The organism is Paenimyroides marinum, assembly GCF_900108395.1.
In the GTDB taxonomy this organism is placed as follows: Bacteria; Bacteroidota; Bacteroidia; order Flavobacteriales; family Flavobacteriaceae; genus Flavobacterium; species Flavobacterium marinum.
The window spans coordinates 1-46,821 of sequence record NZ_FNXE01000028.1 but is presented as its reverse complement, the minus strand read 5'-3'; the positions used below and the strand labels follow the sequence as shown (position 1 = coordinate 46,821).

The 46,821-nt window shown below is 36.7% G+C and carries 37 protein-coding genes and 1 riboswitch; of the genes, 28 read left to right on the top strand and 9 right to left on the bottom strand.

The features are described 5' to 3' along the window. Positions 1–141 precede the first annotated feature (141 nt). From BLW20_RS10005 to BLW20_RS09990, 4 genes are all read left to right on the top strand, one after another. Positions 142–1,935, top strand: a complete 1,794-nt coding sequence (locus tag BLW20_RS10005) for a hypothetical protein (RefSeq protein WP_091099966.1) — start codon at positions 142–144, stop codon at positions 1,933–1,935. A 13-nt stretch (positions 1,936–1,948) separates the two neighbouring features. Beyond that, positions 1,949–2,878, top strand: coding sequence for a quinolinate synthase NadA (nadA, locus tag BLW20_RS10000; RefSeq protein ID WP_091099963.1), 930 nt, complete (start codon positions 1,949–1,951; stop codon positions 2,876–2,878). A gap of 4 nt (positions 2,879–2,882) precedes the next feature. Then, entirely contained in the window at positions 2,883–4,412 is a 1,530-nt protein-coding gene (gene nadB, locus BLW20_RS09995; protein ID WP_091099959.1) for an L-aspartate oxidase, read from the top strand. Between the two features lie 81 nt (positions 4,413–4,493). After that, positions 4,494–4,907 carry an SPFH domain-containing protein gene (locus tag BLW20_RS09990; RefSeq protein ID WP_091099955.1) on the top strand — a complete coding sequence of 138 codons (414 nt, stop codon included), beginning with the start codon at positions 4,494–4,496 and terminating at the stop codon, positions 4,905–4,907. 184 nt (positions 4,908–5,091) lie between these two features. On the opposite strand, the gene BLW20_RS09985 is transcribed toward BLW20_RS09990, so the two are convergent. After that, positions 5,092–5,481 (bottom strand): SPOR domain-containing protein, encoded by a 390-nt coding sequence (locus BLW20_RS09985; protein ID WP_091099951.1) that lies wholly within the window; start codon positions 5,479–5,481, stop codon positions 5,092–5,094. Between the two features lie 218 nt (positions 5,482–5,699). Here BLW20_RS09985 and BLW20_RS09980 point away from each other — a divergent pair, with 218 nt between their 5' ends. The 11 genes from BLW20_RS09980 to BLW20_RS09930 all read left to right on the top strand — a co-directional run bounded on the left by BLW20_RS09980 (position 5,700) and on the right by BLW20_RS09930 (position 19,413). Continuing rightward, complete coding sequence (locus BLW20_RS09980; RefSeq protein ID WP_091099948.1) at positions 5,700–6,971, top strand: c-type cytochrome; 1,272 nt, start codon at positions 5,700–5,702, stop codon at positions 6,969–6,971. A 31-nt stretch (positions 6,972–7,002) separates the two neighbouring features. Beyond that, positions 7,003–10,053 (top strand): TAT-variant-translocated molybdopterin oxidoreductase, encoded by a 3,051-nt coding sequence (locus BLW20_RS09975; RefSeq protein ID WP_091099944.1) that lies wholly within the window; start codon positions 7,003–7,005, stop codon positions 10,051–10,053. A 34-nt stretch (positions 10,054–10,087) separates the two neighbouring features. After that, entirely contained in the window at positions 10,088–11,491 is a 1,404-nt protein-coding gene (gene nrfD, locus BLW20_RS09970) for an NrfD/PsrC family molybdoenzyme membrane anchor subunit (protein WP_091099940.1), read from the top strand. Between the two features lie 6 nt (positions 11,492–11,497). Then, positions 11,498–12,022 carry a DUF3341 domain-containing protein gene (locus BLW20_RS09965; protein ID WP_091099938.1) on the top strand — a complete coding sequence of 175 codons (525 nt, stop codon included), beginning with the start codon at positions 11,498–11,500 and terminating at the stop codon, positions 12,020–12,022. A gap of 7 nt (positions 12,023–12,029) precedes the next feature. Beyond that, the gene (locus tag BLW20_RS09960) at positions 12,030–12,578 is read left to right on the top strand and encodes a c-type cytochrome (RefSeq protein WP_091099935.1); all 549 of its coding nucleotides are present in this window, start codon (positions 12,030–12,032) and stop codon (positions 12,576–12,578) included. Between the two features lie 27 nt (positions 12,579–12,605). Then, complete coding sequence (locus BLW20_RS09955; protein ID WP_091099931.1) at positions 12,606–13,964, top strand: quinol:cytochrome C oxidoreductase; 1,359 nt, start codon at positions 12,606–12,608, stop codon at positions 13,962–13,964. A 20-nt stretch (positions 13,965–13,984) separates the two neighbouring features. Further along, a complete protein-coding gene (locus tag BLW20_RS09950) occupies positions 13,985–15,178 on the top strand; it encodes a cytochrome c oxidase subunit II (protein WP_091099927.1) in 1,194 nt (397 codons plus the stop codon). Positions 15,179–15,207: 29 nt separating this feature from the next. Further along, complete coding sequence (locus BLW20_RS09945; RefSeq protein WP_091099923.1) at positions 15,208–17,010, top strand: cytochrome c oxidase subunit I; 1,803 nt, start codon at positions 15,208–15,210, stop codon at positions 17,008–17,010. A gap of 136 nt (positions 17,011–17,146) precedes the next feature. After that, entirely contained in the window at positions 17,147–18,016 is an 870-nt protein-coding gene (locus BLW20_RS14700; RefSeq protein ID WP_218143517.1) for an RHS repeat-associated core domain-containing protein, read from the top strand. Positions 18,017–18,021: 5 nt separating this feature from the next. Then, positions 18,022–18,453, top strand: a complete 432-nt coding sequence (locus BLW20_RS09935) for a hypothetical protein (protein ID WP_091099920.1) — start codon at positions 18,022–18,024, stop codon at positions 18,451–18,453. Between the two features lie 591 nt (positions 18,454–19,044). Then, positions 19,045–19,413 carry a hypothetical protein gene (locus BLW20_RS09930; protein WP_091099916.1) on the top strand — a complete coding sequence of 123 codons (369 nt, stop codon included), beginning with the start codon at positions 19,045–19,047 and terminating at the stop codon, positions 19,411–19,413. Positions 19,414–19,536: 123 nt separating this feature from the next. Here BLW20_RS09930 and BLW20_RS09925 read toward each other — a convergent pair whose 3' ends face one another. Together BLW20_RS09925 and BLW20_RS09920 are read right to left on the bottom strand one after the other, a co-directional pair. Beyond that, positions 19,537–19,992, bottom strand: coding sequence for a DUF1801 domain-containing protein (locus BLW20_RS09925; protein WP_091099912.1), 456 nt, complete (start codon positions 19,990–19,992; stop codon positions 19,537–19,539). Positions 19,993–20,041: 49 nt separating this feature from the next. Beyond that, a complete protein-coding gene (locus BLW20_RS09920) occupies positions 20,042–20,662 on the bottom strand; it encodes a class I SAM-dependent methyltransferase (protein ID WP_091099909.1) in 621 nt (206 codons plus the stop codon). 114 nt (positions 20,663–20,776) lie between these two features. Between BLW20_RS09920 and ruvB the strand changes: the two genes are divergently transcribed. Then, positions 20,777–21,811, top strand: a complete 1,035-nt coding sequence (ruvB, locus tag BLW20_RS09915; RefSeq protein ID WP_091099906.1) for a Holliday junction branch migration DNA helicase RuvB — start codon at positions 20,777–20,779, stop codon at positions 21,809–21,811. Beyond that, positions 21,804–22,730 carry a tRNA epoxyqueuosine(34) reductase QueG gene (queG, locus tag BLW20_RS09910; protein ID WP_091099902.1) on the top strand — a complete coding sequence of 309 codons (927 nt, stop codon included), beginning with the start codon at positions 21,804–21,806 and terminating at the stop codon, positions 22,728–22,730. The genes ruvB and queG overlap by 8 nt, the downstream gene beginning before the upstream one ends. A gap of 64 nt (positions 22,731–22,794) precedes the next feature. Here the strand turns inward: queG and BLW20_RS09905 are convergent, their stop codons facing one another. Then, positions 22,795–24,102, bottom strand: a complete 1,308-nt coding sequence (locus tag BLW20_RS09905; RefSeq protein WP_091099900.1) for a voltage-gated chloride channel family protein — start codon at positions 24,100–24,102, stop codon at positions 22,795–22,797. Positions 24,103–24,131: 29 nt separating this feature from the next. Beyond that, positions 24,132–24,206: riboswitch (Fluoride riboswitch) on the bottom strand. Positions 24,207–24,311: 105 nt separating this feature from the next. On the opposite strand from BLW20_RS09905, the gene BLW20_RS09900 reads away from it, so the two are divergent. Continuing rightward, complete coding sequence (locus BLW20_RS09900) at positions 24,312–26,597, top strand: NADP-dependent malic enzyme (protein WP_091099897.1); 2,286 nt, start codon at positions 24,312–24,314, stop codon at positions 26,595–26,597. A 96-nt stretch (positions 26,598–26,693) separates the two neighbouring features. Here the strand turns inward: BLW20_RS09900 and BLW20_RS09895 are convergent, their stop codons facing one another. Continuing rightward, positions 26,694–27,431, bottom strand: coding sequence for a T9SS type A sorting domain-containing protein (locus BLW20_RS09895; RefSeq protein ID WP_091099894.1), 738 nt, complete (start codon positions 27,429–27,431; stop codon positions 26,694–26,696). A 189-nt stretch (positions 27,432–27,620) separates the two neighbouring features. On the opposite strand from BLW20_RS09895, the gene ruvA reads away from it, so the two are divergent. The 4 genes from ruvA to BLW20_RS09875 are packed head-to-tail and all read left to right on the top strand — an operon-like array spanning position 27,621 to position 36,322. Next, the gene (ruvA, locus tag BLW20_RS09890) at positions 27,621–28,202 is read left to right on the top strand and encodes a Holliday junction branch migration protein RuvA (RefSeq protein ID WP_091099890.1); all 582 of its coding nucleotides are present in this window, start codon (positions 27,621–27,623) and stop codon (positions 28,200–28,202) included. 4 nt (positions 28,203–28,206) lie between these two features. After that, on the top strand, positions 28,207–35,523 hold the full coding sequence (gene sov / locus BLW20_RS09885; protein ID WP_091099886.1) for a T9SS outer membrane translocon Sov/SprA: 7,317 nt from the start codon (positions 28,207–28,209) through the stop codon (positions 35,521–35,523). Positions 35,524–35,583: 60 nt separating this feature from the next. Next, a complete protein-coding gene (gene gcvH / locus BLW20_RS09880) occupies positions 35,584–35,964 on the top strand; it encodes a glycine cleavage system protein GcvH (RefSeq protein WP_091099883.1) in 381 nt (126 codons plus the stop codon). Between the two features lie 52 nt (positions 35,965–36,016). Further along, positions 36,017–36,322 (top strand): VanZ family protein, encoded by a 306-nt coding sequence (locus BLW20_RS09875; RefSeq protein ID WP_091099880.1) that lies wholly within the window; start codon positions 36,017–36,019, stop codon positions 36,320–36,322. Between the two features lie 56 nt (positions 36,323–36,378). Here the strand turns inward: BLW20_RS09875 and BLW20_RS09870 are convergent, their stop codons facing one another. Continuing rightward, positions 36,379–37,089: a YebC/PmpR family DNA-binding transcriptional regulator gene (locus BLW20_RS09870; protein WP_091099969.1), complete on the bottom strand. Its 711-nt coding sequence runs from the start codon at positions 37,087–37,089 to the stop codon at positions 36,379–36,381. Positions 37,090–37,178: 89 nt separating this feature from the next. Here BLW20_RS09870 and BLW20_RS09865 point away from each other — a divergent pair, with 89 nt between their 5' ends. After that, positions 37,179–37,850 carry a porin family protein gene (locus BLW20_RS09865; RefSeq protein ID WP_091099877.1) on the top strand — a complete coding sequence of 224 codons (672 nt, stop codon included), beginning with the start codon at positions 37,179–37,181 and terminating at the stop codon, positions 37,848–37,850. A gap of 51 nt (positions 37,851–37,901) precedes the next feature. Here BLW20_RS09865 and gcvT read toward each other — a convergent pair whose 3' ends face one another. The 3 genes from gcvT to BLW20_RS09850 form a co-directional block, all read right to left on the bottom strand. Next, positions 37,902–38,984, bottom strand: a complete 1,083-nt coding sequence (gene gcvT, locus BLW20_RS09860; protein WP_091099873.1) for a glycine cleavage system aminomethyltransferase GcvT — start codon at positions 38,982–38,984, stop codon at positions 37,902–37,904. A gap of 72 nt (positions 38,985–39,056) precedes the next feature. Continuing rightward, positions 39,057–41,459, bottom strand: coding sequence for a heavy metal translocating P-type ATPase (locus BLW20_RS09855; RefSeq protein WP_091099869.1), 2,403 nt, complete (start codon positions 41,457–41,459; stop codon positions 39,057–39,059). 143 nt (positions 41,460–41,602) lie between these two features. Continuing rightward, a complete protein-coding gene (locus BLW20_RS09850; RefSeq protein WP_091099866.1) occupies positions 41,603–42,184 on the bottom strand; it encodes a helix-turn-helix domain-containing protein in 582 nt (193 codons plus the stop codon). Positions 42,185–42,359: 175 nt separating this feature from the next. Between BLW20_RS09850 and BLW20_RS09845 the strand changes: the two genes are divergently transcribed. The 5 genes from BLW20_RS09845 to BLW20_RS09825 form a co-directional block, all read left to right on the top strand. Further along, positions 42,360–43,379, top strand: a complete 1,020-nt coding sequence (locus tag BLW20_RS09845) for a quinone-dependent dihydroorotate dehydrogenase (RefSeq protein ID WP_091099863.1) — start codon at positions 42,360–42,362, stop codon at positions 43,377–43,379. Beyond that, positions 43,379–43,996: a LysE family translocator gene (locus tag BLW20_RS09840; RefSeq protein ID WP_091099861.1), complete on the top strand. Its 618-nt coding sequence runs from the start codon at positions 43,379–43,381 to the stop codon at positions 43,994–43,996. The genes BLW20_RS09845 and BLW20_RS09840 overlap by 1 nt, the downstream gene beginning before the upstream one ends. Positions 43,997–44,054: 58 nt before the next feature. Further along, a complete protein-coding gene (locus BLW20_RS09835) occupies positions 44,055–44,918 on the top strand; it encodes a hydroxymethylglutaryl-CoA lyase (protein ID WP_091099858.1) in 864 nt (287 codons plus the stop codon). 59 nt (positions 44,919–44,977) lie between these two features. Then, on the top strand, positions 44,978–46,450 hold the full coding sequence (guaB, locus tag BLW20_RS09830; RefSeq protein ID WP_091099855.1) for an IMP dehydrogenase: 1,473 nt from the start codon (positions 44,978–44,980) through the stop codon (positions 46,448–46,450). A gap of 127 nt (positions 46,451–46,577) precedes the next feature. Continuing rightward, positions 46,578–46,821 (top strand): DUF4372 domain-containing protein (locus BLW20_RS09825; protein ID WP_143037772.1); only part of this gene is annotated, 244 nt, incomplete at its 3' end.

Genomic DNA, 46,821 nt, shown 5'->3' with positions numbered 1-46,821 from the left:
CAACTAATTTTGCCCTATTTGAAAGATTGCCCGTTTAGTAGTGAAATCTTATATAAAGATTTTAAATACTGACATATATCATAGATTAAATCAGGCAAATTGATAAAATTAGCCCATTAATTTAAATTTAATTATTTACGTATGTCTGTATTAAATCCACATACTTTTCATATTCCCGTAATGGGCTTGTCTTATACAATAGATAGTCCTGTCAGGGTAGCTCATCTCGGAATTTCATCAGTAGTTTCTATTACCGATGATGAACTTACCGAACGAATGCGGGCTTTTTATTGTAAAAAATTCTTACTTCCGTATAGGGAAATTACCAAAAAATGTTCAGATTACCGTGCCGAGCGCATCAAAGAGTATCTGAATATGCTCAATGAAGTGGTAACACAAAAATTTCAGCAGTTCAAAGAAGAATTGACAGAAAATAAAAACGTTTTAGATAATTATATTTCTCTGCTGCCCGATACTTCCGAATTGAAAAATGGTTTGCAAAAGCTCATTGGTGAAGGTTTACAGATGAAAGAACAATTAAAAAAATACCTTACAGATCATTTTACTCCCGGAGCGATTGATGTCAATATTATGACCAAAGTCGATAAAGAGCATTACGAGAAAGGAGTTCAGCTTCCGGTAACGTTCAATGATGCACACGCGTCGCTTCGCGGTTTTGCAGAAAGTGATCTGAACTCTTCTGTAGTGCTTTCTGCCGGAATGAATCCAAGATTGTACAGTTATTTTGAGAAGTTTCCGGTATTTTACCCCGATACGAACGGACATCTTCAAAAGAAAATAATCTTGAAAGTAAGCGATTTTCGTTCGGCAATGATTCAGGGGAATTTTCTGGCGAAAAAAGGTTTGTGGGTTTCGGAATACCGTATTGAATCGGGTTTAAATTGTGGCGGACACGCTTTTGCGACCGAAGGTTTGTTGCTCGGACCTATTTTGGAAGAATTTAAAACCAGGAAAGATCAATTGATTCAATCTGCCCACGAATTGATGGTAAAAGCATTGGAAGCGAAAAACCTTCTTGTTCCGCAACAGCCTTTAGATTTGAAAATAACGGCACAAGGTGGGGTGGGCACGGCTGAAGAGCACAATTTCTTATTAGATTATTACCAGATTGATTCCGTAGGTTGGGGATCGCCGTTTTTGTTGGTACCCGAAGCAACTTCTGTTGACGAGGAAACACGTAATTTATTGGCAAAAGCAAAAGAAGAAGATTTTTATTTAAGCAACATTTCGCCTTTAGGTGTTCCGTTTAATACCATTAAAGGAATGAGTAATGATTTCTGGAAAAACAAACGTATTAAAGAAAACAAAGCCGGGAGTTCGTGTCCTAAAAAATACCTTGCACTCAACAAAGAATGCGATCCGCAGGGGATGTGCACGGCTTCTAAAAAATATCAGGACATTAAGTTGGCGGAATTAGAGCAGCAAAAAGAAACACTTTCAGAAAAAGCCATTGAGCAGAAAAAAGCCGAAATATTTGAAAAAGCCTGTCTTTGCGTAGGTTTGGCAAATGCTTCTTACCTTGAAAACGGAATGGAAATCAAAGGGCAGCAGCAAGGTGTCGTCATTTGTCCGGGACCGAATTTGGCGTATTTTGACAAAATCATTTCTTTGGCGGATATGGTGAAACATATTTACGGGAAAATCAATATTTTTCAGGATAACAACCGCCCGAATATGTTTGTAAAGGAACTGCAGATGTATGTGGATCATTTGAAAAAAGGTGTTGCGGAATGTGCTGAAAATATGACAACTGTTCAAACAAAAAAATGGGCGGCATTTAAAAGCAATTTGCAGTCAGGAATCGATTATTACAAAGAATTGTTTGCTCAGAGTAACTTTTTTACCAACGAAAAAGAACAAATCCAACAACAATTGGATATGTACAGATTACAGGTAAATGAAGTGAAACTATAAATTCATCGAAATTATGGAAGATTTAAAACAGAAAATAACCGCACTAAAAAAAGAAAAAAACACAGTGATTCTGGCACATTATTACCAAGATCCTGAAATACAGGAAATTGCCGATTATGTGGGCGACAGTCTGGGATTGTCTCAGGAAGCCGAAAAAACAGATGCGGATATTATTCTGTTTGCCGGCGTGCATTTTATGGCGGAAACGGCAAAGCTTTTAAATCCCCAAAAGAAAGTTATTTTACCCGATTTAAAGGCAGGATGCTCGCTGGCAGATTCCTGTCCGCCCGACGCTTTTAAAGAGTTTACCAAAGCACATTCCGATCATATCGTGATTACGTATGTCAACTGCTCGGCAGAAATTAAAGCAATGAGTGATTTGGTTTGTACGTCATCCAATGCTGAGAAAATAGTAAATTCTGTACCCGAAAATGTTCCGGTTATTTTTGCACCCGATAAAAATCTCGGAAATTACATCAACAGCAAAACCGGCAGGAAAATGGTTTTGTGGGATGGGAGTTGTATTGTACACGAAGCGTTTTCGATTGATAAATTACGCACTTTATACAAAGAACATCCCGATACGGTCATCATTACACACCCCGAATCTGAAGCACATATTTTGAAAACGGCAAGTTATATTGGTTCTACGGCAGGAATGATTAATTATGTGAAACAAAGTGCCAAACAGAAATTTATTGTAGCAACTGAAGCCGGTATTTTATTCAAAATGCAGCAGGAAGTTCCCGATAAAGCACTGATTCCAGCACCGTCTGTTGAAGACAATACCTGTGCTTGCAGTGAATGTGCGTATATGAAACTCAATACCTTGCAAAAAGTGTATGATTGTTTGGTTAACGAATCGCCTGAAATCACAGTTTCGGAAGAAGTGGCTAAAAAAGCACTGATTCCTATCAAACGAATGCTTAAACTGTCAAAATAATGTTATGAAAGCCGATTATCTGATTATAGGCTCAGGCATTGCCGGGCTCACGATTGCCATAAAGCTGGCAGAAGAATTTCCCGAACGGAAAATTATCGTCGTCACAAAATCCAGTAAAGAAGAATCCAATACACAATATGCACAAGGAGGAATAGCGGTGGTTATAGACGAAATCAATGATAATTTCGAAAAACACATCGAGGATACACTGATTTGCGGTGACGGATTGTGTGATAGGGAAGTGGTTGAGATAGTAGTTACCGAAGGGCATAAACGCTTGAAAGAATTGATTGATTGGGGTACGCAGTTTGACCGAACAGCAGACGGAACGCTGGATTTGGCAAAAGAAGGCGGACATTCCTATCATCGGGTGGTGCATCACAAAGACGAAACCGGCAAAGAAATTGAGCGTGCTGTTTTGGTAAAAGCACAGCAAAATAAAAACATCGAATTTTTGGATTATCATTTTGCGGTCGATTTGCTCGTTGCAGACAATCGTTGTAATGGTGCGGTAATTTTAAATGAAAAGAATGGTCAGCAATTTTCGGTTTATGCAGGTTTTACTGTTTTGGCAACTGGTGGCATCGGTCAGCTTTATCAGCAGACAACCAATTCCGTAATTGCCACCGGCGACGGAATTGCGATGGCGATTCGGGCAAATGCTGAGGTAGATGATATGGAATTTATTCAGTTTCATCCTACGGCATTGTATGCAAAGTCCGAACACACTTTTTTGATATCTGAGGCGGTGCGAGGTTTTGGTGCTCATTTAAAAACGAAAAACGGACACCGGTTTATGTTTGATTACGATTTGCGTGGCGAACTGGCATCACGGGATATTGTTTCCAGAAGCATTGAAACCGAACTGAAAAAATCGGGAGAAGACTGTGTTTTTTTAGATTGCACCCATTTGGAAATGAATGCTTTTCAAAAGCATTTTCCGGCAATTACACAATATTGTCTGTTGCAAGGTATTGATGTTTCCAAAGACTGGATTCCGGTTGTTCCCACGCAACATTATTTGTGCGGAGGAATTACGGTTAATAGTTTTGGACAAACTTCGGTTGAAAATTTGTTTGCCTGTGGAGAATGTTCCCGAACCGGATTGAACGGAGCTAATCGTCTGGCATCTAATTCGCTGTTGGAAGCGGTGGTTTATGCACATTGGATTTTTTGTTTTCTTAAGAATAAGGAAATACAATTGGTCTCTGTTTTGCCTGTATTGAAAGAGAAACTTATAGAATCGCAAGTATCAACAGAATTCATTAATAAAAGAGATAGGGCTTTGAGAAATCTTATACAACAAAATGTTGGTATTTTACGAAACAATGAAGATTTAGAAAGGACGAAGCGGCAATTAGTACTTTGGCAGGAAGAATGTAAAACCATTGCTAAAAATCATAATCTATCAACAGAATTTACGGAATTGAGGAATAAGATAACGGTTGCCATTTCTATTGTATCAGCATCTTTAAGCAGAACTGAAAACAGAGGTTGTTTTTTTAAAGAATATATAACTTTTGTAATGTTTTAAGAAGCTTGTAGGTGTTTAAAAGGCTATAAGATTTTGGGTTTTATTCGTATCTTTATCCGGAAAATAAACTCAAGTTAGATTATGAAAAGTACAAAAGCCTTAATAACAATTATTATTTCCATCGGGATTTTAATTGTGATTTTAATGTTTGGATTGCCGCTTTACAACGTTTGGCAACAAGAAATGGCTGGTAAAGCCGAAATGGCAAAAGCCGAGCAAAACCGTAAAATTTTAATTGAAGAAGCAAAAGCCCGGTTAGAAGCGGAAAAATTAAACGCACAAGCCGAAGTAGAACGGGCACGTGGAATGGCAGAAGCAATGAAATTAGAAAACGGAACGTTAAACACTACGTATAATCAATATTTATTTATTCGTACATTAGAGAAGTTGGCAGATAAAGGCGATTTACCCCAAATCATCTATATGCCGTCTGAAGGTCTGGTGCCTGTAATGGATGTGAGTAAAAAATCGCAACAAAACACATTTGGTGATTAATGGGGTTTAAAGACTATATTTTTATTGCTGATTGTTGCTCTGCTTTTAATTTAAAAGAGAAGGTACAGGCAAATAATTTATTTTAATTTAAAAAACCAGCAGTACAATTTGTATTGCTGGTTTTATTTAAACTCTACTTAATATATACATCTCTGTTAGTTCGATCTTGTAAAGAATTCCAAATTTATTTCTTAAGCTTCACTACAAACGCATCGGGATATTTTGAAATTATTTTCTTTAATAAATGTTCTGCTTCTATCTTGTGTTTAAAATTACCCACGACCAATTTAAATTTAGGGTTTGCAAAAATTATGGTAGCATCAATTTCCGGATATTGGGCAGTGAAATCTTTATACAAAGTTTCTACATCTTCTTTTAAGCCGTTTTTTAACTGAACCGAAAAGTTGGTATATAACGAAAACTGGTTGTTTTGGCTCATTTTACGGTCTAATAACAAATCAATGGTTTTTTGATCGTTGGTTTCCGTTATATTTATTTGAGCGTGAGATCTTACAACCGGTAAATTTGTTAAAATTAATATAATAAAAACTTTATAAAATCTTAATTTATTCATTATGAGTTATTTTTCAACAAAAATAAAAAATATTCGTCAAAACACAATTTAAGAATTTATTTAGAATTGTTATAAATTAACTTTTGGTTTTTATTCCGCTTTCTTTAGTGCGTCTTATGTTGTATTTTTGTCACAGTTTATAAATAAGGTAGGATGTGCTCTACAATAAAGAGTAGAGAAAATCATGCCAAAATTAGTTGATAATCATTTTTTTAACTATGAAAAAAGTGGGTAACCATACTTCGTTTTCAAGGATTCTTTTCTTGTGTTTAACATTTGTGTTAACATTTTCTACAGGATCTTTTGCTCAAGATGTTGCAAAAGGTAAAGAGTTATTTAATGCAAACTGTGCGGCTTGTCATAAGCTGGATGCTAATTCTACCGGACCTGCGTTAAGGGGGGTTGTAGAACGCCACCCAACTGATTGGTTGCACAAGTGGATTAAAGACAGTTCGGGTTTAATAAAATCTGGAGATGCAGCAGCAGTAAAATTGTTTAATGAGTGGAATAAAGTTCCAATGAACTCTTTTCCTAACTTATCTGATGAAGATATCGATAACATTATCGCTTATACATCAGAACCAAAACCAGAACCAACAACTCCAGTTTCACCAACAGGTCCAGGTGGGGCATCGGCTTCAGGTGGCGTTTCTGAAATTGTTGTTTTAGGTGGTTTGGTTGTTGTGCTTGCAATGCTGGTAATTATGCTGGTAATGGTAAGAAAGGTATTAAACAAAGTAGCCGATAAAAATAACCTAACCGTTCAGGAAACAAAATCATTGCCAATTTGGAAGGCTTTTGTTAAAAACCAGTTCTTGGTAATAACTTCTGTTGTGGTATTAATGTTGGCAGGCGCATATTTTGCCTTTGGATACATGATGCAGGTAGGTGTTGATCAAAACTATCAGCCAATCCAGCCAATTCACTTCTCGCATAAGATTCACGCAGGTGAAAACGGTATCGATTGTAAGTACTGTCACTCTTCGGCAAGAACATCAAAAACTTCAGGTATTCCTTCTATGAATGTTTGTATGAACTGTCATAAGAACATTACTGAATTTACAGGAAGCCCGGATTCTGTTTATGTAGATTACAGTAAAGAGTTCTATACAGCTGAAATTCAAAAGATCTATCAGGCAGTAGGTTGGGATCCGGCAACGCAATCATATACAGGTAAAGAACAACCGGTTAAATGGGTTCGTATCCACAATTTACCTGACTTTGTGTACTTTAACCACTCTCAACACGTTTCAGTTGCAGGTTTAGAATGTCAAACTTGTCACGGACCGGTTGAATCTATGGAGATCATGAAACAACACTCTTCGTTAACAATGGGTTGGTGTGTGAACTGTCACCGAGAAACAGAAGTAAACGTTAAAGATAACGAGTACTATGCTAAAATTCATGAAGAATTATCTAAAAAGTATGGTGTTGAGAAATTAACAGCAGCACAGTTAGGTGGTTTAGAATGTGGTAAATGTCACTATTAATAATAATTTAAGAAGCTAATATATATATACAATGGCATCAAACAAAAAATACTGGAAAAGTGTTGAGGAGCTTAACGAAAACAGTTCTATTGTTGAGAGGCTAGGAAACAATGAGTTTGTTGAAGAAATTCCAACAGAGGATTTTCTTGGGGATAAAAACACTTTGTCTTCTTCATCAACATCTCGTAGAGACTTTTTGAAATACGTTGGTTTTTCAACAGCTGCAGCTTCTTTAGCAGCTTGTGAGGGACCGGTGAAAAAGTCTATTCCTTATGTATTTCAACCAGAAGAAATCGTTCCTGGTGTTGCAGATTTCTACGCAACTACAGTTGCTGATGGTTTTGATTTCGTAAACGTGTTAATTAAAACACGCGAAGGTCGTCCTATTAAAGTAGAGAATAACTTTATGGAGAACGCGTTAACAGGTGCAAACGCACGTGTACACGCTTCTGTATTGTCTTTATATGATAGTTTACGTTTAAAGCAGCCAAAAATTGACAATAAAGCTGCTTCATGGTCTGATGTTGATCAAAAGATTAAAGCAAGTTTAACAAGTGCCACAGGACAAATTGTTTTGTTAACAAACACTATGGCATCGCCTTCTACAGATAAGTTAATTGCAGAATTTAAAGCTACTTATCCGGCTGCTAAACACATTGTGTACGATGCAATTGGATCAGACGCTGCTTTAGATGCCTATGAGCAAGCTTACGGCGAACGTGCATTGGCTGACTACAACTTTGGAAAAGCAGATGTAATTGTTTCTGTAGGTGCTGATTTCTTAGGAGATTGGCAAGGGGGCGGATACGACAGCGAATATGCTAAAGGACGTGTTCCTAAAAACGGGAAAATGTCTAAGCACATTCAAATCGAAGCGAATATGTCTTTATCAGGTGCTAATGCAGATAAACGTATTCCTTTAACCGTTGCAGAGCAAAAGTTAGCTTTAGTTAAAATATACAATATTGTTACAGGGAATGCTGTATCAGTTGGAAATACAGTTGCCGATGCTGAAATTATAAAAGCAGCGCAACAATTAAAAGCAGCAGGTACAAACGGAGTATTGGTATCTGGTTTAGACGATGTAAATGCACAATTATTAGTATTTGCAATCAACCAGGCATTAGGCTCCCAAGCATTTAACCCTGCACAGCCTAAATACGTTCGTGGCGGTAACAATAAAGAAGTTGCACAATTAGTAAAAGATATGAACGCCGGTTTGGTACACACTTTAATTATGAGTGGCGTAAACCCGGTTTATACATTAGCTAACGGTGATGCTTTTGCAGAAGGATTGAAAAAAGTTAAACTTTCTGCTGCCTTTACACTACGTGAAGATGAAACAGCATCATTGACAAACATTGCAGCTGCTGCACCACACTATTTAGAATCTTGGGGAGATGTTCAAATGAAAAAAGGACATTACTCAATTACGCAGCCAACAATTCGTCCGTTATTCAATACAAAACAATTCCAGGAAGGATTATTAACCTGGTTAGGTAAAACAGCATCTTACTATGATTATTTAAAAGCAGCAAGTTCTGGTTTAACTAACGGAAAAACGTGGAACCAATTAGTACACGACGGTTTTGTTGCAACAGAAATTACAGGTTCAGCAACCGCATCAGCTGATTTTAACGGAGCAGCTTCGGCATTGGCTTCCTCTAAAAAAGCTGCCGGATTAGAATTGGTATTGTATCCAAAAACAGGTATGGGTGACGGTCAGCAGGCAAACAACCCCTGGTTACAAGAGTTCCCCGACCCAATTACCCGTGTATCTTGGGATAACTATGTTACTGTTTCAAAAGCCGACGCTGAAGCTTTAGGTATTGAAAACCGTAATGTGGCAAACGGAGCATTAAATGGTTCGTACGTTACCTTAAAAGTTGGTGATGCTGTATTAGAAAACGTTCCTGCTTTTATCCAACCGGGTCAGGCAAAAGGAACAGTAGGTTTAGCGTTTGGTTACGGACGTAAATCTGCTTTAAAAGAAGAAATGCAGGTAGGTGTTAATGCTTACAAATTATATAAAGATTTCAACAATACCCAAAGTGTTACTGTAGAGAAAACTTCTGGCGAGCATGAATTTGCTTGTGTGCAGTTACAAAGAACCTTAATGGGGCGTGGTGATATTGTTAAAGATACTACTTTAGAAATCTTTAATACACAAAAAGCGAATGTTTGGAATGAGAAACCACACGTTTCAATAGATCACCAGGCGGTAGAAGCTTCTACTGTTGATATTTGGGAATCTTTTGACCGTTCAGTAGGGCATCATTTCAATTTATCAATCGACCTGAACTCTTGTACAGGTTGTGGTGCTTGTGTGATTGCTTGTCACGCAGAAAACAACGTACCTGTTGTGGGTAAAGACGAAGTAAGAAGATCACGCGATATGCACTGGTTACGTATCGATAGATATTATTCATCAGAAGATACCTTTGCAGCAGACGTTGATAAAAAAGAAGGTTTCTCTGGTTTATTTGGAGACAATGGTTCTTTAGGTGGTTTTGGCGAATTAGAACATCCGGCAGATAACCCGCAAGTGGTATTCCAACCGGTAATGTGTCAGCACTGTAACCACGCGCCTTGTGAAACAGTTTGTCCGGTTGCGGCAACATCTCACGGTCGTCAAGGGCAAAACCACATGGCATATAACCGTTGTGTGGGTACTCGTTACTGTGCAAACAACTGTCCTTATAAAGTACGTCGTTTCAACTGGTTCTTGTACAATCAAAACGATGCGTTCGATTATCACATGAATGATGATCTAGGACGTATGGTATTAAATCCTGATGTTAATGTACGTTCACGCGGGGTTATGGAAAAATGTTCTTTATGTATCCAAATGACACAAGCAACAATTTTAAATGCTAAGAGAGAAGGAAGAGCTGTAAACAGCAACGAATTCGAAGTGGCTTGTTCTGCGGCGTGTACTTCAGGCTCAATGGTCTTTGGTGATCTTAATAACAAAGAATCAGAAGTAGCTAAATTGTACGATGATGATAGAAGATATCATTTGTTAGAGCATTTAGGAACAAAACCAAATGTGTTCTACCACGTAAAAGTTAGAAATGTATAAGTATAGTATTAATTAAGAAACATTATAAAGGATTATGTCGTCACATTACGAAGCACCCATTAGAAAACCTTTAGTTCTTGGTGATAAAACTTATCACGATGTAACGGTAGATGTTGCTAGACCTGTTGAAACCAGAGCCAATAAACAATGGTGGACTGTTTTCACAATTGCTTTAATTGCATTCCTTTGGGGAGCCGGTTGTATGGTTTATACAATTGGGACAGGTATTGGTACATGGGGATTAAATAAAACAGTAGGCTGGGCTTGGGATATCACCAACTTTGTTTGGTGGGTAGGTATCGGGCACGCCGGTACACTTATCTCGGCGGTATTATTATTATTCCGTCAAAAATGGAGAATGGCAATTAACCGTTCTGCAGAGGCAATGACCATTTTCTCGGTAGTTCAGGCAGGTTTGTTCCCAATTATCCACATGGGGCGTCCTTGGTTGGCTTACTGGGTATTACCAATGCCAAACCAGTTCGGATCGTTATGGGTAAACTTTAACTCGCCCTTATTATGGGACGTATTCGCGATTTCAACGTACTTATCTGTATCATTAGTTTTCTGGTGGACAGGTTTATTACCAGATTTCGCTATGTTACGCGATAGAGCGGTAACACCATTTGCAAAAAGAATTTATTCAACTTTATCATTCGGATGGTCAGGTCGTGCAAAAGACTGGCAACGTTTTGAAGAAGTTTCATTAGTATTGGCAGGTTTGGCAACACCATTGGTACTTTCGGTACACACTATTGTATCTATGGACTTTGCTACCTCTGTGATTCCTGGATGGCATACCACCATTTTCCCTCCGTATTTCGTTGCGGGAGCAATTTTCTCAGGATTTGCAATGGTAAATACCTTGTTGATCATTATGCGTAAAGTGGTAAGTTTAGAAGATTACATCACTATTCAGCATATCGAGTTAATGAACATCGTTGTAATGATTACAGGTTCCATTGTAGGGGTTGCTTATATTACAGAGCTGGTTATTGCTTGGTATTCAGGAGTAGAGTATGAGCAGTACGCATTCTTAAACCGTGCAACAGGACCTTACGCTTGGGCATACTGGATGATGATGACATGTAACGTGTTCTCGCCGCAGATAATGTGGTTCAAAAAAATCCGTACGTCAATTATGGTATCTTTTATCATTTCGATTGTAGTAAATATCGGTATGTGGTTTGAACGTTTCGTTATCATCGTAACATCATTGCACCGCGATTATTTACCATCGTCTTGGACCATGTTCCAACCAACATTTGTTGATGCGGGTATTTATATCGGAACCATTGGATTCTTCTTCGTGTTGTTCTTATTATATTCAAGAACATTCCCTGTAATTGCACAGGCAGAGGTTAAAACAATCTTGAAATCTTCTGGCGAAAAATATAAAAGAGAAAGAGAAAACGGAGACCATTCACATAATCATTAATAAGTTATGAGTACAAAAGTTATACACGTATTATACAACGATGATGATGTATTAATGGATGCAGTAAAAACAACCAGAGCTGCACATCATCATATTGAAGAGGTTTACACGCCTTTTCCTGTACACGGTTTAGATAAAGCAATGGGATTAAAACCAACGCGTTTAGCAATCTGTTCTTTTATTTACGGATTATGTGGTTTATCTTTCGCTACCTATATGATGAATTACATCATGATTCAGGATTGGCCACAAGATATTGGTGGTAAACCAAGTTTTAGTTATATTCAGAATATGCCTTCATTTGTGCCTATTATGTTTGAATTAACAGTGTTTTTTGCAGCCCACTTAATGGTAATTACCTTCTTTTTAAGAAGTAGATTATGGCCATTTAAACAAGCTGAAAACCCTGATGTTAGAACAACTGATGACCATTTTTTAATGGAAGTTGCTTTACACGGTGATGAAAACGAAGCTGTAGAATTCTTTAAAAATACTGGTGCAGTAGAAGTTAAAGTAATCGATAAACAATAGTAGTAGAATGAAGACTTTATATAAAATAGTTGCGTTAGTAGGATTTTCAGCATTAGCTACATCTTGTTTTAATAAGGAAAAACCAAATTATCAGTATTTTCCTAATATGTACGAGTCTGCGGCTTACGAAACCTATTCAGAATCAAACGCATTTAAAAACGGAAAAGAAGGTCAGGTACCGGCACAAGGATCTATTCCTCGTGGCTTTACACCTGAAGAGTACCCAAATACTCCGGAAGGATTAGCTTTGGCAAAAGCCAATTTAAAATCACCTTTAGATTCAATCACTGAAGGAGATATGACAAAAGCAAAAGAATTATTTACGATCTATTGTGCAATTTGTCATGGCGATGCCGGCGATGGAAAAGGTAATTTAGTTAAGAGAGAAAAATTCCTGGGAGTACCAAGCTACGCAGAACGTGAATTGACAGAAGGTGGAATTTACCACGTGGTAACGTACGGATTAAACGCAATGGGATCACATAAAAACCAAATGTCTCAACACGAAAGATGGCTGGTATCGGCTTATGTGCTAAAATTGAAATCGGAATTATAATTGTAAAACTTATTTGAAAGTTTAGATATGTACACATTTTCAAGCAAATTAAAAACCTTTTCGTTTATATTAATGGCTTTGGGTATCATAGGAATTGTTTATGGATTTCTTGCTACACCAAAAACAACTGAAGAGGTTGAAGTAATTTTAAGCGAGCAACATCACGGTGGTCACGACTCGCACGAAGCACATGCAGCACCGGCACACGGCGATGCAAATGCACACGGCGATGCACACAACGCTGACGTTCAACACCATGAACACCAAAAACATTTAGAGCACGTTTTACATCAAATGCAAAACAAACCATGGGCAGCCGTTTATGTTGGGTGTATCTTTTTTATGTTGATTGCTTTAGGAATTTTTACCTTTAATCAAATTCAATACGCATCATCGGCAGGTTGGTCTCCGGTTTTATTCCGTGTAATGGAAGGGCTTTCGGCTTATTTATTACCGGGTTCGGTATTGTTCTTTTTATTATTGTTAGCAAGTTCTGCTCATTTAAATCATTTATTTGTGTGGATGGCTGAAGGTATTACGGATCCTAACAGTGAAAATTATGATGCTATTATTGCAGGGAAAGAAGGGTTTTTAAACGTTCCTTTCTTTTTAATCAGAGCCGTACTTTTCTTGGGAGGTTGGAATATATTCAGAATTTTATCACGCAGAAACTCTTTAGCTTTAGGAGAAACAGGTGATTTAACATATTACAAACGTAACTTTAAATTATCAGCAGGATATTTAGTGTTCTTTATTGTAACAGAATCTATCATGTCTTGGGACTGGATCATGTCAATTGATACACACTGGTATTCAACATTATTCGGATGGTACGTATTCGCATCATTCTTTGTATCAGCTGTGACAGTAATTGCATTAGCTACGGTTTATTTAAAAAACAACGGGTATTTAGATTTCGTAAACACATCACACATTCACGATTTAGCTAAATATATGTTCGGCTTATCAATTTTCTGGACGTATCTGTGGTTCTCTCAGTTTATGTTGATATGGTATTCAAACATACCGGAAGAGGTAACTTATTTTATCTTTAGAATTGAGGAATACAACGTACCTTTCTTCCTGATGTTATTGTTTAACTTTGTGTTGCCTATTTTATTGTTAATGGGTACCGATTTTAAACGTTTATCTTGGATCATTACTATGTCAGGTATCTGTATCCTGGTAGGGCACTATTTAGATTTCTACAACATGATTATGCCTGGTACCGTTGGAACTTCATGGTTCATTGGTGCAGCTGAAATAGGATCTGTTTTATTCTTTGGCGGATTGTTTATCTTTGTTGGTTTCTCAGCAATGGCAAAAGCACCTTTATTGGCGAAGAATAATCCAATGCTTGAAGAAAGTAAACATTTTCATTATTAATATTTAAAGTAATAAACAAAATGACGAGTTTATTAATAGTAGTTATTGTAGCTTTATTAGGAATTGCAATTTGGCAATTGACTAAAATTTTTGACTTGACCCAAACCAAGCATTTCGTAGGCGAAGAATATAAGTCACAGATTGCTACAGACAAAGACAACAATATCAATGGATATTTAATGTTTGTTTTTTTAGCATTCATTTACATTCTTACAATTTATTGTTGTGTAAGATGGGGAGATATGCCTCTTTTAAACAATGCAGCATCTGAACACGGAAAAGATGTTGATCGCTTAATGTGGATCTCGTTAGGAGTGATCTTCTTTGTACAAATTGTTACACAGTTCCTGTTACATTATTTTGCATTCATTAACAGAGGACATAAAGATAAAAAAGCAACTTTCTTTGCTGATAACGACAAATTAGAGTTCGTGTGGACAATTATCCCGGTAATTGTGTTGGCAGGATTGATCTTATACGGATTATATGCTTGGAACAACATTATGCACTATAACGATGAAGAAGAAGTATTGTATGTAGAAGTATATGCAAAACAATTTGGATGGGATATCCGTTATTCAGGAAACGATAATGTATTAGGTAAAGCAAACGTTCGTTTTATTGAAGGTGTAAATGCAGTAGGTGTTGATATGTCAGATCCAAATGCACAAGACGATAAAATGGCAAAAGAATTACACTTGCCGGTCGGTAAAAAAGTGGTGTTAAAAATGCGTTCACAAGACGTTTTGCACTCTGCGTACTTTCCTCACTTCCGTGCACAAATGAACTGTGTACCGGGAATGGTAACGCAATTTGCAATGACACCAACAGTTACCACATCAGAAATGAGAGAACGTCAAGGTATTGTTGACAGAGTAAACAGTATCAACGAAGCGCGTAACAAACACAGCAAAAAGTTAGTAGAAAAAGGTGAGGCAGGTTTAGAACCGTATGTATTTGATTATATCTTGTTGTGTAATAAAATCTGCGGACGTTCACACTACAACATGCAAGCAAAAGTTGTGGTTGAAACAGAAAGCGAGTTTAGAAAATGGTTAGGTCAACAACCAACATTAGGTCAGCAAGTAGCCGAAGAAAAAGCTGCTGCTCAAGCTCCAGCTGTTGAAACACAACCGGAAGTAACGCCTGAAGAGGTACAAGAACCACAAATTGTAGTAGATACTACTGCAGTAGTTGCTCAAGTAATTAAATAATTTGTTTTTTCTCAATAAAAATTATTAGTATGTCAGCAGTAGGACACGAATTAACACATGATCATTCACACGATGATCACCATCATAAAGAAACTTTTGTAACAAAGTACATCTTTAGCCAGGATCACAAAATGATTTCAAAACAATTCCTTATTACAGGTATTGTTATGGGAATCATAGGTATTGCAATGTCTTTATTATTCCGTATTCAGATCGCTTGGCCAGAAGAATCTTTCAAAGTATTCTCATGGCTTTTAGGAGACGATTTCGCTCCGGGTGGTGTAATGCGTAACGATATTTATCTGGCAATTGTTACCATGCACGGTACCATTATGGTATTCTTTGTATTAACGGCAGGTTTGTCAGGTACTTTCTCAAACTTACTGATTCCATTGCAAATTGGAGCACGCGATATGGCGTCAGGTTTCATGAACATGTTATCTTATTGGATTTTCCTTTTATCATGTATCATCATGTTATCTTCTTTATTCATAGAAACAGGACCGGCATCAGCAGGATGGACCATTTATCCACCATTATCGGCAGTTCCTGAAGCCATTCCGGGATCAGGTACAGGTATGACCTTATGGTTGATTTCAATGGCGTTGTTTATTGCACAGTCATTAATGGGATCGCTAAACTATGTGGTTACTGTTTTAAACCTGAGAACAAAAGGAATGACCATGACACGTATGCCTTTAATTGTCTGGGCATTGTGGATTACCGCTTTAATTGGTATTGTATCATTCCCGGTATTGTTATCAGCAGCGTTGTTGTTGATTATGGATCGCAGCTTTGGAACATCATTCTTCTTATCTGATATTTATTTAGCAGGTGAAGTATTGCATTACCAGGGAGGATCGCCCGTATTATTTGAACACCTGTTCTGGTTCTTAGGTCACCCTGAGGTATATATCGTAATTTTACCGGCAATGGGTATTTCATCAGAGGTAATTTCAACAAATGCACGTAAACCAATCTTTGGATACCGTGCCATGATTACATCGCTTTTAGCAATTGCATTCTTATCAACAATTGTTTGGGGTCACCACATGTTCGTATCAGGTATGAACCCGTTCTTAGGATCTGTGTTTACATTTACCACTTTGTTAATTGCAATTCCGTCGGCAGTAAAAGCCTTCAACTGGATTACTACTTTGTGGAAAGGTAACTTGCAAATGAACCCGGGTATGTTATTCTCTATTGGTATGGTTTCTACCTTTATCAGTGGTGGTTTAACAGGTATTATCCTGGGAGACTCAACATTAGACATCAACGTACACGATACGTATTTCGTAATTGCACACTTCCACTTGGTAATGGGTATCTCTGCGTTGTACGGAATGTTTGCCGGTATTTACCACTGGTTCCCTAAAATGTTCGGACGTATGATGAACAAAAATTTAGGATATATCCACTTCTGGGTAACTGCCGTTTGTTCATACGGCGTATTCCTTCCAATGCACTTTATTGGTATGGCAGGTTTACCACGTCGTTACTATACCAACTCGGCATTCCCGATGTTTGACGATATGATTGATGTTAATATTGTTATTACCATGTTTGCCCTTGTAGGAGCAGCATTCCAGTTGGTATTCCTGTTCAATTTCTTCTATAGTATTTTCTATGGCAAGAAAGCATCGCAAAACCCATGGAGAGCTACTTCGTTAGAATGGACTACACCGGTAGAACACATTCACGGAAACTGGCCAGGCGAAATTCCGGAAGTACACCGTTGGGCTTACGATTATTCTAAGCCGGGGTACGACGAAGATTTTGTTCCGCAAACAGTGCCGTTAAGAGACGGTGAAAAAGACGGAGGTCATCATTAATATATAAAAAAACGCTCGCAATTTGCGAGCGTTTTTTTTATATTTACGATAAAGATTATTTTAAAAGCTCAATAGAATGCGTAAAATGAATTTATTAATAAAGAGAATGATTTAAAAAAGTAGAGTAGAGACGTAAGTGTACTATTATGGAGCGAGGTATTACGACCCGAGGATTTCGATTTTCGTTAATGTGGATCCGCTCGCGGAGAAGACGATGACTCCTTATCAGTATGTGACTAATAATCCTATTATGTTTACTGACCCTACGGGAATGGAGGGAGAAGGTTGGATTGAACAACAAAATAATGGAAAAACTACTATTACCCATGTTCCATTTATTGATAGTGTTGAGGGGGCAACAGCTCTTGGATTTGAAAACGTTACTGAAGTATATAATGACGATTGTTTTACTATTGGCGAGACTAATAATTATCAATTTAGTTCTGATGGAACTGTTGATGGATTAGGTTTACGACCAAGTAATCAGACTCCAGGGATGTTTTATGGATATACAGAAGGAGGTGTTGAAGTACAGACATTTACATATCAAGAAGGTATTAATTTTAGACAGTTGGGAATCGCCAATTCAATGTCAGATTTAACGGGAGTGGGTGAATTAACGGGAATGATGATAGGGGAATTATCTCAAGAATTATTTGGAGATTCTGCTGTATTAGGTGTTCTTGCACTAACTTTATCTAAAGGAAAGGTTAAAGCGAGTTTAGGCTCCACTAAAGGTGCAGCGAAAGGATCTTTATCTGGCACTAAAGAAGCTTTATTAAAGGTTAAAGATATTTTAGGTGGAGGAAGTTTAGCAAAAGGTAAACAAGGGAAATTTGGTAGTCCACAAAGAGGGGATGCTAACAAGGGATATAGATTAGACCCTGCTCACCCGAATGCTAAACCTGGCTCAGGAGAAGAATATCCTCATATAAATTGGTGGGATTATACAAAAGGTAAAAGAGGTAAAGGAGGAAGATCTGGTGCGGAACCAATAAAATATTAAGTTTTATGGAAGATTTTAAGATTAATTTATTTGAAAAAGAATATAATAGGGTTTTTATAGATTTTGAACATTTAGACGACACACAATGTATGTTTTTAAAAAAATGTTTAAATGGATTGTTTAATAATAATGATAGTATTGAAAATAATTTAAAGCTAAATTTAAAAGTAATTAGTTATGTTGATGATATTAATAGTCTTAGTGAAGTTTTCAATACATTAGAGATATTTCCTATTGAAAAAATTTATATAAATTGGTATAAATTTGACGATATTGATTGTTTATATTATAATGACTTAATATTATATTTTGAAGATTTATGGTTTCCCTCTTCTGATGACATTGAAATATTTGATAATACATTTAATTGGATATTATCAATAAGACATGATGGTTGTATATCTTATTATAAACGGGTAATGTATCAGAAGTGTTGATAGAATTTACAACACATACAAACACTAGTTTTTAAAGCTAAAAATAAATAATTTCATAATAATAAAGGCGAACGTTTGTTCGTCTTTATTAATTTAAGTGTTTTAAAACACTTAAAAATGCTAAATAGTAACACCTCATGTATCAAATGTGTTGATGGAATTAATAAGTATTTTAAAAATACCGTAAAGCGTTATTTTTTATAGATTAAAAAAGTATATTTGATAAAAGGAAGATTAAGCGTTCTTTGTGAGATTGAGTGATGTGTGAGGTTGAAATTGAGTAGATTTGGATAAGTGTCGATCAGTTAGCGGAGCAGACGATGAAACCGTATTTGTACACAGGAAACAGTCCTATTAACTTTTCCGACCCTACGGGGATGACGAAAGATGATCACTATTTTAATCAAAGAGACGAATATTTATATTCTGACACTAGATTTACTGATAATGCCAGAAGTTATTTCTGATGAAGACTTTAGCTCTATAACATCGAAATATAGTTCAGAAACAAGTGATAGATCAAAGTCTTATGAATGTGGATTTGTATCCAAATAAAAAAGTTTTACCTAATAGCGGACACAGAATATTAGAATGATGAATAATGAACATAATAATTTTTTAGTTGATATATTGAGTATTTTACCAAATAAGGTTGAATGTTTAATACAAGCTCCAAGTCTTGAAAATTTAACTATTCAGAAAAAGACAAAAAAAAGTAAATATGATTATTATAATTTAATAAATTTAACAGAAGAGAATAAAAAAGATTTTATAGATGAAGAATTAAATAATTCAATTGGAAATTTTATTCAAAATATCCAAATCAGAAAAGGAGATAGTTTACTATTTGAAGGATATGATGGAGTTGAATACGGAGTAATCTCTAAACATCTTATTATTCCCGATTGGTTTATAAAGAAATATGTTCCTGATACTTGTACTATATCTAATGAATGGTAAATCCCCGCTCCCGCACGACCCCGCGAAGCGAACTGAGGAAGTAATCTTTCGTGTGGTAGTAAGTAATGAGCATACTTATACTATGAGAAAAAAATACACTTTTTTGATAACAAGCTCAAAAAACTATTTCTTTAAATTACTTTCATAAATAGCAATCCATTCTTCAACAGTCATTTTTTGCATCAGTTGGGCAATTAAATCAAACGGAATCTCATCTGTCTTTTTAAAACGTACACAGCTTTTGCCCATATCTAATTTTCGGGAACTGTATTTGGGATATTCGCTCACAAACCAATCGTATAACTCCGGTTTAGAATAAATACCCATGTGGTAAAAGTTAATAGAGTTTTTCTGTGAGGCAATTCCTGCAAAAGGTAATGGTTCTACCGGTTTGCAGTGATAACCTGCCGGATAAATCGTATGTGGAACCACATAGCCCAATCCACCATAACTAATAGCCGCTTCAAATCCTTTGGGTAAATTTTTTACAATTACATTGTGTAACTTGTTAAACGCCTCTAACCGTTCTTGGGGTACATTGGCTAAAATTTCCTCTACAGTAGTTCCGTCAGCTTTCATTTCTTCGTTTTTAGTAACTGCTAATTTAGTAAATTATGTAAAACAAGTATCATTGTTTTCGCAGTACAATTAGTTTTTCAGTTAGCACCACCACCTCAAATGCAAAATGCCGGGCTATGTATTCAAAGGTCTTAAAAGTATAAATAAATACATGGGTTTTGTCTTTGCGGTAATACCAGTTTTTAAAATCGGTTTGGTTGTTGAACAAATGTGTTTTAACGATTAATAATCCGCCTTGTTTTAAAAGGCTTTTTAATTGGTTGATTTCTTTTTGCGGATGATAAAAATGCTCAAAAACCTCACAGCTGAAAATATAATCGTATTGTTTGTTTAAATACGAAGTATCCGGATAAAAATAAGGATCGTACAAATCAATAGAAAAACCTCTGGCTTTTAACTGATGAGTAATTACAGGACCTTTGCCGCAACCATAATCCAATCCAATCATTTCTGTAGAACAGTATTTCAAAAGGGCATTTGTAACAGGAGCCGTGAAAGTTTGATAGCCCGTATCGTTTACATCATTATTGTGGTTTTCGTAATGACTTTTTTCTTCTTCCTCGCTAAAATACAAATGCCTGGGTTTTAAATACGCATTACATATATTGCAGATATAATATTCGTCATCTGCTTTTTCGGTCAATAAACTGTGGCAAAGTGTACAATTCATAGTTATACTATTGGTGATTATAATTGCTAAATATACTACGAGTTAATTAGTAATATCGTTTTATAATCGCAAAAACACAAAATTTTTCTTATGTAAAAATAGTATCTTTGCTTTATGAACGAGCATTTAAATCCAACCAATGAAAATTTCTCAAACGAAGAGTTAGATGTAGAAAAAAAACTGCGTCCGCTATCGTTTGATGATTTTGCGGGACAAGATCAGGTATTAGAAAACTTAAAAGTGTTTGTAAAAGCTGCTAATTTGCGTGGCGAAGCTTTAGACCACACCTTGTTTCACGGACCACCCGGATTGGGAAAAACCACTTTGTCTAACATTTTGGCAAACGAACTGAATGTGGGTATCAAAATCACATCAGGTCCCGTATTGGACAAGCCCGGAGATTTAGCCGGGTTATTGACCAATTTAGAGGAACGTGACATTTTGTTTATCGATGAAATTCACAGGTTAAGTCCTGTTGTGGAAGAATATTTGTATTCGGCTATGGAAGATTTTAAAATCGATATTATGATTGAATCCGGACCCAATGCACGTTCGGTTCAAATCAATTTAAATCCGTTTACCCTGGTAGGTGCTACTACTCGTTCTGGTTTGTTAACAGCACCTATGCGTGCCCGTTTTGGCATTCAAAGTCGTTTGCAATATTACAACATCGAATTACTTTCGACCATTATTGAACGCAGTGCCACTATTTTAAAAGTGCCCATTGATATGGAAGCAGCCATTGAAATTGCCGGTCGAAGCCGTGGTACGCCTCGTATTGCCAATGCGTTGTTGCGTAGGGTTCGCGATTTTGCTCAGATTAAAGGCAACGGACGCATTGATATTGAAATTTCGCGTTTTGCTTTAAAAGCACTCAATGTAGATAAATACGGGTTAGACGAAATGGATAATAAGATTTTATCGACCATTATCGATAAATTTAAAGGCGGTCCGGTGGGCTTGTCAACATTGGCAACAGCCGTTTCAGAAAACGCTGAAACCATTGAAGAAGTCTATGAACCTTTTTTGATTCAGGAAGGATTTATCTATCGAACGCCCCGTGGTCGTGAAGTAACCGAAAAGGCATATCAGCACTTAGGACGTACCAATACCGGAAAATTAGGCGGTTTATTTAATAATTATGAATAAAAAGGAAATATATACAAAGTTAATCAAAGACAAAGCCCTCGATTTGGGCTTTTCTTATTGTGGTATTTCCGAAGCTGCTTTTTTAGAAACCGAAGCTCCGCGTTTAGAAAACTGGCTGAAACAAAATATGCACGGCGAAATGAAATATATGGAAAACCATTTTGACAAGCGGCTGGATCCCAGATTATTGGTTCCGGGTGCAAAATCAGTGGTTTCGTTGTTGCTGAATTATTATCCTTCTGAAAAGCAAAATCCCGATTCGTATAAAATCTCCAAGTACGCCTACGGCGAAGATTATCATTTTGTGATAAAAGACAAACTGAAAGATCTGCTGCGTTTTATCAATGATGAAATAGGAGCGGTTGACGGTCGTGTTTTTGTAGATTCGGCTCCGGTTTTAGACAAGGCCTGGGCAGCAAAATCAGGATTGGGCTGGATCGGAAAAAATAACAACCTTATTAGAAAATCTGAGGGATCGTTCTTTTTTATTGCCGAATTAATTATCGATTTAGAGTTGCTGTACGATACCGCTACAACCAATCATTGCGGATCGTGTACAGCTTGCATTGATGCGTGCCCCACGCAGGCAATAGAATCGCCTTATGTTGTTAACGGCAGCAAATGTATTTCGTATTTGACTATTGAATTAAAAGACGAAATTCCCAATGAATTTGCCGGTAAATTAGACGATTGGATCTATGGCTGCGATGTATGCCAGGATGTTTGTCCGTGGAATCGTTTTTCAAAACCGCACCAGCAGCCTTTATTTAACCCCAAACCGAGTTTAATTGATTACGACAAACAACAATGGAACGATTTAACTCAGGAACTGTTCAATGAAGTTTTTAGAAAATCACCTGTAAAACGCACCAAATATTCCGGATTGATGCGAAATATTGCTTTTTTAAAAGAAACGTAAAGTCTGAATGAAAGTAAAGCAATTTTTAATTTTCGTTGTGTGCTAAGGCTGATTTATAAAGAAATTAAAGCTCATCTAAATGTTTCTGTGTTTGATTGGTGAATCGTTGGTTTTTAGGTGTTCCAATAACTTGCCTGTTGTAAATACTGTTGTGTCCCGAAAGTAAATAAGCAACCACGCAGGCAATGGCAACATAAACGCCACATTCCGCTCCAAAAAGCTCAATTGCCATCATAATACAAGCCATAGGTGTGTTAGTTGCTCCGGCAAAAACGGCAACAAATCCCATTCCGGCCAATAATCCGGTAGGCAACGCAATAAAATAGCTCAAAGCATTTCCTAAAGTAGCTCCTATAAAAAACAATGGAGTGACTTCGCCACCTTTAAACCCTGCTGATAATGTGATAATGGTAAAAATCATTTTCAAAACAAAGTCGTAAGCAGGCAATTGTTGGTCAAAAGAAGCAACAATGGTAGGAATTCCCAACCCGATATATTTTGTTGTACCTATTACACAAACTGCCGATGCTACAATAATACCACCAATGAAAGGCCGCAATGGCGGGTAAGTAATTTTTGATTTAAAGAGTTTTCCTGTCCAATGAATTACTTTACTGAATGTAGCAGCACATATTCCAAAGAAAATTCCGGCAATAATTGCATAGATAATGGTTGTAAAAGAAACATCAGGAATAAGATCAATGTGATAATATGTGTGATGTGTTTGCCAAAGTTTGGTTACTAAATCGGCAATGATGCCCGCTGCAAAAGCCGGAAAAATAGCATCGTACTTTAACCGACCAATCAAAAATACTTCCAGCCCAAAAATAGCTCCGGCTAACGGTGTACCAAACACAGAACCAAAACCAGCTGAAATAGCAGCGATAATTAAAATTTTTCGTTCACTTTCCGTAAGGCGGAAAGGTTTGCTGAACTGGTCTGCAATAGCACCTGCCATTTGTAAAGCAGTACCTTCGCGACCCGCAGACCCACCAAAAAAATGAGTTGCAATGGTTCCGATATACACAAACGGAGCCATACGGAAAGGAATAATTTGCTTAGGGTCGTGAATGGTATCAATCAATAAATTGTTACCTGCTTCAATGTCTTTGCCTAAGTAATAATAAAGTAAACCGATGAAAAAACCACCAACCGGAAGCAGTGCTATCAGCCATAAATTTTTTTCGCGAAAATCAGTTACCCAATCCAAAGACTGTAAAAAACCTGCAGAAGCCGAACCAATTAAAAATCCGATAAACGAACAAATAAGCGTCCATTTTAAAATATAGGGTACTGAAGGATATTTTTTAACCCCGATTTTAAAATGTAAATGGATCTTTTTGCTGAATGAATGTTTTTTACTTTTTGACATAACTTCCCGATTAAAATGTGAAACATTAAAATTAATCAGGCGTCATCAGTCCCGATTTCTATCGGGGCGGTTGGATAAGGAAGAACACCATTTCCCGTAAATATTTAACAAAGATAATAAATCTATTTTATTAGATTCAAAAAAATATTTTTTCTTTTCCTAAATTCATTATAGCTTGGTATATTTGTTATTCAACAAAAAACGAAATCATGCACAAAGATTCAAAACGAAGAGAAGCTCTTTTATATCACGCAAAACCAAAACCGGGCAAAATTGCCGTAGTTCCCACAAAGCCAACAAGTACACAACGCGATTTAGCCTTGGCATATTCGCCGGGTGTTGCAGAGCCTTGTCTGGAGATCGAGAAAAATCCCGAAAACGCTTATAAATACACAGCAAAAGGAAATCTTGTTGCAGTAATCAGTAACGGAACCGCAGTGTTAGGTTTGGGCGATATTGGTGCACAAGCATCGAAACCAGTAATGGAAGGTAAAGGTTTGTTGTTTAAGATTTTTGCCGATATTGATGTTTTTGATATTGAATTGGATACTAAAAATGTAGATGAATTTGTAAGCATTGTAAAGGCATTAGAACCAACATTTGGCGGAATTAATTTAGAGGATATTAAAGCACCCGAGTGTTTTGAGATTGAACGCCGTTTAAAAGAGGAAATGAACATTCCTGTAATGCATGACGACCAACACGGAACAGCAATTATTTCCGGAGCAGCATTGCTTAATGCGTGCGAATTACAAAATAAAGACATTAAAGATGTTAAAATTGTAGTGAACGGTGCCGGAGCGGCAGCCATTTCCTGTACTAAAATGTACGTTTCGGTAGGTGCTTCAAAAGCAAATATTGTAATGGTAGATAGTAAAGGGGTTATCCGCGCCGATCGTGAAAATTTAGATCCTTCAAAGGCAGAATGGGCAACCAATCGCGATATCCATACGTTGAGTGACGCCATAAATAATGCCGATGTATTTATAGGGTTATCGGCAGCCGATGTGCTAACAGCCGAAATGTTAAACACAATGGCTCCAAACCCTGTGGTACTGGCAATGGCAAATCCAAACCCTGAAATCGCCTATGATCTGGCAATGGCAACACGCAGTGATATCATTATGGGAACGGGGCGTTCTGATTTTCCTAATCAGGTAAATAACGTTTTGGGATTTCCGTATATTTTCCGTGGAGCGTTAGATGTCCGTGCCACAAAGATTAACGAAGAAATGAAGCTTGCTGCGGTTTATGCGTTGGCAAAACTGGCAAAAGAAAGCGTTCCTGAGCAGGTAAATATTGCTTACGGGGAAAAGAAACTAAGCTTTGGTAAAGATTACATCATTCCAAAACCATTTGATCCACGTTTAATGACCGAAATTCCGCCGGCAGTTGCAAAAGCAGCTATGGAATCAGGCGTAGCGACCGAATCAATCACTAATTGGGATGCGTATCGTGACGAATTATCAGACCGGATGGGATCAGACAATAAATTGGTTCGTATGCTAATGAACCGTGCAAAGATTAATCCTAAGAAAGTGGTTTATACCGAAGCAGACCAGTTAAATGTTTTAAAAACAGCACAAATTGCTTACGAAGAAGGTATCGCCATTCCTATTTTATTAGGAAACAGAGAAATTATTCTGGAACTTAAAAGAGAAATTGGTTTTGATGCCGATGTAATGATTATTGATCCAAAAACGAACGAAGAATCGGACCGCAGACAACGCTATGCGGATTTCTTCTGGAAATCAAGAGAACGCAGAGGAGTAACAAAACTTGACGCAGAAAAATTAATGCGCGACCGTAGTTACTTTGCATCGATGATGGTATTACAGGGAGAGGCAGACGCCATGCTTTCTGGTTATTCACGAAGCTATTCTACCGCTTTAAGGCCGGTGTTAGACTTGATACCACGTGCCAGCGGCGTTGCAAAAGTAGCGTCAACAAACTTAATGCTTACCAAACTCGGACCGATGTTTTTGGCAGACACCGCAGTAAATCCTAATCCAACAACAGAAGGAATTGCAAAAATAGCCTTAATGACCAGTTATGTGGTTAAAATGTTTGGTTTTGATCCGGTAATTGCCATGATATCTTATGGTAATTTTGGTTCGTCAAAAGAAGAAACACCAAGAAAAATGCGCAGTGCGGTAGATATTTTGCATCAGCAACATCCGGAAATGATTGTTGACGGTGAAATTCAAATGGATTTTGCACTGAACCAGGAAATGCTGAAAGAGAAATTTCCGTTTTCCAAATTAGTCAACAAAAAGGTAAACACGTTGGTTTTTGCCAATTTAGACGCCGCAAATACTACCTATAAAATGTTGAAAGAATTAAACGGAGTAACATCGATTGGACCTATTTTATTGGGCTTAGATGCACCTGTACACGTTTTTCAGCTAGGGGCAAGCGTTGAAGAAATGGTAAATATGACGGCTGTGGCTGTTATAGATGCTCAGGAAAAAGCAAACAGAAAAAAAGGTTTCTAACCCAAGCAAAATAGACCAAAAAGGAATAAGTATTTATCAATTTGGTGTATAAATAAAAAACAGCCGATATAATATATCGGCTGTTTTTATGATTTTCTATTCTTTTATTATTTTAACAAAATGCCCTCTGCCCGGTTCATTAGGTAATTTTAATTCTAAAAGATAATTACCGGTAGGTAAATTTTCAATATTTAAAGAAATATTTTCTTGCCAGTTTTCTTTAAAACTTTTAATTTTTTTACCTGTAATATCGTATATACCAATCAGTACATTTTGATAATCAGCTGCGGGTAATTCAATATTTAAAATAGATTTTACAGGGTTGGGGTAAATTTTTACTTTTTCTAAAACATACGATGGCGACGATAAATAAGTAGAATAAAAATAGGCTTTATTACCGTTGCTTATTTTTGTAACTATTAACTCTTTGGTTGTGCCATCAACATCATTAATCTCATATTGATAGTGATTTACACTATCATAAATCCAATATTGCCAGTAATAATTATTAAATTCATAATTATCAGGAATTGAACATCCAGTACCAAAGTAAACCATAGTATCATATGTAAATTCATTAGGACCAATAAACATTAAATCTTTTGTCCTACCTATCTCACTACAAAATAATAAATTCATATTAAGCTCATTGTTCCCTTGAGTAAAGTTTAAATTCACAATATTTTGATTTTCCACATTGTTTAATGGAAAATATGTTTGATTGTTCAATACCACTTTATACACATACCAGTCATTTGATTTTAATTGTACTTCCTGGGTTTGGGCGTAAACATTTACCGATAAAATCATTAAAAAAAGTAGTATTCTTTTCATAAAAGAAGTTTTTTGTTACTGCAATGTAATAAAAAAATAAATATTAACAAAATTTAACATGTATAAACATATTGTTTTTTTATAAAACAGCATTTAAAATTTAAAGCGTTTAATTATATCTGAATGAATGATGCTCCTTAGTGGGTTTATTAATAAATTTTTCTATTTTTGAAGAAAATATAGAAAAAGATGATTGCGTTTTTAAAGGGGCGTTTGGTTGAAAAAACGCCAACAGATATTATAATAGAATGCAACGGAATTGGCTATCAGGTTCATATTTCGTTGCATTCTTATTCTTTAATCAAAGATTCAGAAGCCATTCAGATATACACCTATCTTCAAATTAAAGAAGACGCACATATTTTATATGGTTTTGTAGAAAAAGTAGAACGCGAATTGTTTAAATTGTTAATTTCTGTTTCAGGTATTGGCGGCAACACTGCACGCAATATGTTATCGTATGTTTCGCCCACCGATTTAATAAAAGCAATTGCATCAAACGATGTTAAAACCATTCAGTCAATTAAAGGAATTGGCTTAAAAACCGCACAACGGGTGATCATTGATTTACAGGAAAAAGTGCAAAAATTATATGGCATAGAAGATTTATCTGTTCCTGTGAACAATACTAATGCCGAAGAAGCGTTATCTGCTTTAGAGGTTCTTGGATTTGTACGAAAAACATCAGAAAAATTGGTGAAGAAAATCGTGGAACAGAATCCGGAAGTAACTGTAGAACAAATTATTAAGTCAGCATTAAAAAGTTTGTAAACGTTTGAAAACATCTTCACATACATATATACTTTTAAAATATTTTTTCATAATTATCTTTTTGTGTAATGTTACGCCAACATGGGCACAAATTGATGAAGAAAAGGAAGATAACATCATTATCCGGGGTGCAATTTCGTTAAAAGATGTAGATAGCATCATGAAAATGTACACCTATGATCCGGTAACTGATAAGTATATTTACACCGTCACCAATAACGAGTTTAACCTGGAATATCCCATGGTTTTAACCCGTAAGCAATATGAAGAAATTTTACTAAATGCTGCCCTACGTGAATATTACTCTAAACGTTTAGCCGCCGCAGAAGACCGTTTGACCGAAGAAGAAAAAAAAGATTTACTGCCGGGCTATTATGTTAATTCTAAACTTTTTGAAACCATTTTTGGTGGTAATACCATTGATGTAAAGCCAAGTGGTTCGGTTGAATTAGATTTAGGAATGCGCTATTCAAAACAAGATAATCCCATAATATCCCCAAGAAACCGCCGTACGTTTGCTTTAGACTTTAATCAGCGGATTGATTTAAGCCTGCAAGGTAAAGTGGGAACGCGTTTAAATACCGATATCAACTTTAATAATCAGGCAACAATGGATTTTCAAAAGCAAATGCTTAAGTTAAACTATGAGCCCGATGAAGATGCCATTCTGCAAGGAATAGAAGTAGGAAACGTAAGTATGCCTGTGAATAATTCATTGATTAGAGGAGCACAAAACCTTTTTGGTGTGAAGACCAAATTACAGTTTGGACGTACCACCATTACAGGGGTGGTTTCTAAACAAACTTCAGAAAGAAAAACCATTGTTGCCCAAGGCGGCGGAACAGTCCAGGATTTTGAGCTATTTGCTTTGGATTACGAACAAAACCGCAACTTTTTCTTGTCTCAATATTTCAGGTATCAATACGATAATGCTTTAAGAAATTACCCTTATATAGACAGTCGTGTACGCATTACCCGTGTAGAAGTTTGGGTAACCAATCGTCAAAACCGTTTAGGGCAGACTAATAATAACATGCGTAATATTATTGCGTTGCAAGATTTGGGTGAAGCACGTTTAAGCAACGCAAATACCGATCGGATCATTGGTATTGATTTAAACGCAAATCCCACGTTCTTTGGAACTTCGCAGATAAACGCACCGGTTGATAACTCTAACAACCAGTTTAACCCCGAAGCTATAGGAACTAATTTTTTAAATCAAGGCATCCGCCAGATAACTACCGCACAAAACGGGTTTAATATACCTGTTACCGAAGGGCGGGATTACGTTAAGTTAGAAAATGCCCGTAAATTATTGGATAATGAATTTAAGTTTCATCCACAATTGGGATATATCACATTACAGCAGCCTTTAAATAATGACGAAGTCTTAGCTGTAGCATTTGAATATACCATTGGAGGAAAAGTCTATAAAGTAGGGGAATTTGGAACCGATGGTGTTGATGCAACCGTGATAGGGCAGGATGGGGACAATCAGGATATCCCCACCACGCAAAGTCTGGTTTTAAAAATGTTGAAAAGTACATTGGCATCAGTAAATGAACCGGTTTGGGATTTATTAATGAAAAATATTTACAAAATACCAAATACCAGTTATTTAGATAAAGAAGGTTTCAGATTGAACATTATGTACACGGATCCTTCGCCGTTAAATTATATTTCACCGGTTGCCGGAACTACGTTGCCTGAAGATGTTGCCAACACTCCTTTGTTAAATGTATTTAACTTAGACCGTTTAAATTCTACCGATGATCCTCAGAACGGCGGAGACGGTTGGTTTGATTACATCGCAAACAGCCCAACAAGTAATAATCCTTCTAATAACAATAATCAGGGAGGAGGATACAACAACCAAAATCCTGGTCTACAAAACACCAACAAATTTGAAGGGGTAACAATTGACGAAGAAAACGGAAGGGTAATTTTTACCACTGTAGAACCTTTTGGAGAACATTTATTTAAAAAATTATCAAACAATCCGGCAGAAAATTACGATGTTGATGCCAGCTACAATGCCAACCAAAAAAAATACGTTTACAAAAATTTATACCGTAACACCTATACAAAAGCGCTGCAGGAAAGCGAAAAAAACAAGTTTCAGCTAAAAGGTAAATCGTCGAGCTCTGCCGGCGATGGTATCCCTATTGGCGGGTTTAACCTGGTTCCGGGGTCTGTTGTTGTAACTGCCGGTGGAAGAACATTGGTAGAAGGTGTAGATTATACGGTAGATTATGCGCGAGGAATGGTTCAGATATTAGATCCGTCTTTAAAAGAAAGCAATACACCTATTGAAATTTCTACCGAAGAAAACTCAATGTTTTCACAAAACCGCCGAAGCTTTTTCGGAGTTGATGTGGAACATAAAGTAAATGATAAATTGATTTTAGGTGCTACGTATCTGCGTTTGTCTGAACAACCTTTAACGGTAAAATCAAATTACGGAGACGAATCGGTTAACAATGCCATTTACGGGTTTAACTTTAATTATTCTACCGATGCACCTTTCTTAACCCGTTGGGTAAATAAGCTGCCAAATATTGATACCGATGTCATGTCAACTTTAACCTTTAAGGGTGAATTTGCTTATCTAAAACCAGGTGCCTCTAAATTAGATCAAATCAACGGTGAAGCAACTTCTTATATCGAAAATTTTGAAGGTACACAAAGTAATATCGATGTGCTAAACCCAACCATGTGGTTTATGTCGTCGGTTCCTGTGGGGTTTGGTGAAAATTTTACCGATCTGCAATCAGGTTATCGTCGTGCAAAAATGTCGTGGTATAACATCGATCAGATATTTTACAGTCCGTACCGCCGACCAAATGAAATTACCGATGGTATGTTGTCATCAAACAAAACCCGCCGTATTGATAAAGTAGAGTTATTCCCTACCATGGACATTGCCCAAGGCGAATTATTAACCATGAATCCGTTGAATCTTACTTATTATCCAAAAGAACGCGGACCATATAATTTTAATCCACAGTTTTTATCAAACAACGAATTGCCCAACCCGCAGCAAAACTGGGCAGGTATTATGCGTTCCATTGCATCGACAAATTTTGAACAGGCAAATGTTGAGTATATCGAATTCTGGATGATGGATCCTTACACAGGTAACGCCGGCGATGTAGCTGATTTAAACAACACGGGGAAAGTATATTTTAACCTGGGATACATTTCAGAAGACATTTTGCAAGACGGTATGAAGCAATACGAAAACGGATTACCTACACCTGCAAACAATGCACCAACAGTTAGTTCGGTTTGGGGAAAAGTTCCGGCATCTACCGCACTTATTTATGCTTTTGACACCGATGCCAATAATCGTATGTATCAGGATGTTGGTTTGGACGGTTTAAACGATGAGGAAGAAAAAGCAAAGTTTTCGCAGTTTTCATCTTTTGCAGATCCGGCAGCAGATAACTATGAGTTTTTCTTAACAGCCCAGGGCGATATCCTGTCACGTTACAAAAATTATAATGGATTACAGGGGAACACACCCATACAGTTTACCGATACCAACCGAGGTAATACCAATTTACCCGATGTAGAAGATATTGATAACGATAATACCATGAACACCATTAATGCGTATTATCAATATGAGGTAAATGTTAGCCCAAATCCGGTAATTGGTGAAAATTACGTAGTTGATGTACGTACAACAGAAGTAAAATTTTTAAACGGAAATTCTACACCGGTGAAATGGGTACAGTATAAAGTACCGATTATAGCAAGTGAAGAATACGCTGTAGGTGCCATTTCAGATTTACAGTCTATACGTTTTATGCGTATGTTCTTAACAGGTTTTTCTGATGAAATAACCTTGCGTTTTGGTACATTAGACTTAGTAAGAAGCGATTGGCGCCGATACACTGAAAGCCTGGTAGAAGATCCCAATACAATTGTTCAGGGAACCAATACCGGTTTTGATGTAACTACGCTGAATGTTCTGAACAATTATGCACGTACGCCTATTCCGTACGTATTGCCTCCGGGTATCGTACGTGAACAAATAAACCAGAACAATACCATTATCAATCAAAATGAACAGGCTTTATCGTTAAAAGTTTACAAAGCAAATTCAACCGTTACACCAAACGGATTAGAGCCAGACGATTCCAGAGCGGTGTTCAAAAATGTTGGTAATATCGATATGCGTCAGTATAAAAAACTGCGTATGTTTTTACATGCCGAGGCACTAGAAAATGTAAACGATGCCACAAGGTTGAAAGATGATGAAATGGTTGCTTTTATTCGTTTTGGTAACGATTTTACAGATAACTTCTATCAGGTTGAAATTCCGCTGAAAGTAACCGAATGGGGTACAACAATTGCAGACGAAATCTGGCCACTGGCTAATGAAATAGAATTGCAGTTAGAGTTGCTGACCAAGTTAAAATTAATGCGCAACAGGGATAATACCCAAGATCCTAATTTTATCTATTTTAAAAACGAAGAAGAACTGGCACCTGAATTGGCAGATAAAATAAACAAACTGCGTATTGGAGTAAAAGGAAATCCAAATTTTGGAATGTTGCGAACCATAATGATTGGTGTTCGAAACAATACCAGAGTGCTTTATGAAAACGATGTACAATCTCCTCGCGATTTACGTGGTGAAGTTTGGTTTAACGAATTGCGTATGTCTGACATGACCAATAAAGGAGGTTGGGCAGCAGTAGGTACAGTTGATGCCAAAATTGCAGATTTTGCATCGGTTACCGCATCTGTAAACAAACAAACAATGGGATTTGGTTCTATAGAGCAGGGACCGCAAGAACGCAGTCGTGAAGATGTTTTTCAATACAATGTTGCAACTGCTGTAAATGCACACCAATTATTACCTAAAAAATGGAATTTAAACATACCGTTCAGTTATTCGGTTGCCGAAGAAAAGATTACGCCTGAGTATGACCCTAACGATCCTGATATCCGTTTACAAACTAAAATGGACGAAGCACAAACCGAACAGGAACGCAGGCAAATTAAAGATCGTGCCATTGAATACACCAAACGAACAAGTATCAACTTTATTGGTGTAAACAAACAACGCTCACCAAATCAAAAACAACATTTTTACGATATAGAAAACATTACGCTTTCGCATTCGTTTAACGAAGTGCAACAGCATAATTACGAGGTGGAACGTATGTTAGATCAGCAGGCAAGTTCCTCGTTAGATTATTCGTTTGGGTTTAAACCCTGGAATATAGAGCCATTTAAAAAAGCGGAAAATTTCAAGAAGAACAAATATTTAAAATTGTTCAGCGATTTTAACCTGAACTTATTGCCAACAAGTCTTACCTTCCGTTCAAATGTTTTACGCCAGTACAATCAGCAAAAATACCGGATGATTGATGTAGAAGGTATCGAAATACAGCCGTTGTACCGCAGAAATTATTTCTTTAATTACAATTACGGTGTTAATTTTAATTTAACTAAAAACCTAACGTTGAATTACACGGCGTCGAATAACAATGTTGTTCGCAATTTTATGGACGAAAACAGATATGTTGACAATTCGTTAGGCATTTGGGACGGCTATTTTGATCCGGGTACACCTAATTTGCGTATGCAGTCGTTACAAATGACTTATAAGCTGCCGTTTGATAAAATTCCGTTTTTAGCATTCATCAATAGTGATTATTCTTATTCAGGTGATTATAGCTGGCAGCGTGCAACAGATGCTTTTTCAAATATAGATTACAATGGTGTAAATTACGAATTGGGAAATACCATTCAGAATGCCAATACGCACCGTTTAAATTCTACTATTACCATGGACGTTTTGTATAAATACATTGGGTTGGTGCCAAGTACCGCGAAACAGAAAAAGAAAACCTCTTCATTAGAAGCCCGGCCAAAACCGGGAGAAAAGGTTGAACGTAATAAAGAACTGACAGCTAAAGAAAAGAAAGAAGAAGAAGAAAAAGGTTCGGCTGCTTTAGATGCTGCAATTAATTTTGTAACCATGGTTAAAAAAGTGGGAATCAATTACGAAGAATCTAACGGTACGGTGTTGCCGGGGTATTTAGGCGGATTAGGTTTCTTTGGAACTTCACGACCAACACTTGGATATGTCTTTGGTTCGCAGGAGGATGTTCGTTACGAAGCTGCCCGTAAAGGTTGGCTGACCTATTATCCGGAATTCAATCAGGAATTCAGTCGCATGCACACCGAAAGACTGACGTTTACAGCAGAGGTTCGTCCGTTGAAGGATTTGTTAATAACGATCAATGCCAATAAAAATTACAGTACCAATATGTCTGAACAATACGATGTTGAAAACGGTATCTATAATTCGCGTTCGCCTTACGAATCAGGTTTTTTCAGTACCAGCAACATTATGATAGGAACAGCATTTGGCAAAAGTGACGTAAACGGTTCGGCGGCATTTGAACAATTTAAGGCAAACAGAATTTTGGTTGCAAACCGATTGGCTACAGAACGCGGTATCGATTTGTCTGATCCGGCAAATATCGATGAATATGGTTATCCGGTGGGCTACAGCCGTACCAATCAAGAAGTATTGATTCCGTCCTTTTTGGCAGCTTACTCGGGTAAAGATGTATCTAAACAAGGTAACGGCTTTTTGAAAAATATCCCATTGCCAAACTGGAATTTAAGATATACCGGATTAGCAAAATTAGGCTGGTTTAAAGATCATTTTTCAAACTTTACTATTTCTCATGTATATACATCGGGCTATTCGGTAAATAACTTTCAGACCAATTACGAGTATCTGGAAAACCCTAATGGATTAAATGCCGGTGGAAATTATCCTGCAAAAAATGTAGTGAGTAATATCACAATGAACGAGAATTTTGCTCCGCTTGTAGGGATTGATTTCAGAACAAAATCAAATATTGACTTTGGTGTAAGAATCAATAAAGATCGTTTATTATCTATGAGTTTTGATAACAATTTGCTAACAGAGGTTCAAGGAAACGAATACAGCTTTAAATTTGGCTTTATCATTAAAGATGTTGGTTTTACAACCAATTTTGAAGGTGTTGCCAATGGCGGCAGAATTGTAAGCGATATGCGTATTACCACTGAGTTTTCCTGGCGTAGAAACCAAACCATTATTCGTTATTTAGATTATAACAACAACCAGATTGGTGCGGGGCAGGATGTTACCAATATAAAAGTAAATGCCTCATACGATGTAAGTAAGAATTTTACATTTATTTTTTATTACGAACACATGTTCAGCAAAGCGGTTATATCAACCATGTATCCAATAACAAACATACGCTCAGGCATAACTTTACGCTATAATTTCGGAAATTAAACTCTAAAAATTTTTCAATTATCAATAAAGTTATACATTTGCTCTTAAAATAATAACACAATGAATATACCAGCTAATTTAAAGTACACAAAAGACCACGAGTGGGTTAGTTTAGAAGGAGATGTTGCAACGGTAGGAATCACCGATTTTGCACAAAAAGAATTAGGAGATATTGTTTACGTAGAAGTAGAAACAGTAGATCAAACGTTAGATCAAGATGAGGTTTTTGGAACAGTAGAAGCTGTAAAAACTGTTTCTGATTTATTTTTACCTATGGCAGGTGAAATTATCGAGTTTAATGAAGGTTTGGAAACAGAACCGGAATTGGTAAATACGGATCCATATCAGGCAGGGTGGATGATTAAGGTAAAAGTAAGCGATGCAGCGCAATTTGACGCATTGTTAACCGCAGATCAATATAAAGAATTAATTGGTGCATAATAAAAAGCTTATTGCCATAAGTTGGAATATTGTTATACTGTTCTTTTGTTTGATGAACCTATCAAACATTAACGAAGTAAAAGAAATAAACATTCCAAATATCGATAAAATAGTACATTTTATGTTCTATACCACATCGGCTTTCTTATGGTCTTGGGCATTGTTAAATAAAGAATCACAGGCGTATAAATTAAACCTTATGCTGATCGTTTTCGGTTTAATCTTGTTTGGATTGGCAGTAGAATTCATGCAAGATGTACTGCCCACAAAACGTTCGTTTGAATGGTTAGATGTGCTGTGTAACACACTTGGTGTTTTGTTTGGCACCGGAATTTATTTAATCTGTACAAAAAAATAAAAACCTCACAATTTGTGAGGTTTTTATTTTATAATAAACTTATTTTTAAATATAGATTAAGCCATTGTGGTATAAACATTTTGAACGTCATCGTCTTCTTCGATTTTCTCTAACAACTTCTCAACATCGGCAATTTGCTCCTCAGTAAGTTCTTTTGTTACTTGCGGAATACGGTCAAAACCTGATGAAAGAATTTCCATATTGCGTTCTTCCAATTCTTTTTGAATCGCTCCAAAACTGTTGAACGGAGCGTAAATCATGATACCGTCTTCGTCTTCAAAAATTTCATCTACGCCTAAATCAATCAATTCTAATTCAAATTCTTCCAAATCTAAACCTTCTACCTTTGCAATTCTAAAGTTACACGTATGGTCAAACATAAAATCTACAGATCCTTGTGTTCCCATGGTTCCGTTACATTTATTGAAATAAGAACGAATGTTTGCAACAGTTCTGTTGTTATTGTCGGTAGCGGTTTCAATTAAAACGGCAATTCCGTGTGGTGCATAACCTTCAAACAACACTTCTTTATAGTTTGCTGTATCTTTGTCTGATGCCTTTTTTATAGCGCGTTCAACGTTTTCTTTTGGCATATTTGCCGATTTGGCATTTTGAATAACCGCACGTAAACGGGCATTTGTTTCAGGGTTAGGTCCGCCTTCTTTAACAGCCATTACGATATCTTTACCAATACGTGTAAACGTTTTAGCCATTGCCGACCAACGTTTCATTTTTCTAGCTTTTCTAAATTCAAACGCTCTTCCCATTTCTAATACTTTTTTATTAAATTTACGCAAAATTATAGAAAAGTTGTTTTTCTGTAAAAAAAAACACTAATTATTTTAACTACAAGAACATGAAAAAAACACTATTAGTTGCTTTGTTGGCGTCTTTTGCAACAAATGCTCAGGTTAGAGAGAGAAACGACATTGAAGTTGCACCGTTCATTGGTATTAATAGTTCTAATTATTATGGGGATGTTTCATATACTAGCGAAGGAAACAAGACATTATACACACCTGTTTTAGGGGTTACTGCTGATTTTTATATGAACAATCGCTGGAGTTTAAGAACGGGATTAGAATATCAAACATTAGGAAGTTCTGTTTATACACACGCTTTTATTGACAATCCGCAAGACAATAATTATTACAGATATTATTATGAAAATGAGAAGCTTAATTTTATTGTAATTCCTATTCATGCAAATATCCATATTGGGAGATCTAGAAATTGGCACATTAATTTTGGACCTACAGTAAGCTTTATGACAAGTGGGAAATTTGGAAATGAAAAAATAGATATTGGTCATTTAAGAAAAGAGCAAGTTGGTTTGGGTCTAGGTTTTGGTTATCGTTTTAAAATATATGAGAATTTTAGTATTGGTATTGAACATCAAGAATATATTAGTTTTACAAGTAACACATCTGGTGGCTATGGTTCGTACAGTAGCTTTGATGGAAATATTGCAGGTAACTTTAGTGTAAAAGCAATTTTTAGAATTCCAAGTTCTATAAAAGAAAAATAAAAAACGAAGCTTAAAAAGCTTCGTTTTTTTGTTATCTGTTATAAAATCAGATTACTTTTTATAAAAAGGTGTTTTAACCACTTGTGCTTTTACATCGTTTTTGCGGATGCGGATAAAGATTTCAGAACCTTCTTTAGCAAATTCCTTATTTACATATCCCATTCCGATTCCTTTTCCTAATGATGGAGATTGTGTACCAGATGTTACGTGACCAATCACATTGCCTTCTGCATCAACAATTTCGTAATCGTGGCGGGGAATTCCTCGGTCGATCAATTCAAAACCGATTAATTTAGTAGCTACACCGTTTTCTTTGTCGGCTTTAATCGCTTCAGAGTTTACAAAATCTTTAGTAAATTTTGTAACCCAGCCTAACCCGGCAGCAATTGGCGAAGTGGTATCGTTTATTTCGTTTCCGTATAAACAGTACCCCATTTCTAAACGCAAGGTGTCGCGAGCTGCTAAACCAATTGGTTTAATTCCGAATGATTCCCCAGCTTTTAAAACTTCGTTCCAAATATGAACAATGTCTTCGTTTTTAGCATAAATTTCAATACCGCCCGACCCTGTGTATCCAGTAGCAGAAACAATAACGTTTTCTTTTCCGGCAAAAGTTCCTGTTTCAAATGTATAGAATTTTAAGTTTGTTAAATCTACATTTGTGATAGACTGCATGGCTTCATTTGCTTTTGGACCTTGAATTGCTAATAAAGAATAGTGGTCTGACAAATTTTCAAAAGCTACGTTCATTGAATTATGTGAAGCGATCCATTCAAAATCTTTATCGATGTTTGATGCGTTTACTACCATTAAATACTCTGTATCGTTTACTTTATAGGTAATAATATCGTCAACAATGCCACCTTTATCGTTTGGTAAATAGCTGTATTGTGCTTTTCCGTTTACCAAAACCGATGCGTCGTTTGAAGTTACTTTTTGAATCAGATCCAAAGCATTTTCTCCCGAAATTTTGAATAATCCCATGTGGGATACATCAAAAACACCTACACCATTTCTTACGGTATCATGTTCAATGTTTACTCCTTCGTATTGAACAGGCATATTATATCCGGCAAAAGGAACCATTTTTGCTCCTAAAGCTACGTGTACATCATTTAAAGGTACTTGTTTCATTGTTTTGTTATAAATTGTAAATAATGAGAGCGAAAATACACTAATTTTTACGGATTTGCAATGATTTAAGGCTTATAATTTCAATTGTTTTATTCTCAACGCATTTGTTATGACCGAAACAGAGCTTAAACACATGGCGAAAGCTGCAATCATTGGCGATAATAACATTCCGGTTGCATAATAAAAAATTCCTGCTGCTACGGCGATTCCAATAATGTTATAAATAAAAGCGAAGAATAAATTTTGTTTGATGTTTTTCATAACAGATGTACTCAATACAATAGCTTTTTTTACATTAGAAAACGAACTGTTTAACAAGGTGATTTTTGCAAAATCCTGTGCCAGATCGGATCCGCTTCCCATAGCAATTCCTATATCGGCTTTTGCCAGTGCGGGAGCATCGTTGATGCCGTCGCCAACCATCGTAATTGTTTTTCCTTCTTTTTGAACCGATTCAATCATTGACAGTTTACCTTCCGGAAGCTGTTGTGCAAATACCTTGTCAATACCTATTTGTTTTGCAATGGCATGTGCCGTGTGTGCGTGGTCGCCCGTAAGCATAATGATTTCGATGTTTTTGGAATGAAGAAAATCAATGGTTGCTTTTACATCGGGTTTTAGAGCATCGTGAATTACAGCCAAACCAACAATATCTTTGTCTATTGCCACATACGAAACCGTTTTTCCCGAACTTTGAATTTCTTCTACCTGATGTAAAATGGTTTGCGAAACACCAATGTTATTTTGTTTAAGCAGTGCTTCGTTACCTAAAAATACTTTTTTCCCGTTGATCATTCCCTGTATGCCTTTTCCCGGAATATTTGCAACCATTTTGTTTGATTGAAATACGATGTTCATTGTTTTTGCTTTATCGGTAAAAGCTTTGGCAATAGGGTGTTCGCTGCCTGAATTCATTTGGGCGGTTATTTTTATTAATGCTTCTTCAGAAAGATCTTTTAACGGAATGATTTCTTCCAGCGACGGCTTTCCTTCGGTCAATGTACCGGTTTTATCCGTAATAACCACATTGGTTTTTTGTAACGCTTCCAATGATTCGGCTTTTTTTATCAGGATTCCGTATTCGGCACCTTTCCCAATTCCCATAGAGATAGAAACCGGAGTTGCCAAACCTAAGGCACACGGACAAGCGATGATTAATACGGCAATAGCATTTTGTAATCCAAACAATAAGGAAGTTTCAGTTGATAAAAATCCCCAGTAAACAAAAGTTATGAGTGCAATTGCAACGACAATCGGTACAAAATAACCCGAAATTTTATCTGCTAAACGCTGAATCGGTGTACGAGAAAGACTTGCTTTGTTAACCATTTCAACGATTTGGGCAATGGTAGTTGTTACGCCAATTCGTGTTGCTTTCATTTGAAACGATTGGTTGGTATTGATACTTCCTGCCAAAACTTCATCATTTGTTTTCTTTAAAACAGGCAAAGGCTCGCCGGTTAGCAAAGCTTCATTAATAGAAGTTTGTCCGGATGTTACGATGCCGTCCACAGGAATTTTTTCACCAGGTTTTACTAAGATTTCATCGTTTACCTGAATATGCTCAACATCAATTTCGGTAGCATTTCCATTAACTAAAACAGTTGCTTTCTGCGGAATCAAATTTAACAAATGTTCTACCGATGATTTTGTTTTTTGATGGGCACGAGCTTCCAGCCACTGACCTAAAATCATCAGGGTAAAAATTACGGCAACACTCTCAAAATAAATGGGTAAATGCTCTGCTGCATGAAATGCATGCGGATTAATTAAGACAAACAGCGAAAAAAGGTAAGCGGCAACAGCGCCTAAGCCAATTAAACTAAACATGTTTAAATGCCATGTTTTAAACGAAATCCAGGCGCGTTTTAAATAGTTTCTGCCAATGTATAAAACAGTAGTTGCACCAATAAATTGCAGCCAAAGGGCAATGTTGTACGGAATGATTTTGTAAATAAAACTGTCGTGGCTCATTCCAAACATGGCAATGATAAATACAGGAATGGTAACCACCAATGATTGATAAAAGAGTTTTTTTAAGTGATGGACTTCTTTATTATCCGAAGAATTTCCGCCGATGCGTACTAAATCCATTCCACAAACCGGACAACCTACATTACTATCGTAAACCTTATCGCCTTCGCATAACATGGGGCAATAATATTTTCCGGCTAAATGCTCTAACTGTTTCGGTGGTTCGTTATGATTGTGGTGAGCATGTGCGGCGTGATGAGCAATTTCAGAAAGCGTTTCCGTTCCATCTGCATTTTCCGTAATTTCCTGAATGGTATAAGAACCTTTTTGAGAAAGTGCGTGTTGTAACTCTTCTAACGGAATTTTTTTGTCCGATTCAATAACGGCTTCTGTCGGGTGCAGGCTTACGGTAACCTTATCGGCAAATGTTTGCAGGGCGTCGGTTACTTTTGCCTGACAGCCGCTGCACGTCATTTCGTTTATTTTATATCTGGTTTTCATAGGATTTTATCTTTGATTGTAAAGATACTTAGAATCCTAAACCTGTCGCTTACATAATTTTTAAAAAGGTTTGTATAATTTCAATAGTTAGTTTTTAATTTTAGATGAAAGCAGAAAATTTTAATAAGAAGAAACCTCTTTTTTTAAGAGGTTTGTTTTATATCGTTATTATTTATCACCTCTTCCTTAAAAACCTTTATTTCTTTAAAGTGCGTAGGTGCCAGGCCGGTAACTTTTTTAAACTGATTGCTTAAATGTCCTACTGAGCTATAGTTCATTTTATAGGCAATTTCACTTAAAGTCAGTTCATCATAAACCAGCAATTCTTTTACTTTTTCAATTTTTTGCAGAATGTAAAACTGCTCAATGGTTTGCGATTCCTGATTAGAAAACAACTGGCTCAGCGTATGGTATTCCACCTGTAATTTACTTGATAAATATTCAGAAAGCGTAATGGTTAAATCGTTTACGTCTTTAGAAACCAATTCAATAATCTGCGTTTTAATGCGTTCAACCAGCATACTTTTTTTATCGCTTAACAGTTCAAACCCCAAAGGCTGAATCGCTTTTTCAATTTTATCCCGGTCGGCAAGGGTTATGGGTTCGTGAAATTCAATCATACCCAAATCCACATCATTCAAATCAAACCCCAAATCTTCCATTGTTTTTTCAATAACCATAATGCATCGGGGGCATACCATATTTTTTACGCGAAGTATCTTCATAAATAGCTTTTTGCAATGTTCAAATATATCATAATCACTTGGGATATGAAAATTATTTGAGAAACTTCACTATAAAATTTAGCTAACAGAACCTGAAACGTGAAACTTTGAACCTGAAATCTTAAACCTGAAACTAAAAAAATAGTACTTTTGCAAAGCTTTAAATTATACAATCATGTACAAGTCAATAATTCGTCCGCTTTTATTTAAGTTTGATCCTGAAAAAGTGCATCATTTTACTTTTTCAATGATAAAAACAATGCACGCCATTCCGGGTATGAAATCGGTTTTTAAATCAATTTATCAGGTAAACGACAAAAGATTGGAACGGGAAGTTTTTGGCTTGAAATTTAAAAATCCGGTTGGTTTAGCTGCAGGATTAGATAAAGATGCCAAGATTTATAACGAATTAGATGCGTTTGGTTTCGGATTTATCGAAATTGGAACCATCACTCCAAAACCACAAGACGGAAATCCTAAAAAACGTTTGTTCCGTTTAAAAGAAGATTCAGGAATTATTAACCGAATGGGCTTTAATAATGGCGGAATTGAGCTGGCAGTAGAACGTTTAAAGCAAAATAAAGGTGTTTTAATTGGTGGAAACATCGGTAAAAACAAAATCACTCCAAACGAAGAGGCGGTAAATGATTATATTTTGTGTTTCGATGCTTTGTTTCCGTATGTAGATTATTTTGTGGTCAACGTAAGTTCGCCCAACACGCCTAATTTACGTGCGTTGCAAGACAAAGAACCGTTGACGGAATTGCTATCGACTTTACAGAATAAAAATCTTCAGCAACCAAAACAAAAACCAATTCTTTTGAAAATTGCTCCGGATTTAACCAATGACCAATTGCTGGACATCATCGATATCGTAAACGATACCAAAATTGCCGGTGTTATTGCGACCAATACGACCATTTCCCGTGAAGGATTACAATCGGTGAATAAAGTGGAAACAGGTGGGCTATCAGGCAAACCGTTAAAAAACAGATCAACAGAAGTGATTCGTTTTCTTTCGGAAAAAAGCAATAAATCGTTTCCTGTTATTGGCGTGGGTGGAATTCACTCTGCAGCCGATGCCTTAGAAAAATTAGATGCAGGAGCCGATTTGGTTCAGATTTACACCGGATTTATTTACGAAGGTCCCGCTTTGATTAAAGAAATCAATCAGGCAATTTTAAAACGAAAATAATGACCATTGAAACCGTTATTTCGTTTTTCTTTGCAAGTTTGGCACTAACCATTGCACCGGGACCCGACGTAATGTATGTGCTTTCAACAAGTATTGCCAAAGGAAAAAACTACGGAATTTCGGCAGACATTGGTTTAAGCAGCGGATTGCTTTTTCATACCACACTGCTGGCATTTGGTATTTCGGCAATCATTATAAAAAGCCCTATGTTGTTTAAAGGCATCAAAATTTTTGGTGCGTTGTATTTGTTGTGGTTGGCTTATAGCGTTTTTAAATCAGAAGCTTCGTTTCAATTAAAATCTCAAAAAATAACAATTGACAAACCCTGGAAAAACATTTTTAAAGGGTTGTTAATGAATATACTCAACCCAAAAGTAATGCTGTTTTTCTTGGCATTATTCCCTACATTCATCAACAGCAAAGCCGGAAATATAAAATTACAGGTTTACACATTAGGAATCATCTCGTTTGTTCAAGCGTTTACGGTTTTTTGTCTGTATGCCGTTTTAGCTGCTTCACTCACAAAATTTCTCCGCGAAAGCACCACGTTTAATTTAATATTAAAATGGCTGCAGATTGTTGTATTTGTAATTTTGGCTGTTTTAATGCTGATTTAGTAAATTATTTCAATCGGGCATTTTGCAAATCTTTCGAAATCTGTTATCTTTGAGCCTTATGAAACCGGTAAAAATAATAGAATGTCCACGCGATGCCATGCAAGGCATCAAAGCGTTTATCCCCACAGAAAAAAAAGTGCAATACATCCAATCGTTATTGCGTTGTGGTTTTGATACGTTAGATTTTGGCAGTTTTGTGTCGCCTAAAGCCATTCCGCAAATGCAGGATACGGCAGAAGTGTTGTCGCAATTAGATCTTTCAGAAACAAAAACCAAATTACTGGCTATTATTGCAAATACAAAAGGTGCAGAATTGGCATCGGTTCATAACGAAATTCAGTATTTAGGGTTTCCTTTTTCTATTTCAGAAAACTTTCAAATGCGCAATACGCACAAAACCATTGCCGAATCAATTGTTACTTTACAAGAAATTTTAGAAATCGCTAATAAAACAAATAAAGAAGTTGTTGCGTATCTGTCTATGGGCTTTGGAAATCCGTATGGCGATCCATGGAATGTGGATATTGTTGGTGAGTGGACAGAAAAACTGGCGAATATGGGCGTAAAGATTTTATCGCTTTCTGATACCGTTGGTTCTTCAACACCCGAAGATATAACCTATTTATTCTCTAATCTAATTCCAAAATACCCACATATCGAATTTGGTGCACATTTACACACCACTCCGGATGCATGGTTTGAAAAAGTAGATGCTGCCCATAAAGCTGGCTGTATTCGTTTTGACGGAGCCATTAAAGGATTTGGTGGCTGCCCAATGGCAAAAGACGATTTAACAGGGAATATGCCCACCGAAAAAATGCTGAGTTATTTTACCGCAAATAAAGTAGAAACGAACATACAGATGACCTCTTTTGAAGCTGCTTATAACGAAGCGTTGAAAATTTTTAATTTTTATCATTAAAATTTTATTTTTCATTTAAAAATCACTAAATTTGCGTGCAATTCAACTACAATTGCAACATGGAAGCACACACAACAAAAATAGTCGGTCAGGGTTTAACTTATGACGATGTTCTTTTAATACCCGCATACTCAGAGGTATTACCACGCGAAGTAAATATTCAATCAAAATTCTCAAAAAACATCACTTTAAATGTTCCGGTTATTTCAGCTGCAATGGATACCGTTACAGAGAGTGCTATGGCAATTGCTATGGCTCGCGAAGGGGGTATCGGGGTTTTACACAAAAATATGACCATTGAGCAACAAGCTCTTGAAGTCCGTAAAGTAAAACGTGCAGAATCAGGAATGATTATCGATCCGGTAACACTGCCTTTAACCGCTACTGTTGGCGATGCAAAAACAGCCATGCGTGAAAACGGAATTGGTGGAATCCCGGTGGTTGACGAAAATCAAATTTTAAAAGGAATCGTTACCAACAGAGATTTACGTTTTGAGAAAAAGAACGAACGTTCTATTGTAGAAGTAATGACAGTTGATAATTTAGTTACTGCTTTAGAAGGAACCACTTTATCCGATGCAGAACAAATTCTTCAGGAAAATAAAATTGAAAAATTACCGGTTGTTAATGCCAATTACAAATTGGTAGGATTAATTACTTTCCGCGATATTACCAAACTAACCTTAAAACCAAACGCAAATAAAGACAAATTTGGTCGGTTACGTGTTGCAGCTGCCTTAGGGGTAACTGCAGATGCTGTAGAACGTGCAAGTGCTTTGGTAGCTGCCGGCGTTGATGCGTTAATTATTGACACCGCACACGGACATACAAAAGGAGTGGTTAATACATTGAAAGAAGTAAAAGCAACATTTCCTGAAATTGATGTAGTGGTAGGAAATATTGCTACTGCCGAAGCTGCTTTGTATTTGGTAGAAGCTGGTGCAGATGCCGTTAAAGTAGGTATTGGTCCGGGATCTATCTGTACTACTCGTGTAGTTGCAGGTGTTGGTTTCCCTCAATTCTCTGCGGTGATGGAAGTTGCTGCTGCTTTAAAAGGGACCGGAATTCCTGTGATTGCCGATGGTGGTTTGCGTTACACAGGCGATATTCCAAAAGCATTAGGTGCAGGAGCCGATTGTGTGATGTTGGGATCTATGCTTGCAGGAACAAAAGAATCTCCGGGAGAAACCATTATTTTTGAAGGTCGTAAGTTTAAAACCTATCGTGGAATGGGTTCTGTAGAATCAATGAAACACGGATCTAAAGACCGTTATTTCCAGGATGTGGAAGACGATGTTAAAAAACTGGTTCCTGAAGGTATTGAAGGTCGCGTGCCTTATAAAGGTGAATTAAACGAATCGATGACGCAGTTTATTGGTGGTTTACGTGCCGGAATGGGGTATTGTGGCGCAAAAGATATTCCAACCTTGCAGGAAACCGCTCGTTTTGTACAGTTGACTTCTTCAGGTATCGGCGAATCACACCCACATAATGTAACCATTACAAAAGAAGCTCCAAATTATTCAAGATAAAAAACACAAATCCCGAAGTTTAACTTCGGGATTTTTTAATGAAAATCATTGTTGTCCGATAAAAAGGAAGCCAACTTAATGGCTTCCTAAAAACATCGTAAATTTGTGTTGCAAAACTTAAAATACGATGAGTAAAAGTAATCATTTTTCGACAAAATCCGTTTTCGGACAGCTGATTTCATTAATTGACGATTCGATGATAAAAAGAGAAGTGAAAAAATGCGATTCCGATCGTTATACAAAGCGATTTACAACAAAAGATCACTTGATAAGTATGCTCTTTTGTTCGTTTTCAAAGTGCACTTCCTTACGGGAAATATCGGGAGCAATGCTTGGTCTGTCTGGAAAAACGGCAGGATTCCAGTTAAATC

Bases quoted from the DNA above. Each gene is read 5' to 3' on its own strand.
- BLW20_RS09855 (WP_091099869.1), bottom strand. From the start codon at position 41,459: ATGAAAACCAGATATAAAATAAACGAAATGACGTGCAGCGGCTGTCAG.
- nadB (WP_091099959.1), top strand. From the start codon at position 2,883: ATGAAAGCCGATTATCTGATTATAGGCTCAGGCATTGCCGGGCTCACG.
- BLW20_RS09870 (WP_091099969.1), bottom strand. From the start codon at position 37,089: ATGGGAAGAGCGTTTGAATTTAGAAAAGCTAGAAAAATGAAACGTTGG.
- BLW20_RS09840 (WP_091099861.1), top strand. From the start codon at position 43,379: ATGACCATTGAAACCGTTATTTCGTTTTTCTTTGCAAGTTTGGCACTA.
- BLW20_RS09985 (WP_091099951.1), bottom strand. From the start codon at position 5,481: ATGAATAAATTAAGATTTTATAAAGTTTTTATTATATTAATTTTAACA.
- BLW20_RS09965 (WP_091099938.1), top strand. From the start codon at position 11,498: ATGAGTACAAAAGTTATACACGTATTATACAACGATGATGATGTATTA.
- BLW20_RS09895 (WP_091099894.1), bottom strand. From the start codon at position 27,431: ATGAAAAGAATACTACTTTTTTTAATGATTTTATCGGTAAATGTTTAC.
- nrfD (WP_091099940.1), top strand. From the start codon at position 10,088: ATGTCGTCACATTACGAAGCACCCATTAGAAAACCTTTAGTTCTTGGT.
- BLW20_RS09990 (WP_091099955.1), top strand. From the start codon at position 4,494: ATGAAAAGTACAAAAGCCTTAATAACAATTATTATTTCCATCGGGATT.
- BLW20_RS09960 (WP_091099935.1), top strand. From the start codon at position 12,030: ATGAAGACTTTATATAAAATAGTTGCGTTAGTAGGATTTTCAGCATTA.
- BLW20_RS10005 (WP_091099966.1), top strand. From the start codon at position 142: ATGTCTGTATTAAATCCACATACTTTTCATATTCCCGTAATGGGCTTG.
- BLW20_RS09865 (WP_091099877.1), top strand. From the start codon at position 37,179: ATGAAAAAAACACTATTAGTTGCTTTGTTGGCGTCTTTTGCAACAAAT.
- BLW20_RS09875 (WP_091099880.1), top strand. From the start codon at position 36,017: ATGAACCTATCAAACATTAACGAAGTAAAAGAAATAAACATTCCAAAT.
- BLW20_RS09935 (WP_091099920.1), top strand. From the start codon at position 18,022: ATGGAAGATTTTAAGATTAATTTATTTGAAAAAGAATATAATAGGGTT.
- BLW20_RS09980 (WP_091099948.1), top strand. From the start codon at position 5,700: ATGAAAAAAGTGGGTAACCATACTTCGTTTTCAAGGATTCTTTTCTTG.
- queG (WP_091099902.1), top strand. From the start codon at position 21,804: ATGAATAAAAAGGAAATATATACAAAGTTAATCAAAGACAAAGCCCTC.
- gcvH (WP_091099883.1), top strand. From the start codon at position 35,584: ATGAATATACCAGCTAATTTAAAGTACACAAAAGACCACGAGTGGGTT.
- BLW20_RS09955 (WP_091099931.1), top strand. From the start codon at position 12,606: ATGTACACATTTTCAAGCAAATTAAAAACCTTTTCGTTTATATTAATG.
- ruvA (WP_091099890.1), top strand. From the start codon at position 27,621: ATGATTGCGTTTTTAAAGGGGCGTTTGGTTGAAAAAACGCCAACAGAT.
- BLW20_RS09945 (WP_091099923.1), top strand. From the start codon at position 15,208: ATGTCAGCAGTAGGACACGAATTAACACATGATCATTCACACGATGAT.
- BLW20_RS09925 (WP_091099912.1), bottom strand. From the start codon at position 19,992: ATGAAAGCTGACGGAACTACTGTAGAGGAAATTTTAGCCAATGTACCC.
- ruvB (WP_091099906.1), top strand. From the start codon at position 20,777: ATGAACGAGCATTTAAATCCAACCAATGAAAATTTCTCAAACGAAGAG.
- BLW20_RS09930 (WP_091099916.1), top strand. From the start codon at position 19,045: ATGATGAATAATGAACATAATAATTTTTTAGTTGATATATTGAGTATT.
- BLW20_RS09900 (WP_091099897.1), top strand. From the start codon at position 24,312: ATGCACAAAGATTCAAAACGAAGAGAAGCTCTTTTATATCACGCAAAA.
- guaB (WP_091099855.1), top strand. From the start codon at position 44,978: ATGGAAGCACACACAACAAAAATAGTCGGTCAGGGTTTAACTTATGAC.
- BLW20_RS09850 (WP_091099866.1), bottom strand. From the start codon at position 42,184: ATGAAGATACTTCGCGTAAAAAATATGGTATGCCCCCGATGCATTATG.
- BLW20_RS09845 (WP_091099863.1), top strand. From the start codon at position 42,360: ATGTACAAGTCAATAATTCGTCCGCTTTTATTTAAGTTTGATCCTGAA.
- gcvT (WP_091099873.1), bottom strand. From the start codon at position 38,984: ATGAAACAAGTACCTTTAAATGATGTACACGTAGCTTTAGGAGCAAAA.
- nadA (WP_091099963.1), top strand. From the start codon at position 1,949: ATGGAAGATTTAAAACAGAAAATAACCGCACTAAAAAAAGAAAAAAAC.
- BLW20_RS09905 (WP_091099900.1), bottom strand. From the start codon at position 24,102: ATGTCAAAAAGTAAAAAACATTCATTCAGCAAAAAGATCCATTTACAT.
- BLW20_RS09950 (WP_091099927.1), top strand. From the start codon at position 13,985: ATGACGAGTTTATTAATAGTAGTTATTGTAGCTTTATTAGGAATTGCA.
- BLW20_RS09975 (WP_091099944.1), top strand. From the start codon at position 7,003: ATGGCATCAAACAAAAAATACTGGAAAAGTGTTGAGGAGCTTAACGAA.
- BLW20_RS09835 (WP_091099858.1), top strand. From the start codon at position 44,055: ATGAAACCGGTAAAAATAATAGAATGTCCACGCGATGCCATGCAAGGC.
- BLW20_RS09920 (WP_091099909.1), bottom strand. From the start codon at position 20,662: ATGAATTGTACACTTTGCCACAGTTTATTGACCGAAAAAGCAGATGAC.